General features: G+C 73.5%; 54 protein-coding genes and 1 tRNA gene (2 of these 55 only partly in view). 37 read left to right on the forward strand and 18 right to left on the reverse strand.

All coding sequences use genetic code 11. The annotated features are described in order from the left end of the window. Together ppc and FJK98_RS04705 are read right to left on the reverse strand one after the other, a co-directional pair. Nucleotides 1–1,703 carry the 5' portion of a phosphoenolpyruvate carboxylase gene (ppc, locus tag FJK98_RS04700; RefSeq protein ID WP_145917933.1) on the reverse strand. It extends 1,084 nt beyond the left edge of the window, so only the first 1,703 of its 2,787 coding nucleotides appear in the window; the start codon lies at nt 1,701–1,703; the stop codon falls past the left edge of the window. 108 nt (nt 1,704–1,811) lie between these two features. Beyond that, nucleotides 1,812–2,822, reverse strand: coding sequence for a hypothetical protein (locus tag FJK98_RS04705; protein ID WP_145917934.1), 1,011 nt, complete (start codon nt 2,820–2,822; stop codon nt 1,812–1,814). Nucleotides 2,823–2,905: 83 nt separating this feature from the next. On the opposite strand from FJK98_RS04705, the gene FJK98_RS04710 reads away from it, so the two are divergent. Continuing rightward, on the forward strand, nt 2,906–3,946 hold the full coding sequence (locus tag FJK98_RS04710; RefSeq protein ID WP_145917935.1) for a S66 peptidase family protein: 1,041 nt from the start codon (nt 2,906–2,908) through the stop codon (nt 3,944–3,946). Here the strand turns inward: FJK98_RS04710 and FJK98_RS04715 are convergent. Further along, a complete protein-coding gene (locus FJK98_RS04715) occupies nt 3,940–4,164 on the reverse strand; it encodes a FadR/GntR family transcriptional regulator (protein ID WP_145917936.1) in 225 nt (74 codons plus the stop codon). The genes FJK98_RS04710 and FJK98_RS04715 overlap by 7 nt on opposite strands. Before the next feature lie 357 nt (nt 4,165–4,521). On the opposite strand from FJK98_RS04715, the gene FJK98_RS04720 reads away from it, so the two are divergent. The 5 genes from FJK98_RS04720 to FJK98_RS04740 all read left to right on the forward strand — a co-directional run bounded on the left by FJK98_RS04720 (nt 4,522) and on the right by FJK98_RS04740 (nt 12,181). After that, nucleotides 4,522–4,713 carry a hypothetical protein gene (locus tag FJK98_RS04720; protein WP_145917937.1) on the forward strand — a complete coding sequence of 64 codons (192 nt, stop codon included), beginning with the start codon at nt 4,522–4,524 and terminating at the stop codon, nt 4,711–4,713. Between the two features lie 207 nt (nt 4,714–4,920). After that, complete coding sequence (gene mfd / locus FJK98_RS04725) at nt 4,921–8,574, forward strand: transcription-repair coupling factor (protein WP_145917938.1); 3,654 nt, start codon at nt 4,921–4,923, stop codon at nt 8,572–8,574. A gap of 109 nt (nt 8,575–8,683) precedes the next feature. Then, on the forward strand, nt 8,684–9,469 hold the full coding sequence (locus FJK98_RS04730) for a hypothetical protein (protein ID WP_145917939.1): 786 nt from the start codon (nt 8,684–8,686) through the stop codon (nt 9,467–9,469). Between the two features lie 2 nt (nt 9,470–9,471). Beyond that, nucleotides 9,472–10,455: a nucleoside triphosphate pyrophosphohydrolase gene (locus FJK98_RS04735; RefSeq protein ID WP_145917940.1), complete on the forward strand. Its 984-nt coding sequence runs from the start codon at nt 9,472–9,474 to the stop codon at nt 10,453–10,455. A gap of 106 nt (nt 10,456–10,561) precedes the next feature. Continuing rightward, nucleotides 10,562–12,181, forward strand: a complete 1,620-nt coding sequence (locus FJK98_RS04740; RefSeq protein WP_145917941.1) for a DUF885 domain-containing protein — start codon at nt 10,562–10,564, stop codon at nt 12,179–12,181. 11 nt (nt 12,182–12,192) lie between these two features. On the opposite strand, the gene nudC is transcribed toward FJK98_RS04740, so the two are convergent. Then, nucleotides 12,193–13,035, reverse strand: a complete 843-nt coding sequence (nudC, locus tag FJK98_RS04745; protein ID WP_145917942.1) for an NAD(+) diphosphatase — start codon at nt 13,033–13,035, stop codon at nt 12,193–12,195. After that, entirely contained in the window at nt 13,032–13,724 is a 693-nt protein-coding gene (locus tag FJK98_RS04750) for a hypothetical protein (protein ID WP_145917943.1), read from the reverse strand. The genes nudC and FJK98_RS04750 overlap by 4 nt, the downstream gene beginning before the upstream one ends. Before the next feature lie 223 nt (nt 13,725–13,947). Between FJK98_RS04750 and eno the strand changes: the two genes are divergently transcribed. The 20 genes from eno (at nt 13,948) to FJK98_RS04850 (ending at nt 30,808) form a co-directional block, all read left to right on the forward strand. Further along, a complete protein-coding gene (gene eno, locus FJK98_RS04755) occupies nt 13,948–15,231 on the forward strand; it encodes a phosphopyruvate hydratase (RefSeq protein WP_145917944.1) in 1,284 nt (427 codons plus the stop codon). Nucleotides 15,232–15,263: 32 nt separating this feature from the next. Beyond that, on the forward strand, nt 15,264–15,887 hold the full coding sequence (locus tag FJK98_RS04760) for a septum formation initiator family protein (protein ID WP_145917945.1): 624 nt from the start codon (nt 15,264–15,266) through the stop codon (nt 15,885–15,887). A gap of 34 nt (nt 15,888–15,921) precedes the next feature. After that, nucleotides 15,922–16,479 (forward strand): DUF501 domain-containing protein, encoded by a 558-nt coding sequence (locus tag FJK98_RS04765; RefSeq protein ID WP_145922568.1) that lies wholly within the window; start codon nt 15,922–15,924, stop codon nt 16,477–16,479. A gap of 1 nt (nt 16,480) precedes the next feature. Beyond that, nucleotides 16,481–16,987: an amino-acid N-acetyltransferase gene (locus FJK98_RS04770; RefSeq protein WP_145917946.1), complete on the forward strand. Its 507-nt coding sequence runs from the start codon at nt 16,481–16,483 to the stop codon at nt 16,985–16,987. A 111-nt stretch (nt 16,988–17,098) separates the two neighbouring features. After that, complete coding sequence (locus tag FJK98_RS04775; protein WP_145917947.1) at nt 17,099–18,328, forward strand: hypothetical protein; 1,230 nt, start codon at nt 17,099–17,101, stop codon at nt 18,326–18,328. Between the two features lie 216 nt (nt 18,329–18,544). Beyond that, complete coding sequence (locus FJK98_RS04780) at nt 18,545–19,486, forward strand: Ppx/GppA phosphatase family protein (protein WP_145922569.1); 942 nt, start codon at nt 18,545–18,547, stop codon at nt 19,484–19,486. A gap of 281 nt (nt 19,487–19,767) precedes the next feature. Then, complete coding sequence (locus tag FJK98_RS04785) at nt 19,768–20,100, forward strand: PadR family transcriptional regulator (RefSeq protein WP_145917948.1); 333 nt, start codon at nt 19,768–19,770, stop codon at nt 20,098–20,100. Beyond that, nucleotides 20,097–21,149: a DUF1761 domain-containing protein gene (locus FJK98_RS04790; RefSeq protein ID WP_145917949.1), complete on the forward strand. Its 1,053-nt coding sequence runs from the start codon at nt 20,097–20,099 to the stop codon at nt 21,147–21,149. The genes FJK98_RS04785 and FJK98_RS04790 overlap by 4 nt, the downstream gene beginning before the upstream one ends. A 108-nt stretch (nt 21,150–21,257) precedes the next feature. Next, nucleotides 21,258–21,749 carry a hypothetical protein gene (locus FJK98_RS04795; protein WP_228543412.1) on the forward strand — a complete coding sequence of 164 codons (492 nt, stop codon included), beginning with the start codon at nt 21,258–21,260 and terminating at the stop codon, nt 21,747–21,749. A gap of 238 nt (nt 21,750–21,987) precedes the next feature. After that, on the forward strand, nt 21,988–22,674 hold the full coding sequence (locus tag FJK98_RS04800) for a dienelactone hydrolase family protein (RefSeq protein ID WP_145922572.1): 687 nt from the start codon (nt 21,988–21,990) through the stop codon (nt 22,672–22,674). Next, on the forward strand, nt 22,667–23,467 hold the full coding sequence (locus tag FJK98_RS04805) for a uracil-DNA glycosylase (RefSeq protein WP_305070357.1): 801 nt from the start codon (nt 22,667–22,669) through the stop codon (nt 23,465–23,467). Before FJK98_RS04800 ends, FJK98_RS04805 begins: the two co-directional genes overlap by 8 nt. A 19-nt stretch (nt 23,468–23,486) precedes the next feature. Next, nucleotides 23,487–24,224, forward strand: coding sequence for a DUF4129 domain-containing protein (locus tag FJK98_RS04810; RefSeq protein ID WP_145922573.1), 738 nt, complete (start codon nt 23,487–23,489; stop codon nt 24,222–24,224). 34 nt (nt 24,225–24,258) lie between these two features. Further along, nucleotides 24,259–24,846 (forward strand): hypothetical protein, encoded by a 588-nt coding sequence (locus FJK98_RS04815; protein WP_145917950.1) that lies wholly within the window; start codon nt 24,259–24,261, stop codon nt 24,844–24,846. Next, a complete protein-coding gene (locus FJK98_RS04820) occupies nt 24,846–25,853 on the forward strand; it encodes a MoxR family ATPase (protein ID WP_145917951.1) in 1,008 nt (335 codons plus the stop codon). The genes FJK98_RS04815 and FJK98_RS04820 overlap by 1 nt, the downstream gene beginning before the upstream one ends. Before the next feature lie 5 nt (nt 25,854–25,858). Continuing rightward, nucleotides 25,859–27,223 (forward strand): DUF58 domain-containing protein, encoded by a 1,365-nt coding sequence (locus FJK98_RS04825; protein WP_370517001.1) that lies wholly within the window; start codon nt 25,859–25,861, stop codon nt 27,221–27,223. Nucleotides 27,224–27,228: 5 nt separating this feature from the next. Then, nucleotides 27,229–27,789, forward strand: a complete 561-nt coding sequence (locus FJK98_RS04830; protein ID WP_145922574.1) for a hypothetical protein — start codon at nt 27,229–27,231, stop codon at nt 27,787–27,789. Between the two features lie 92 nt (nt 27,790–27,881). Then, on the forward strand, nt 27,882–29,219 hold the full coding sequence (locus FJK98_RS04835) for an NAD(P)/FAD-dependent oxidoreductase (RefSeq protein ID WP_145917953.1): 1,338 nt from the start codon (nt 27,882–27,884) through the stop codon (nt 29,217–29,219). 151 nt (nt 29,220–29,370) lie between these two features. After that, nucleotides 29,371–29,454, forward strand: a tRNA-Leu gene (locus tag FJK98_RS04840). Between the two features lie 108 nt (nt 29,455–29,562). Then, nucleotides 29,563–30,384: a Bax inhibitor-1/YccA family protein gene (locus FJK98_RS04845; protein WP_088642890.1), complete on the forward strand. Its 822-nt coding sequence runs from the start codon at nt 29,563–29,565 to the stop codon at nt 30,382–30,384. A 103-nt stretch (nt 30,385–30,487) separates the two neighbouring features. Further along, nucleotides 30,488–30,808, forward strand: a complete 321-nt coding sequence (locus FJK98_RS04850; RefSeq protein WP_145917954.1) for a hypothetical protein — start codon at nt 30,488–30,490, stop codon at nt 30,806–30,808. A gap of 3 nt (nt 30,809–30,811) precedes the next feature. Here FJK98_RS04850 and FJK98_RS04855 read toward each other — a convergent pair whose 3' ends face one another. The 3 genes from FJK98_RS04855 to FJK98_RS04865 form a co-directional block, all read right to left on the reverse strand. Then, nucleotides 30,812–32,074, reverse strand: coding sequence for an acetyl-CoA C-acetyltransferase (locus FJK98_RS04855; protein WP_145917955.1), 1,263 nt, complete (start codon nt 32,072–32,074; stop codon nt 30,812–30,814). Nucleotides 32,075–32,206: 132 nt separating this feature from the next. Further along, nucleotides 32,207–33,010 carry an SGNH/GDSL hydrolase family protein gene (locus FJK98_RS04860; protein ID WP_145917956.1) on the reverse strand — a complete coding sequence of 268 codons (804 nt, stop codon included), beginning with the start codon at nt 33,008–33,010 and terminating at the stop codon, nt 32,207–32,209. Between the two features lie 85 nt (nt 33,011–33,095). After that, the gene (locus FJK98_RS04865) at nt 33,096–34,145 is read right to left on the reverse strand and encodes an SGNH/GDSL hydrolase family protein (protein ID WP_145917957.1); all 1,050 of its coding nucleotides are present in this window, start codon (nt 34,143–34,145) and stop codon (nt 33,096–33,098) included. Between the two features lie 181 nt (nt 34,146–34,326). Here FJK98_RS04865 and FJK98_RS04870 point away from each other — a divergent pair, with 181 nt between their 5' ends. From FJK98_RS04870 to FJK98_RS04880, 3 genes are all read left to right on the forward strand, one after another. After that, on the forward strand, nt 34,327–34,683 hold the full coding sequence (locus FJK98_RS04870; RefSeq protein WP_145917958.1) for a YkvA family protein: 357 nt from the start codon (nt 34,327–34,329) through the stop codon (nt 34,681–34,683). 75 nt (nt 34,684–34,758) lie between these two features. Next, nucleotides 34,759–36,129 carry a cystathionine beta-synthase gene (locus FJK98_RS04875; protein WP_145917959.1) on the forward strand — a complete coding sequence of 457 codons (1,371 nt, stop codon included), beginning with the start codon at nt 34,759–34,761 and terminating at the stop codon, nt 36,127–36,129. A gap of 158 nt (nt 36,130–36,287) precedes the next feature. Continuing rightward, a complete protein-coding gene (locus FJK98_RS04880; protein WP_145917960.1) occupies nt 36,288–37,196 on the forward strand; it encodes a protocatechuate dioxygenase in 909 nt (302 codons plus the stop codon). A 3-nt stretch (nt 37,197–37,199) separates the two neighbouring features. On the opposite strand, the gene FJK98_RS04885 is transcribed toward FJK98_RS04880, so the two are convergent. Beyond that, nucleotides 37,200–37,718, reverse strand: coding sequence for a GNAT family N-acetyltransferase (locus FJK98_RS04885; protein WP_145917961.1), 519 nt, complete (start codon nt 37,716–37,718; stop codon nt 37,200–37,202). Beyond that, nucleotides 37,715–38,644, reverse strand: coding sequence for a ribonuclease Z (locus tag FJK98_RS04890; RefSeq protein ID WP_145917962.1), 930 nt, complete (start codon nt 38,642–38,644; stop codon nt 37,715–37,717). Before FJK98_RS04890 ends, FJK98_RS04885 begins: the two co-directional genes overlap by 4 nt. A gap of 472 nt (nt 38,645–39,116) precedes the next feature. Between FJK98_RS04890 and FJK98_RS04895 the strand changes: the two genes are divergently transcribed. After that, nucleotides 39,117–40,835, forward strand: coding sequence for an alpha/beta hydrolase domain-containing protein (locus tag FJK98_RS04895; protein ID WP_145917963.1), 1,719 nt, complete (start codon nt 39,117–39,119; stop codon nt 40,833–40,835). 119 nt (nt 40,836–40,954) lie between these two features. Here the strand turns inward: FJK98_RS04895 and FJK98_RS04900 are convergent, their stop codons facing one another. The 5 genes from FJK98_RS04900 to FJK98_RS04920 all read right to left on the reverse strand — a co-directional run bounded on the left by FJK98_RS04900 (nt 40,955) and on the right by FJK98_RS04920 (nt 47,164). After that, on the reverse strand, nt 40,955–42,130 hold the full coding sequence (locus FJK98_RS04900; RefSeq protein WP_145917964.1) for an osmoprotectant NAGGN system M42 family peptidase: 1,176 nt from the start codon (nt 42,128–42,130) through the stop codon (nt 40,955–40,957). Then, complete coding sequence (gene ngg / locus FJK98_RS04905) at nt 42,127–43,956, reverse strand: N-acetylglutaminylglutamine synthetase (protein ID WP_145917965.1); 1,830 nt, start codon at nt 43,954–43,956, stop codon at nt 42,127–42,129. The genes FJK98_RS04900 and ngg overlap by 4 nt, the downstream gene beginning before the upstream one ends. Before the next feature lie 2 nt (nt 43,957–43,958). Continuing rightward, a complete protein-coding gene (locus tag FJK98_RS04910; RefSeq protein WP_145917966.1) occupies nt 43,959–45,749 on the reverse strand; it encodes an N-acetylglutaminylglutamine amidotransferase in 1,791 nt (596 codons plus the stop codon). A 229-nt stretch (nt 45,750–45,978) separates the two neighbouring features. Further along, a complete protein-coding gene (msrA, locus tag FJK98_RS04915; RefSeq protein ID WP_088642903.1) occupies nt 45,979–46,641 on the reverse strand; it encodes a peptide-methionine (S)-S-oxide reductase MsrA in 663 nt (220 codons plus the stop codon). 109 nt (nt 46,642–46,750) lie between these two features. Next, nucleotides 46,751–47,164: an HIT family protein gene (locus tag FJK98_RS04920; RefSeq protein ID WP_145917967.1), complete on the reverse strand. Its 414-nt coding sequence runs from the start codon at nt 47,162–47,164 to the stop codon at nt 46,751–46,753. Between the two features lie 125 nt (nt 47,165–47,289). Between FJK98_RS04920 and FJK98_RS04925 the strand changes: the two genes are divergently transcribed. From FJK98_RS04925 to ilvA, 3 genes are read left to right on the forward strand one after another with little or no spacing between them, the layout of a single operon-like run. Then, nucleotides 47,290–48,429 carry a cystathionine gamma-synthase gene (locus FJK98_RS04925; RefSeq protein ID WP_145917968.1) on the forward strand — a complete coding sequence of 380 codons (1,140 nt, stop codon included), beginning with the start codon at nt 47,290–47,292 and terminating at the stop codon, nt 48,427–48,429. 17 nt (nt 48,430–48,446) lie between these two features. Next, complete coding sequence (locus FJK98_RS04930) at nt 48,447–49,883, forward strand: amidase (protein WP_145917969.1); 1,437 nt, start codon at nt 48,447–48,449, stop codon at nt 49,881–49,883. Continuing rightward, nucleotides 49,880–51,100 carry a threonine ammonia-lyase gene (gene ilvA, locus FJK98_RS04935; RefSeq protein WP_145917970.1) on the forward strand — a complete coding sequence of 407 codons (1,221 nt, stop codon included), beginning with the start codon at nt 49,880–49,882 and terminating at the stop codon, nt 51,098–51,100. Before FJK98_RS04930 ends, ilvA begins: the two co-directional genes overlap by 4 nt. 69 nt (nt 51,101–51,169) lie before the next feature. Here the strand turns inward: ilvA and greA are convergent, their stop codons facing one another. Both greA and FJK98_RS04945 read right to left on the reverse strand, forming a co-directional pair. Beyond that, nucleotides 51,170–51,670 carry a transcription elongation factor GreA gene (gene greA, locus FJK98_RS04940; protein ID WP_145917971.1) on the reverse strand — a complete coding sequence of 167 codons (501 nt, stop codon included), beginning with the start codon at nt 51,668–51,670 and terminating at the stop codon, nt 51,170–51,172. A gap of 141 nt (nt 51,671–51,811) precedes the next feature. Then, nucleotides 51,812–52,246 (reverse strand): DUF4307 domain-containing protein, encoded by a 435-nt coding sequence (locus FJK98_RS04945; protein ID WP_145917972.1) that lies wholly within the window; start codon nt 52,244–52,246, stop codon nt 51,812–51,814. A gap of 179 nt (nt 52,247–52,425) precedes the next feature. Between FJK98_RS04945 and mca the strand changes: the two genes are divergently transcribed. The 3 genes from mca (at nt 52,426) to FJK98_RS04960 (ending at nt 56,350) form a co-directional block, all read left to right on the forward strand. Next, nucleotides 52,426–53,307 (forward strand): mycothiol conjugate amidase Mca, encoded by an 882-nt coding sequence (gene mca, locus FJK98_RS04950; protein WP_145917973.1) that lies wholly within the window; start codon nt 52,426–52,428, stop codon nt 53,305–53,307. Nucleotides 53,308–53,357: 50 nt separating this feature from the next. Beyond that, nucleotides 53,358–53,633, forward strand: coding sequence for a hypothetical protein (locus tag FJK98_RS04955; RefSeq protein ID WP_088642912.1), 276 nt, complete (start codon nt 53,358–53,360; stop codon nt 53,631–53,633). A 242-nt stretch (nt 53,634–53,875) separates the two neighbouring features. Further along, on the forward strand, nt 53,876–56,350 hold the full coding sequence (locus FJK98_RS04960) for a bifunctional diguanylate cyclase/phosphodiesterase (protein ID WP_228543416.1): 2,475 nt from the start codon (nt 53,876–53,878) through the stop codon (nt 56,348–56,350). Nucleotides 56,351–56,458: 108 nt separating this feature from the next. Here FJK98_RS04960 and FJK98_RS04965 read toward each other — a convergent pair whose 3' ends face one another. After that, nucleotides 56,459–57,493, reverse strand: coding sequence for a phosphatidylinositol-specific phospholipase C domain-containing protein (locus tag FJK98_RS04965; protein ID WP_145917975.1), 1,035 nt, complete (start codon nt 57,491–57,493; stop codon nt 56,459–56,461). Between the two features lie 136 nt (nt 57,494–57,629). Here FJK98_RS04965 and FJK98_RS04970 point away from each other — a divergent pair, with 136 nt between their 5' ends. Next, on the forward strand, nt 57,630–57,671 hold the 5' end (the start) of the coding sequence (locus FJK98_RS04970; RefSeq protein WP_145917976.1) for a thioredoxin domain-containing protein. It continues 2,037 nt past the right edge of the window; the window shows 42 of its 2,079 coding nt (coding positions 1–42); the start codon lies at nt 57,630–57,632; its stop codon lies beyond the right edge, outside the window.

Below are 57,671 nucleotides of genomic sequence, written 5' to 3' on the forward strand. Positions count from 1 at the left end.
CCCAGCATCACCTCCTGCACGTCGCCCCGGGCCGCGACCAGCGCCCGGTAGGCCGGCAGGGAGAGCAGTTCGTTGAGCATCTCGCCGCCGGCGTTCAGCTCGGCCGGGGTCTCCAGCAGCGGGACGAAGCCGATCCGGGCCCGCCCGGTGTGCACGTCGACCAGGCCGGCCTCCCGGGCCAGCACCACCGCCGCGAGCACGTCGTCCACGCCGAGGGTCATCGAGATGATGTACGACTCGATGACCTCGCCGCCGAACCGGTCCTGCGCCTCCCGGATGGTCCCGAACACGTCGAACGTCTTGCGCGCCCCCTCGGTCAGCGGGGTGTCCAGGGCGGACAGCGGCCGGCGGCCGGTCAGCTCGTCGGCGAGCAGCTTGGTGCGCTCCAGCCGGGTCAGCGACGGGTAGTCCGACACCTCGCCGACCGCCGCGTAGAGCTGGGTGAGCACCTCGTGGTGCTTCTCGGCGTGCTCCCGGACGTCCATGGTGGCCAGGTGCAGGCCGAACGCGGAGACGGTACGGATGGTCGAGGCGAGCCGGCCGACGGCGGTGAGCTGCCCGGAGTTGCGGGCCAGCGAGGCGCGTAGCAGCTCCAGGTCGGCGATCAGCTCGCCGGAGCCCTGGTAGTCCCGGCCCGGCACGTGCGGGGTGCCGGCGCGCAGCCGCTCCCGGGTGTTGGCCAGCTTCGCCTTCACGCAGCGGGCCTTGAGCCGGTAGGGCTCCTCGGCGTTGACCCGGCGGAACCGGGGGGCCACCTCGGGCAGCGCGTCCAGGTCGGCGGCGAGGCTGGCCGACAGGTCCAGCGACACGGCGCGCAACCGGCGGGAGACGGAGACCTCGTTGACCAGGTGTTCCATCGCCGCTTCGGTGGCGGTGATGCCGTGCTCGTGCTGGATGCGCAGCACCTCCCGGGTGACCACGGGGGTGACGAACGGGTTGCCGTCCCGGTCGCCGCCGATCCAGGTGCCGAAGGTCAGCGGGCGCGACGTCGGCGAGGTCTCCACGCCGAGGGTGCGCAGCGTGTCGGCCAGGTCGTCGAGCACCTGCGGGGCGGCCTCGGCGTACAGGTCGCGCAGGTAGTAGATGGCGTTGCGGGCCTCGTCGGTCGGGTCGGGCCGGTCGAGGCGCAGCTCGTCGGTCTGCCACATCAGGTCGAGCAGTTCGGCGAGGCGGCGGTTGGCCGGGCCCTCGTCGCTGGCGCCGTAGAGGATGGCGTTGGCGGTCTCGGCGTCCAGTTCGTCGGCGATGGCGCGCAGCTTGGACAGGATCGACCGGCGGGCCGCCTCGGTGGGGTGGGCGGTGAAGACGGGGCGTACCGCGAGGCGGCGGGCGGCGGCGGCGATCTCCTCGGCCGGCACCCCGCGCTCGGCGATCATCTTGGCCGCCTGGTCCAGCCAGCCGCCCTGGATCGCCCGGCGGCGGCGCAGGTCCCGGGCCCGGTGCACCTGCTCGGTGATGTTGGCCAGGTGGAAGTAGGTGGAGAAGGCGCGGGCCAGCTTGGTGCCGGTGGTCACGTCCAGCCCGCCGAGGCGCTGCGCGGCGGCCGGCGCGTCGGAGCGGACCTGGGCGCGGATCTCCTCGACCAGGTCGAGCAGGGGCCGACCCTCCTGCCGGGCCAGGGTCTGGCCGAGCAGGGTGCCGAGCCGACGGATGTCGGCCCGCAGGGCGGCGTCGGGCCCGTCGTGATCATGCTGGTCGGTCACCGTGCGCTCCTTACGTGAGTACGAAGGACAGCGCTGTCCGACTCCCTGGATGGTATCTGCGTGGCCCGGTCCGGGAGGAAGGGGTTCGGTGTGTCACCTTCCCCACGATCACCGCGCGCCACGTCCGGCCCCGGCCCGGCGTCCCCGGAACAGGGCGGCGGTGAGCAGGCCGAGCACCCCGAGGGCGACCCAGGTCAGCAGCCCGGCAAGCGGCCAGCGGGCCGAGCGCCAGTCGAAGTAGACGGCCGATTTGAGTAGGTCGGTGGCGAGACCGGGGACGTTCCAGCGGTGCATGCCGCGCAGCGCGGCGGGCAGGAACTCCGGGGCGTAGATGCCGCCCGAGCCGGGGTTGCCGAGTACCACCAGCAGCAGGATCACCAGTCCGGTGCCGAGCAGCCCCAGCCAGCCCTGTACGGCGGCGGCGACCATCGCGGCGGTGAAGACGGTGAGCACGCCGACCGCCGCCACGGCGACCAGGTCGTGGTCCCAGACGTCGAGCACCGGGCCGACCAGCACCGCGCCGATGATCCCGAGCAGCAGCGCGTGGACGGCCAGCGAGCCGATCCGCAGTCCGGCCCGGCGCAGCCCGCGCGGGGCGGTGCCGAGCGAGACGCCGAGCGCGGTCGAGGCGAGGTAGCCGCCGAGCACCAGCCCGACGGCCAGGTAGAACGGCACCAGGCCGCGCGGGTCGTCGGGGGAGACGGGCACCTGGTCGGTGACGGTGAGCGGCACCCCGGCCTGCTGGGCGGCCGGGGTGAGGACCCCGGTGACCAGTTCGGTGGCGGCCGGCGCGGAGGCGCTGGCGGTGGCGAGGGTGAGCGTGCCGTCGGGGGCGGAGGTGAGCACGGCGTACACCTGGCGGGCGGTGAGGGCGTCGTCGGCCGCGCCGGGGTCGGCGTACCGGACGGGTTCGATGGTGTCGGTGCGGGCCCGCACGGCGGTCAGCAGCGACTCGGCGCGTTGGTCGCCGGTCACCACGCCGACCGGCACGTCCCGGGGGTGCGGCTGGTGCAGCGCGCCGACGTAGGCCGCGATGAACGCGGTGGCCAGCGCCAGCGTGCCGACCAGCAGCGCCGCCGTGCGGGGCAGCCAGTCCCGGGTCCGCGGCTCCTCGTCCACCGGCTCAGCCTATGGCCGTTAATGCCTGATCTGTGGAGTTTTGTCGGGTGAAAACCGGTGGGAGTGGGCGGTAGGTTCCGATCATGGCCCCTCCCGCGTACCCCGCCAAGCCGAAGCCGGGCGACCGGGTCGCCGTGGTCTCCCCCTCCGCCGGCCTGCCCGGTCTCTTCCCCCACGTGTACGAGCTGGGCCTGCGCCGGCTGCGCGAGGAGCTCCACCTGGAGCCGGTGGAGTACCCGACCACCCGGCAGATCCGGGCCGACCCCCGGGACCGGGCACGCGACCTGACCGCCGCCTTCGCCGACCCTACGGTGACCGCCGTGCTCGCCACCGTCGGCGGGGACGACCTGATCACCGTCACCCCGCACCTGGACGACGCGGTGCTGCGGGCCAACCCGAAGCCCTACTTCGGCTACTCGGACAACACCAACGTCCTCAACCACCTGCACCGGCTGGGGATGGTGGCCTACCACGGCGGCTCGGTACTGGTGCACCTCGGCCGGCCCGGCGCGCCGCACCCGCTGACCCTCGACTCGCTGCGCGCCGCCCTGTTCACCTCCGACTGGTACGAGCTGACCCCCGCGCCGCAGTGGGGTGACGAACCGGGCGACTGGCGGAACCCGGCCACGCTCGCGGTCGAACCGCCGATGCTCCCCGGTGAGGGCTGGCGCTGGCGGGGCCCGTCGACGGTCGTCGAGGGCCGCACCTGGGGCGGCTGCCTGGAGATCCTGCACTGGCTGATGGCCGCCGACCGGGTGCCGTCGGCCGCCGAGCTGGCCGGGTCGGTGCTCGTCATCGAGACCTCCAACGAGCTGCCCGACGCGCAGGAGGTGTTCCGGATCGTCCGGAACATGGGTGAGCGGGGGCTGCTCGCCGCCTTCCCGGCGATCGTCGTCGGCCGGCCCAAGGCGTGGGACTTCGAACGGCAGCTGCCGGTGCCGGAACGGCTGGCCTGGGCCGCCGCCCAGCGTGGCGCGATCACCCGGGCGCTCGCGGACTACCACCCGGACGCGGTGGTGGTCTTCGACGTCGACCTCGGCCACACCGACCCGCAGTTGATCGTCCCGTACGGCGGGGAGATCGTGGTCGACGCGGTCGAACGCCGCATCATGGTCCGCTACTGAGCGGCCGGGTCCCGGACGTAGACGCCCTCGCCCTGTCTTCCCTCGATCAGCCCTTCGGCCTTGAGGATGAGCAGGGCGGTCCGGACCGAGCCGTAGGAGACGCCGTACGTCTCGATGAGGCCCTTGGTCGTGGGTAGCTGATCACCCGGTATCAGTTTTCCGGCGCGGATCTGATCGCGGATGGCTGATGCCACCTGCTCATATTTGGGTGTGTTCATGGTGTCTCCCTGGCTCGCAGGGCCAAGTAGATCACCACAAGTTGACAGCGTCTATAACGTCGACAGTGTCGACAATGTCGACGTCCGGCTATAAGCTGACCTCGCTGACCTGGCTCGCAACCGGTTGAGCATCACCAACAGGGCGGCCCGGGGTGGAGGTGGCACTCCGCTCCCCGGGCCTTGACCAGGAAAGGACCCTGGCCCATGGGCAACCTACCGAATCCCCCGCACCTGGTGAGTCCCGTCCGACCGTCGAACTCCGGCCATCCGCCGTGGTGACTGCGTGGTCCGGACTGCGCCGGCCCGAACGATCTGCACCTGTCCCGACTCCTCGACGCGGCCGTACACGGCGACGAGGTGATCCAGGTCCGGCTCGGCCTGTGGCGCATGGATATCGGCCCGACCCCGCCGTCCGGGCTGCTGTTGGAGTGCTCGGCCGGCGAGGAGGTCGACCGCTGGCCGATCGGCCTCGCCCAGTCCCGCCGCCTGGCCCGCCTGTCCCACCACCTGATCAACCAGCTCGACCCGCGCCTGACCCGCGCCGCCTGAACACCTCCCGGGTGGGGCGTCGCAATGTCATGGATGTAGTGGTGTCTGCGAGCGGGGATGCCGCTACATCCGCGACATTGTGATGATCTTGCAGCGGGGCCCGGTCACGCCGGGGCGGGCGGGGATAGGCTGGTCGACGTGCACCCCCCGTCCGGCTGGACGAGGGGCAGCAGTCGTGCGCGTCGACTCCTCTGGAAGTGATCACTGATGCTCACCGGACTCTTCTCCGCCGCCCTGGCCGATCCCGGGCTGGCCCGCGCGCGTGACCTGGCGCGCTCCGGTGCCGCCCAGGTCGACGGGCTCGACCTCACCGCCCCGGCGGCGCTGCGCCCGTTCGCCGTGGCCGCCGTCGCCGCCGACGAGGCGGTCGGCGGGGCCGGCCGGCCCGTGCTGGCGGTCACCGCCACCAGCCGGGAGGCCGACGACCTGGCCGCCGCGCTGGGCAGCCTGCTCCCGGCCGGGCAGGTCGCGGTCTTCCCGTCCTGGGAGACGCTGCCGCACGAGCGGCTCTCGCCCCGTTCCGACACCGTCGGCCGCCGGCTGGCCGTGCTGCGCCGCCTCGCCCACCCGGACGCGCCGGGCCCGCACACCGTCCGCGCCGACGCCGACGCCGGCCCGCTGCGGGTGGTGGTGGCGCCCGTCCGGTCGCTGCTGCAACCGCAGCTCAAGGGCCTCGGCGACCTGGAGCCGGTGCAGCTCGCCGCCGGTGAGGAGGTCGACCTGGAGCAGGTCGCCCGCCGGCTCACCGACCTGGCGTACGCCCGGGTCGACCTGGTCACCAAGCGCGGCGAGTTCGCGGTACGCGGCGGCATCCTGGACGTCTTCCCGCCCACCGACGAGCACCCGTCCCGGGTCGAGTTCTGGGGCGACGAGGTGGAGGAGATCCGCACCTTCGCCGTCGCCGACCAGCGCACCATCGAGGGCGTACCGCAGCTCTGGGCCCCGCCGTGCCGGGAGCTGCTGCTGACCCCGGCGGTGCGCCGGCGGGCCGCCGCGCTCGCCGGGGAGCACCCGGAGTTGGCCGAGATCCTCGACAAGCTGGCCGAGGGCATCCCGGTCGAGGGGATGGAGTCGCTGGCCCCGGCGCTGATCGGCAGCGACAACCTGGAACTGCTGGTGGACACCATGCCCGTCGGCACCCACGTGCTGCTCTGCGACCCGGAGCGGATCCGCACCCGGGCGCACGACCTGGTGCGTACCTCGGAGGAGTTCCTCCAGGCGAGCTGGGCCGCGGCCGCCGTCGGCGGCCAGGCCCCGGTCGACCTCGGCGCCGCCGCCTTCAAGTCCCTGGCCGAGGTACGCGCCGCCGCCCGCGCCCTGCGCCAGCCCTGGTGGACCCTCGCCCCGTTCGGGCTGGTCGAGGCGGACGCCGCCGCACCGGCCCGACAGCCCTGGGAGGACGCGCCGACCGGGGCGGACGTCACCCCCGACGACGCGATCGCGGTGAGCCTGGCCGCCCAGCCGGCCCCGCTCTACCACGGCGAGACCGACCGGTTGGTCGACGACCTGAAGCGCTGGACCGGCGACGGCTGGTCGGTGTCGCTGGTCTTCGAGGGGCACGGTCCCGCCCAGCGGGCCGTCGAGGTGCTCCGCGACGCCGGGTTGGGTGCCCGGCTCACCGAGCAGGTGCCGGCCGCGCCCGCCCCCGGCGAGGTGCTGGTCTCCTGCGGCTGCCTCACCGCCGGCTTCGTCGACGAGGCGTCGAGGTTCGTGCTGCTCACCGGCAACGACGTCACCGGCGGCCGGGGCACCACCACCCGGGACATGCGCCGGATGCCGAGCCGGCGGCGCAACACCATCGACCCGCTGGAGCTGAAGGCCGGCGACTTCGTCGTGCACGAGCAGCACGGCATCGGCCGGTACGTCGAGCTGGTGCAGCGCACCGTCAACGGCGCGTCCCGGGAATACCTCGTCATCGAGTACGCGGCCAGCAAGCGCGGCCAGCCCGGCGACCGGCTGTTCGTCCCCACCGACCAGCTCGACCAGCTCTCCCGCTACGTCGGCGGCGAGCAGCCCACCCTGCACAAGATGGGCGGCTCGGACTGGCAGAAGTCCAAGGCCCGCGCCCGCAAGGCGGTCCGGGAGATCGCCGCCCAGCTCATCCAGCTCTACGCCGCCCGCAAGGCGTCCAAGGGGCACGCGTTCGCCCCGGACTCCCCGTGGCAGCGGGAGCTGGAGGACGCCTTCCCGTGGCAGGAGACGCCCGACCAGATGGCCGCCATCGAGGAGGTCAAGCGGGACATGGAGCAGACCGTCCCGATGGACCGGCTGATCTGCGGCGACGTCGGGTACGGCAAGACCGAGATCGCCGTCCGGGCGGCGTTCAAGGCGGTGCAGGACGGCAAGCAGGTGGCGGTGCTGGTGCCGACGACGCTGCTGGTGCAGCAGCACTACAACACGTTCGCCGAGCGGATGAACCAGTTCCCGGTGACCATCCGCCAGCTCTCCCGGTTCCAGACCGCCAAGGAGAGCGAACGGACGCTGGAGATGGTCGCCGACGGCACCGTCGACATCGTCATCGGCACCCACCGGCTGCTCCAGACGGCCACCCGGTTCAAGTCCCTCGGCATGGTGATCATCGACGAGGAGCAGCGGTTCGGCGTCGAGCACAAGGAACACCTCAAGACGCTGCGCGCCTCGGTCGACGTGCTGAGCATGTCGGCCACCCCGATCCCGAGGACGCTGGAGATGGCGATCACCGGCATCCGGGAGATGTCGACCATCGCCACCCCGCCGGAGGAGCGGCACCCGGTACTGACCTTCGTCGGGTCGTACGACGACCGGCAGGTGGCCGCGTCGATCCACCGTGAGCTGCTCCGCGACGGGCAGGTCTTCTACCTGCACAACCGGGTCGAGTCGATCGACCGGACGGCGCGCAAACTGCGCGAGCTGGTGCCCGAGGCGCGGGTGGCGGTGGCCCACGGGCAGATGGGCGAGGAGGCCCTGGAGAAGGTGATGGTCGGCTTCTGGGAGAAGGAGTTCGACGTCCTGGTCTGCACCACCATCGTCGAGTCCGGCATCGACATCCCGAACGCCAACACGCTGATCGTGGAGCGGGCCGACCTGCTCGGCCTGGCCCAGCTGCACCAGATCCGGGGCCGGGTGGGCCGGGGCCGGGAGCGGGCGTACGCGTACTTCCTCTACCCGCCGGAGAAGCCGCTTACCGAGCACGCGCACGAGCGGCTGGCCACCATCGCGCAGCACACCGAGCTGGGCGCGGGCATGTACGTGGCGATGAAGGACCTGGAGATCCGGGGCGCCGGCAACCTGCTCGGCGGCGAACAGTCCGGGCACATCGAGGGCGTCGGGTTCGACCTGTACGTCCGGATGGTCGGCGAGGCGGTGTCGGCGTTCAAGGGGGAGAGGACCGAGGAGGAGACCGACGTCAAGATCGACCTCCCGATCGACGCGCACCTGCCGCACGACTACGTCGGGGTGGAACGGCTGCGGCTGGAGATGTACCGCAAGCTCGCCGAGGCGCGCGACGACGCGCGGCTGCGCGAGGTGGTGGCCGAGATGACCGACCGGTACGGCGAACCGCCCGCCCCGGTGCAGAACCTGGTCGCGGTGGCCCGGTTCCGGCTGCTGGCCCGCCGCTACGGCCTGACCGACGTGTCGATGCAGGGCAAGCACCTCCGGTTCGGGCCGCTGCCGCTGCCCGACTCGAAGCAGTTGCGGCTCAAGCGCTACCACCCGGACTCGGTCTACAAGCAGGCCACCGACCAGGTCAGCGTGCCCCGGCCGAGCACCCGCCGGGTCGGCGGCGAGCCGCTGCGCGACCAGGCGCTGCTGGAGTGGTGCGCCCAACTCCTCGCCGACGTCCTCGGCGAACCGGCCGCGCTGGCGGGGGCGCGGGGATGAGCGGTCCGTCGCCCGCCCGGTGCGGAGCGCGGCACGGGGCGTCGGGCGGGGCCGCAGCGCACGGTGGGCGGCGTCACCGTACACAGGCAGGCATGAGAGAGTGACCGTCATGCGTGCACGCCGTCTCATCGCCGCCGCCAGCGTCGCGGCCCTGGGTGTCCTCTCCCTCACCGCCTGCGGCAAGGCATCTCCGGATGTGGCCGCATACATCGGCGACAGTCGCTACTCGGTGGCCCGGGTGGACGCGATCTACACCGACGCGCAGACGAGGTACGCCGAGGCGGTGCGCCAGGGCGCGGCCCAGTCCGGCCAGACCCCCGGCCCGGAGCAGTTGCGGGCCGGGGTGACCCGGCAGGACGTGGTGAACCTGCTGGTCAGCATCGACCTGGGTAAGCGGGTCGCGGCCGAGAAGAACCTCCAGGTCCCCGACCAGATCACCCCGGACCAGCTGGCCCAGCAGCTCCAGATGCCGCCGCAGGCGGAGTTCGCGAAGCTGTGGGGCGAGTGGGCCGACCTGTTCGTCGTGCTCAGCCAGCAGTTGCCGCCGGCCGACCTGAGCGACGAGTCGGTGATGGCGGTCTACCACGCGATCGAGAAGACCGGCGGCATCGACCGGGGGCTGTCGGTGGCGCAGGTGCGGCAGCTCTTCGGTGACGGCGGTTTCGTCCGCAGCTCGTCGGCGTTGAGCGCCGCGCTGGGCGAGCAGGCCGACAAGGTCGACGTCGAAGTCAACCCCCGGTACCGGCCGCTCGGCGTTCCCGCCTGGGTCAACAAGGGCCAGGAGCTGGTCTTCTACGCGCTGCCGTACATCGACGCGAGCGGCCCGGTGACCGACGTGTCGACGCCCGAGCCGGTCGCCAGCCCGACCCCGGAGCAGGGGCCGGCGGCCTCCTGAGCATGTCCGACCGGATCGTCCTGCTGGTCACCTCGCCCCGGTTGCCGGCCGGTCTGCTGACCGCCGCCGCCTGGGACACGCTGCGCTCCGCGCCGGTGCTGACCGGCGCGGAGGGTGCCCAGGTCACGGCGGTACGCGCGGCGGGCGTCACGGTCACCGTCGTCTCCGGCGGGGCCGGCGACGCGCTGCTCGACGCGGCGGCGGCACACGGCACGGCGGTCTGGCTGGCCGGCCCGACCGGCGACGAGTCCCTGGCCCGGGAGGTGGGCCTGCGGCTGGCCCGGCAGCCGGGGCTGGCCGAGCTGGAGCTGATGTACGGCTCGTGGGACCCGCCGGGGGCCCGGCTGCTCGACGCGGTCGAGGTGATGGACCGGCTCGCCTCGCCGGGCGGCGACCCGTGGAAGCGGGCGCAGACCCACCGCAGCCTCGCCGGCTTCCTGATCGAGGAGTGCTACGAGGCGTACGACGCGATCAGCGACGGTGACACCGACGCGTTGCGCGAGGAACTGGGCGACGTGCTGCTCCAGGTGCTGCTGCACGCCCGCCTCGCGGAGAACCTGCCCGAGGACGAGCGGTGGAGCGTCGACGACGTGGCCGGCACGCTGGTCGACAAGATGGTCCGCCGTAACCCGCACGTCTTCTCCGGTGCGCAGGCGGGTTCGCTGGCCGAGATCGAGGCGAACTGGGAGCGGATCAAGCAGGCCGAGAAGGCCCGCGCGTCGGTGCTCGACGGCATCGCCCTGAGCCAGCCCGCCCTGGCCCTGGCGGCCAAGGTGCTGGACCGCGCCGGCCGGGCCGGCCTGACCGTCCCCCTGCCGTCCCCCGACGCCCAACCCGACCCGGAGTCCCGCCTGGGTGCCACCCTGCTGGCCCTGGTGGCCCAGGCCCGCCGCGCCGGCCTGGACCCCGAAGCGGCCCTCCGCCACACCACCCTCGCCCACACCCGAACCCTCCGCACCACCGAACCCCCCACCCCGTCGAGTTGACCAAGAGGTTTGCGTCAGATCCGCGCGCCCCGGTGACGCGAAGCTCTTGATCGACGGGGTCGGCGCGCGGCCGGTGGGGGACCGGCGGGGTGGGTAGGGTCGGGGGATGGGTGCATTCGTGCCGCTGGCGGAGCGGATCGTCGAGGCCGTGCTGGAGAGCCGGCCCGGGTTCGCCACGTCGGCCGGGGACCACCGCTACGACGACCGGCTGCCCGATCTGTCCGCCCCGGCGGTCGCCGCCGACCAGGCGATGCTGCGGGAGGCCGCCGACGCGCTCGCCGAGGTCGACGCGGATTCCCTCGACGTCGAGGAGCAGGTCGACCACGCGCTGCTCGCCGCCCTGGTCGACCGGGAACTGTTCGAGCTGAGCGAGATCCGGGCCTTCGAGTGGGACCCGCTGGTGCACAACCCCGGCCCGCTGCTGCACGCCCTGCTCGCCCGCCCGTACGCGCCGGTGGAGCAGCGGCTGGCGCACCTGGTCGGGCGGCTGACCGCCGTACCCGACGCGTTGGCGACCGCGCGGGCGACGCTACGGGACATGCCCCGGGTGCACGCCGAGACGGCGGTCGGGCAGTTCGCCGGCAGCGCCGCGCTGATCCGCGACGAGGTGCCGCTGCTGCTCGCCCGGGCCCCCGCGCTGGCCGGCACGGTGGAGCCGGCGGCGACGGCGGCGATCGCCGCGCTCGACGAGTTCGTCGGCTGGCTGCGCGCCGGGCTGGCCGCCGACGCCGGGCCGGGCCGCGACCCCCGGCTGGGCCGCCGCCGCTGGGAGGCCCGGCTCTGGCACACCCTCGACACCGAGCTGGGCGCGGCCGAGGTGCAGCGCCGCGCCTGGGCCAACCTGGACCGGGTCACCGCCGAGATCCGCGCCGCCGCCGTCGAGCTGGTCGGTGGCCCGGCCGACGACGCGACGGTACGCCGGGCGCTGGACCTGCTCGCCGCCGAGCACCCCGACGACCACTCCATCGTGGACCTCGCCTCGGTCACCCTCGACGAGGCCGTCGACTTCGTCCGGGCGCACGACCTGGTCAGCCTGGTCGACGACCCGTGCGTGATCCAGGAGATGCCGGAGTTCGCCCGGGGCGTCGCGGTGGCCTACTGCGACTCGCCCGGCCCGCTGGAACCGGCCGACCTGCCCACCTTCTACTGCATCGCGCCCACCCCGGCGGACTGGCCCGCCCACCGGGTCGACTCGTTCTACCGTGAGTACAACGACCACATGATCCGCAACCTGACCGTGCACGAGGCGATGCCGGGGCACTTCCTCCAGCTCGCCCACGCCCGCCGGTACGCCGGCCCCACCCGGGTCCGGGCGCTCACCGAGTCGGGGGTGTTCATCGAGGGCTGGGCGGTCTACACCGAGGAGCTGATGGCCGGCCTCGGCTTCGGTGGCCTGCCGGTCCGCCTCCAGCAGCTCAAGATGCAGCTGCGGATGACCATCAACGCCCTGCTCGACCAGCTCGTCCACTGTGACCAGATGACCGAGGCGGACGCGCTGGCGCTGATGACCGGGCGCGGCTTCCAGGAGGAGGGCGAGGCGGCCGGCAAGTGGCGGCGGGCGCTGCTCACCTCGACCCAGCTCTCCACGTACTTCGTCGGCTACAGCGAGATGGCCGACATCGCCGCCGCCCGCCCCACGGGGGTGCCGCTACGCCGGTGGCACGACGCGATGCTCGCCCACGACTGCCCACCCCCGCGCCACCTGCGTACCCTGCTCGGCGTCTGAACCGGCCGGGTTCAGCCCCGGGCGACGACCGCGTCGATCAGCCAGCGGGAGATCGAGTACGCCGGTGGCAGCTCGGCCGGCAGCGCGTCCACCGGGAACCAGCGGGCCCGCACCAGCTCCCGCCCGTCCACCTCCGGCTCGGCGGTGGGGTCGGCGGCGGTGGCGAAGAAGCCGGCGAGCAGCACCCCCGGCCCGGAGATCGCCCAGGGCTGGCTGCCGAAGTAGTCGACGCTGCCGAGGGTCAGCCCGACCTCCTCGGTGACCTCGCGACGGACCGCCGTCTCCAACGACTCCCCGGCCTCGACGAAGCCCGCGACCAGCGCCCACAGCCCGGTCGGGCCGGACGCGTGCCGCACCAGCAGCAGCTCGGTGGGGCCACCGGCCGGCCCGGGGCGGGTGATCGCCGCCAGCACCGCCGGGGAGAGCCGCAGCGGCACGTACAGGTCGCAGGCGGGGCAGCGCCGGGCCGTCTCGCCGGGCACGTCGGCCAGCTCCGCCCGGCAGGCCCCGCACCAACGGTGGGTACGCCGGAAGGTGACCACGGCCACCGCCCGCCCGGCGAGCGTGGCGAGCGGTTCGGGTAGCTCGGCGGCGATCGCCCGCCAACTGCGCCAGCGCCCGGCCGGCCGGGTCGCCCCGTCCGACGTGGCCGCCCAGGCGGGTACCCCGTCCAGCGTGCCCAGTGGCACCCAGCCGGTCCCGTCCGGCAGCTCACCGACCCGGGGCAGGCCCCCGTCGGCGGTGGTGAGGAGCCGGTGGCCGGCGACCAGCAGGCCCAGGTCCCCGGGGGCGGGTGACGGGTCGGCGGTGTCCCCGGCGGCGGGGGCGGGGTCTGCGGGTGGGGGAACGGTCACGACGTCGCCGGCCGGCGGTCGGTCACCCCGGCGCCGGCCGGCAGGTCGAACGCCGTCGGTGCCACCGAGTCGGTGTAGCGGTCCAGGGTCAGTTCGACGGGTTGGCCGTCGAGGACCCCGGTGAAGCTGCCGAGCACACCCTCGCTGGTCACGCAGGTGTCGAAGTTCCCGGCGGCCCGCCGGACGGCGACACAGGTGGCGTGGTGCCCGGTGATCGTGGTGTCGGTCTGCTTGACCTGGGCCGCCGGGTCGAGTGCGGCCTCGGTGAGCAGGCCGATCACCGCCGGCGGGGTGACCAGGCCGGCCTTGCGGGCCTCGGTGAACAGCGGCACGGCGGCCTTGCCGGACATCAGCACCGGCGGCTCGACCGTGCACGTGGTCCGCCCGGCGGTGGTCCCGCACCGGGTGATGGCCTGCTCGGAGACGGTGATCTTGCCGGCGGTCCAGGTGTACGCGGACCGGGCCGGTTCCTTCGTCTGGGCGATGGTGAAGTCCCGGCCACCGGCGAGCCGGTACTCGGCGGTCCAGGTCCGCACCAGCGACTCGTCGAGCCGGGTGGCGAGATCGTTGATCAGATCGGCGCGGCCGAGGGTGCGTCCGGCGTCGTCCAGGGTCTGACAGCCGGTGACGGTGAGCGACGCGATGACCGACACGGCGAGCACGCGGAGGGTGGTCGAGACGGCGGGCATGGCGACCAGCGTGGTCGATCGGGTCCACCCGGCGCAAACCGGTTGCCGGTTCAGGGGTGAGAATCCGGGAATGTCCGTCCCGGCGTACCGATTAGGGGTGGGCTACGTGTCCCCGGACGCCGTGCGGCCGGACGCCGCCCGATACGCTGCGTTCAACACACCTGCCTCAGCCGCACCGTCGCGGCCCGAACCGGATTCGCACACACGAACGAGGAGCGACTCAGTGGCAACCATCGAGGGAATCGTCGCCCGGGAGATTCTCGACTCGCGGGGCAACCCCACGGTCGAGGTCGAGGTAGGGCTGGACGACGGCACGATCGCCCGCGCCGCCGTACCCTCCGGCGCCTCCACCGGCGCCTTCGAAGCGGTCGAACTGCGCGACGGTGACAAGGGCCGCTACCTGGGCAAGGGCGTCGAGAACGCGGTCGCCAACATCGAGGACAAGATCGTCGACCAGCTCATCGGCTACGAGGCCAGCGAGCAGCGGCTGATCGACCAGAAGATGCTCGACCTCGACGGCTCCGACAACAAGGGCGAGCTGGGCGCGAACGCGATCCTCGGGGTCTCGCTGGCGGTCGCCAAGGCCGCGGCCGGCAGCGCCGAGCTGAGCCTGTTCCGCTACCTGGGCGGCCCCAACGCCCACCTGCTGCCGGTGCCGATGATGAACATCCTCAACGGTGGGGCGCACGCCGACTCGAACGTCGACGTGCAGGAGTTCATGATCGCGCCGATCGGGGCGTCCAGCTTCCGGGAGGCGCTGCGCTCCGGGGCGGAGGTCTACCACGCGCTGAAGTCGGTGCTCAAGAAGAAGGACCTCTCCACCGGCCTGGGCGACGAGGGCGGCTTCGCCCCCAACCTGCCCAGCAACGCCGCCGCGCTGGACCTGATCGCTGAGGCGGTCGAGAAGGCCGGCTACCGGCTGGGCACCGACATCGTCTTCGCCCTCGACGTGGCGGCCACCGAGTTCTTCGACAACGGCAGCTACACCTTCGAGAGCGCGGCCAAGAGCGCCGAGGAGATGAGCAACTACTACACCAAGCTCATCGGCGACTACCCGATCGTCTCCATCGAGGACCCGCTGGCCGAGGACGACTGGAGCGGCTGGGCCACCCTGACCGCCGCCGTCGGTGACCGGATCCAGATCGTCGGCGACGACCTGTTCGTCACCAACCCGCAGCGCATCGCCCGGGGCATCACCGAGAAGGCCGCCAACGCGGTGCTCGTCAAGGTCAACCAGATCGGTTCGCTGACCGAGACGCTGGACGCCGTGGACCTGGCCCACCGGGCCGGCTTCAAGTGCATGATGAGCCACCGCTCCGGCGAGACCGAGGACACCACCATCGCCGACCTGGCCGTCGCCACCGGCTGCGGCCAGATCAAGACCGGTGCCCCGGCCCGGTCCGACCGGGTCGCCAAGTACAACCAGCTCCTGCGGATCGAGGAGGAGCTGGGCGACGCGGCGCGGTACGCCGGCGTCGGCGCGTTCCCGCGTTACCGTTCGGCCTGACCCGGGCGAACCTCGGGGGGAGGGGTGTGACGATGCAGCAGCGCCGCACACCGGGTGGCCAACGCCCGGCCCGCCGGCCGACCGGTCGGCCGGGCGGGGCCCGGGGCGCCCGCACGCCGCTGCGCGACGGCGGGGTCCGCGCCGAGCCGCGGACCACCGCGGCCCGCTCGCGTGGCGTCGACGGTGTCCGGTCGGCGAACCGCCCGGCGGCGGCCCGCCGGACGGCGGCCGGCGGCACCATCCGGCGGCTCACCGCACCCCACCCCCGACGGTTCACCGGGCGGGCCACCGTCCTGTTCGCGGTGCTGCTCGCGCTCGCCCTGGCCTACACCTATCCGGTCCGGGTCTACCTCGACCAGCAGGTCGACATCGAGCGGATGGAGGCCAGCCAGGCCGCCCAGCGCGAAGAGATCGCCGAGTTGTCGGCCCAGGCGGCGAAGTGGCAGGACCCCGAATACATCAAGATCAAGGCGCGGGAACGGTTCTACATGGTGGCCCCGGGCGAGACCCCGGTGATCGTGCTCAACGACGCCGACGGTGCGGCCCGCGACGCCAACGGCGGCCGGCCGCCGGCCCCGCCCAAGGCTCCCGCCCCCTGGTACGACACCCTGTGGTCGAGCGTCCGGGCGGCGAACGGCGAAGCCGCCGACCAGTGAGCAGCACCCGCGTACCGAACGAGAGATGGGCACCGTGAACGTCGTACCACCGCAGGAGCCGGCGGCGGACTCCGTACCCCCGCCGGAGCACCAGCCGGCCACCGAGGCCGACCTGGCCGCGGTGGCCGCGCAGCTCGGACGCCCGCCCCGGGGCACCCGGGCGGTGGCCCACCGCTGCCCGTGCGGCCTGCCCGACGTGGTCGAGACCACCCCCCGGCTCGCCGACGGCACCCCCTTCCCGACGCTGTTCTACCTGACCTGCCCCCGGGCGACGGCGGCGTGCAGCCGGCTGGAGTCGGCCGGGCTGATGAAGGAGATGGCCGAGCGGCTCGCCGACGACCCGGAACTGGCCGACCGGTACCGGGCCGCGCACGAGGACTACCTGGCCCGCCGGGCCGCGATCGGCGAGGTGCCGGAGATCGCCGGCATCTCCGCCGGTGGGATGCCCGGCCGGGTGAAGTGCCTGCACGTGCACCTGGGCCACGCGCTCGGTGCCGGGCCCGGTGTCAACCCGTTCGGCGACGAGACGCTCGCCCTGGTGGAGAAGTGGTGGGCGGCCGGGCCCTGCGTGGACGTGCCGACGGCCGGGTGAGATGACCGACGAGATCGAGGTACGCCGGGCCCGCACCGGCGACGTGCGCGGCATCCGGCGGCTGGTCGACACTTACACCGACGACCGGCGGCTGCTCAGCAAGGCCACCGTCACCCTCTACGAGGACGTGCAGGAGTTCCGGGTCGCGGTGGCCGGCGACGGGCGGGTGGTCGGCTGCGGCGCGCTGCACGTGATGTGGGAGGACCTCGCCGAGATCCGTACCGTGGCCGTCGACCCGGCCTGCCGGGGGCGGCGGCTCGGCCACCGGATCGTCACCGAGCTGATCGACGCCGCCCGGGAACTGGGCATCGCCCGGATCTTCGTGCTCACCTTCGAGACGGCGTTCTTCGGCGCGTTCGGGTTCACCGAGATCGACGGCGCGCCGGTGCCGCAGCCCGTCTACGAGCAGTTGCTGCGCTCCTACGACGAGGGTGTCGCCGAGTTCCTCGACCTGGAACGGGTCAAGCCGAACACCCTGGGCAACACCCGGATGCTGCTGCGCCTCTAGCCGGTGGGCGCGGTCCGCGCCCGGCACGGCAGGTTCCCGTCCGGGGCGGCGGACCGGGGGCGGTGCACAGTGGACCGGCCCCGCCTTGACCCGGCCCGGCACCCTGGGTCGGTGACGATCGTGCGCCGGTTGGGCGCGGTGCTCGCCGCCCTGGTGACCCTGTTCGCGCTGGTCGGCGTGGCCCGGCTGATCGCCCCGGCGACCGGTGGCGTCGACCGCCAGCCGCCCGGGGTGGACCGGCAACTCGACTACCTGCGCGCCGAGCTGGACGACGGTGCCGGCGACGACGCCCAGGCGATGTTCCCGGAGGGCTGGTTCTTCGCCCACGCGCTGTACGGGCTGGCCCGGGTGGAGACCGGCCTGCGGCAACCGGCCGAGGGGCGTGCCGAGGCGCTGCGGGAGGCCCGGTGGGCGCTGTCCCGGCTGGAGTCCCCGGCCGGCACGGCCCCGTTCAGCGCCGACCTGACCCCGGCGTACGGCGTCTTCCACGCCGGCTGGACGAACTGGCTGCGCGGCGGGGTGCTCGCCCTGCAACCGGCGTCGGGGCGGGACCCGGCCGAGGTACGGCGGTTCACCGAGACGTCGGCCGCGCTGGCCGCCGCGTTCGACGCCTCGGCCACGCCGTACCTCGCCGCCTACCCGGGGCAGGCGTGGCCGGTCGACTCGACGGTGGCGGTGGCCTCGCTGCGGCTGCACGACCACCTGCTGCCCGCGCGGTTCGACCGGACCACGGCACGCTGGCTGGACGGGGTACGCCAGCGGCTCGACCCGAACACCGGGCTGCTGCCGCACCGGGTCGACCCGGGCACCGGCGCGCCGGCCGAGGTGGCCCGGGGCACCTCGCAGAGCGTCATCCAGCGGTTCCTGCCGGAGATCGACCCGACCTTCGCCCGCGAGCAGTACCTGCGCTTCCGCACCGACTTCGTGGTGTCGCCGCTGGGGCTCGGGCCGGCCGTGCGGGAGTATCCGCGCGGCCTGGACGGCCCGGGGGACGTCGACTCGGGGCCGCTGCCGCTCGGGGTGAGCTTCTCCGCCACCGTGGTGACCCTCGGCGCGGCCCAGGTGCAGGGTGACGACGCGCTGGCCGGGGCGCTGGCCAACTACGGTGAGCTGGTCGGCTTTCCGCTGGACACCCCGCACACCCGGCGGTACGCCTTCGGTCTGCTCCCGATCGGCGACGCCTTCCTGGCCTGGTCGAAGACCGCCCGCCCGTGGGTCTCCGCACCCGCCGACCCGCCACCGGCGACGGTGGACCCGTGGTGGCGCGCGCCGCTGGTGGCCCTGCTGGTGCTGCTCGCCGTGCTGCCGTGGCTGCTGTGGCGTCGGCACCGGCGACGCTGACCAGGCCGGCCGGTGCTGCCGTGCGCGGTCGGCGGCGCCGGGCACCCGGCCGGTGCTGTCGTGCCCGGTCGGCGCTGCCGTGCACCAGGTCGGCGGCCGGGGGCGTCGCCGGTCCGGTCGGCGTCGCCGGGCCTGCGGTCCGTGCTGCCGGGTGCCCGGTCGGTGCCGCCGTGCGCGGGCGGCGGCTGCCGTAGGGTTGCTGCCGTGACGACGCGTGTGGCCGCCATCGACTGCGGGACGAACTCCATCCGGCTGCTGGTCGCCGAACTGCCCGACCCGTCGGCCGGGCCGCAGGCCCCGCTGGTCGACCTGGCCCGCCGGATGGAGATCGTCCGGCTCGGGCAGGGCGTCGACCGCACCGGCCGGCTGGCCCCGGAGGCGATCGAACGGACCCGGGTGGCGCTGGCCGGGTACGCCGCCGAGATCGACAAGCTGGGCGTCGACCGGGTCCGGATGTGCGCCACCTCGGCGTCCCGCGACGCGAGCAACGCGGCCGACTTCCGGGCCATGGTCGAGCAGACCCTCGGGGTTGCACCCGAGGTGGTCAGCGGCGACGAGGAGGCCCGGCTGTCGTTCACCGGCGCGGTCCGGGGGCTGCCCGCCGACGCGGAGCCGCCGTACCTGGTGGTCGACATCGGCGGCGGCTCGACCGAGTTCGTGGTGGGCACCCGTGACGGCGGGGTGCAGGCGGCGATCTCGGTCGACATCGGCTGCGTCCGGATGACCGAACGGCACCTGCACGGCGATCCGCCGACCGCCGACGAGGTCGCCGCCGCGCAGGCCGACATCGCCGCCGCCGTCGACCGGGCGCTCGCCGCCGTCCCCGGCCGGGAGGCCGCCACGCTGGTCGGGCTCGCCGGTTCGGTCACCACCGTCGTCGCCATCGCCCAGGACCTCCAGGAGTACGACCCCGAGCGCATCCACCACGCCCGGGTGCCGTACGAGCGGGTGGCCGGGGTGACCGCCGACCTGCTGGGCAGGACCGCCGCGCAGCGGCTGGCGATCCCGGTGATGCACCCGGGCCGGGCGGACGTGATCGGGGCGGGCGCGCTGGTGCTCAAGGTGATCATGGAGCGGGCCGGGATGTCCTCGGTGGTCGCCTCCGAACACGACATCCTCGACGGCATCGCCTGGAGCCAGCAGCCCACCCACGGCTGACCACCACCGTCCCGGCCCTTCTCCGCCCGCCCCCGCCGCTCGACATCGAGCCCGGTGATCAAGGGATTCACGTCAAAAGTCCCGTCGAGAATGCCCCGAACTTCTTGATCACCGGAGCGGGAGCCTGGTGATCAAGAAGTTTGCGTCAAAGATCCCGTCGAGGATGACCCGAACCTCTTGATCACCGGGGTCGGGACGGGGTGATCGACAGGCAAGGTGAGAGTCGGAGCGTGGTATCGCGTTGTTGACGGTACTGCGCACTGCGCAGTAGTGTGTGGTGCGTGGACACCACACAACTGCTCAAGGGTGTGCTCGACCTGGCCGTGCTGGCCGTCCTGCGGGATTCCGACGGCTACGGCTACGACATCCTGCGCCGGCTGCGCGAGGCCGGCCTCGACGAGGTCGGCGACGCCTCGGTCTACGGCACCCTGCGTCGGCTCTTCGCCGCCGGCCTGCTCACCACCTATGTCGTGCCGAGCGAGTCCGGCCCGCACCGCAAGTACTACGCGCTCAACGCCGCCGGCCGTGACCAGCTCACCCGCTCCGGCAAGACCTGGCGCGCGTTCGCCACGACGATGGACCAGCTGCTCGACGATCGGGGGAGGGCGGCATGACCGTCACTGGGCAGGAGATAACGGACTACGTCGAGCGGGTGCGGGCGGCGCTGGCCGATCTGCCGCCGCAGGTCCGCGAGGAGCTGACCGAGGACCTTCCGGAACACCTCGCCGAGGTCGCCGCCGAGGCCGACGGTTCCCTGGTCGACCGGCTCGGCACCCCGGAGGCGTACGCGGCGGAGCTGCGCGCCGCCGCCGGAGCGGGTGACCCGGCGGCCGGCCGGCGGGCGCTGGAACGGCGGATCGCCTCCGTGCTGGGGCGGGCCCGGGCCCGGATCGACCGGCTCGACAGCCGGTTCGGCCCCGTGTTCGGTCACGCCACGGCGGGGGAGTTCCTGCGGCTGCTGCGCCCGGCCTGGTGGGTGGCCCGCGCCTACCTGGCCGCGATGCTGCTCACCGCGATCAGCACCGACGGCCCGCTCGGCCTGCTGCCCCGACTCGACGGCAACGGGTTCGTCGGCCTGCTGATGTTCGCCGGCCTGCTCTACGGCTCCGTCTGGTTGGGTCGGCGCACCCCCGGGCTACGGTCCTGGCGGCGCTGGGCGTTGCACGCCAGTTCGGCGGTGCTGGCGATGTTCGCGATCGGCGCGGTGGCGACCGTCGACGACCACGCCCGCTCCGGCTACGACTACGGCTACGAGTCGACCTCGGTGAACAACCCGTACGACCTCGTGCAGGACGTCTACGTCTACGACAGCGAGGGGCGGTTGGTGGAGAACGCCCGGCTCTTCGACCAGAACGGCACCCCGATCCGGCTGGGCTGGCCGACCTGCGACGATCCCGCCCTGCCCGACGTCAACCCGGTGCAGCGTGGCTACCCGTACTGCCCGCAGCAGGCGCCGTTCCGGCCGCGACCGCCGGCCGTCGCCCCGCTGCCGCCCGGGTCCGGCGTCGGCCCCGGCGGGTCGCCGTCGTCGTCGCCGACCGGGCCGGGTGTCGGGCCGACGGCCGCCGCGCCGGACACCCCCGCACCTACCGGATCGGTGCCGGCCGCGTCGCCGTCGGTGTCCGCCCCGGCGGGGACGCCCCTGCCCACCGCCACCGGTTGACCTGTCGTTCCTGGGAAATGGCTGAACGGACGATGGGAACGGGACAGCACGCGCTGATCTTCGTCGCTACGTTGTCGTCTGCTCATTCACCCCTCGGAAGGAAATTCAGTGTCAGAGCAGGTCGCATCGTCCCCCGCGCCGCAGGCGGAGCAGGTGGCCCAGCCCGAACCGGTGACCCCGGTCCCCGCCGCGCAGCCGGAGGAGCGCAAGGGTGGCGGCGCGAAGAAGGCGCTCGGCATCATCGGCGCGATCGTCGCCTTCCTCGTGATCGCGGCGCTGAAGTTCGGCGTCGCCAGCGCCATCGGCAACCTCCTCAACCCCGACGAGACGGCCGAGGCGAAGGCCGGCGACTGCATCGCCGAGCTGCCGGAGGTGACCGGCACGCAGGAGAAGTCGGTAAGCGACGCCAAGGTGGTCAAGTGCACCTCGACGGAAGCCGTCTACAACGTGGTCGGCCGGGTGGAGGAGCAGACCGAGGCGCAGGCCAAGACCGGCAAGGCGTGCGAGCAGTACATCAAGGAGGGTGAGGACGGCTACGTCTTCTACAACATCGCCCCGGGCGGCAAGGGCTACCTGCTCTGCCTGACCAAGAAGGCCTGACCAGGAAGGCCCGAGCGGCAGGCCCGGGCACGGACGGCCCGACCGGACGACGATCCGCCGACGGCGGCGCGGGATTCCCGCGCCGCCGTCGGCGTGTTGCACGCCACCGTCCGGTGAACGCGAGGTATATGCCACTGTTCCGGCATCTTCCCGGCACGCGTACGGCGTGGCAGGCTACCGACACGTAGGAACGCCCTGCGACCAGCCAACGATGACTGACCGACAGGAGGACGGGCCGATGGGTGAGATGGTGCGTTACCGCCGCGACGCGGGGAGCGGCGAAGGGTATCTCGCGATACCGTCCAGCGGCACGGCCAGCCCGGCGGTCATCGTCATCCAGGACTGGTGGGGTCTCGTCCCGCACATCCGTTCGGTGGTGGACCGGTTCGCCGAGGCCGGCTTCGTCGCGCTGGCCCCCGACTTCCGGCACGGCCAGCCCGCCAGCAAGCCGAGCGAGCCCCGGCAGATGCTCAACAGCGTCCAGATGGACGAGGCGGCGGCCGACATCGCCGTGGCGGCGGAATACCTCGCCGGCCGGGCCGAGGTGACCGGCAAGGTGGGGTGCGCCGGCTTCTGCGCCGGGGCCAGCCTGGCGTTGTGGGCGGCCACCCGGGCCGAACGGATCGTCGCCACCGCCGCCTTCTACCCCCGGCTGCCGTGGGACGGGATGCCCGCCGAGTGGGCCGACTACGCGGGCAAGGCGGCCGTCGTGCACTGCTCCGAGGCCGACGGTCTGTCCGCCGCCGACGGCGTACAGACGGTGCGTCGGGCCGTCGAGAACGCCGGGGGCACCTGCCAGACGTACGACTACCCGGGCACCGCGCACGCGTTCTTCAACGAGGACCGGCCGGAGAACTTCGACCAGCGGGCCGCCGCCACCGCCTGGGCCCGTACCCTCGAACTCTTCCGGGCCAAGCTTGGCTGAGTCCCGTACCCCCGCCGAGGTGGTCGCCCGCGCCGCGCGGGCGACCGACCTGGCCGACCTCGACGCGGCGGTCAGCGACTGTTTCGCCTGCCCGCGCCTGGTCGACTGGCGGGAGGAGGTCGCCCGGACGAAGCGGGCCGCGTTCCGCGACCAGGACTACTGGGGTCGCCCGGTGCCCGGCTTCGGCGCCCCGGACAACCGCACCGGGCGCGGCGGCGCGGGCCCGCCGTCCACCGGGCCGGGTCCGGCGTCCGACGCCCGGATCGGGATACTCGGCCTGGCCCCGGCCGCCCACGGCGGCAACCGCACCGGCCGGGTCTTCACCGGGGACCGCTCCGGCGACGTGCTCTTCGCCGCCCTGCACCGCGCCGGGCTGGCCAACCAGCCGACCAGCGTCGCCGCCGACGACGGCCTCACCCTGGCCGGTGTCCGGATCTTCGCCGCCGTGCGCTGCGCGCCGCCGGACAACAGGCCCACCCCGGCCGAGCGGGACACCTGCGCCCCCTGGGTGCACCGGGAGGTGGCGCTGATCCGACCCACCCTGCGGGTGGTCGTCGCGCTGGGCGCGTTCGCCTGGGCGGCGTGGTGGCCGGTGCTACGCCAGGTGTACGGCGTCCGGCCGCCCAGCCCGCGACCGGTCTTCGGCCATGGGGCACACTGGTCCGGGTCGGCCGCTCCCGATCTGCTCGGTTGCTACCACGTCAGCCAGCAGAACACCTTCACCGGGCGGTTGACCACACAGATGCTGGACGATGTGTTCGCCCGGGCGAAACAGCTCGCGGGGGTGGACTGAGCAGCGTGGGGCGGTGGCGATGGACCTCGGCGTACTGCGCAGATGGTGGCCCGTCGCCCTGGTGACGCTGCTGCTGCTGGCCGCCGCGCTCGCCGCCGGGCACTCGTCGATCGGGGCCAGCCGCATCCCGCCGGCCGCCGACAACATCCCCTACGTGCCGGACTACCCCTCCGCCGAGCCGGCCGCGTCGATCCCGATCGAGCCGCGTACCGAGGCCGCGCAGACCCGGCCGAGCGTCCCGCAGTGGATCGCCACGGCGGCCATCGCGCTGCTCGCCACGGCGATCCTGGCCGCCCTCGGCTACCTGGCCTTCACCCTGCTGCGCGGTGCGCTGCGGCGGACCACCCGGGCGGTCCCGGTGGCGCGGGCCCGGCGTACCGCCGAGGGCACCGCGCGGGAGGTGGTGGCCGCGCTCGACGCCGGCCTGGAGGAGTTGGACGACGCCGACACCGACCCGCGTACCGCCGTCATCGCCTGCTGGGTACGGCTGGAGGAGGCCGCCACCGAGGCCGGCGTGCCACGGCGGACCGGGGACACCCCGACCGACCTGGTGACCCGGCTGCTGCGCGGCGACCCGGCGGCCGGGGTGCCCGCCATCGCCAGCGCCGACGTGCTGGACGGCTTCGCGCACGTCTACCGCGAGGCCCGCTACGCCACCCGGACGGTCGACGCCCGGATGCGCGACCAGGCCCGGGGGGCGCTGCGCCGGCTGCGCGGTGAGCTCACCGCCCTGGCCGATCCGCAGGTGCCGGCGTGACCGCCCGCCGCAGCGCACCCGGTGGGGTGGCGGGATGAGCGAGTCGACCGGCCTGGACGACCTGTTCTCCTTCGAGGAGGAACCGCCGGCCCGGACGGGACGGGCCCGGGGCGGACGCGCCCGGCAGGCGTTCCGGCTGCTGCTGACCGCCGCCGGGGTGACCGCCGTGGTCCTGGTCGGGCTGCGCGCGGTCGGCCTGCAACTGTCCCTCGGGATCGTGGTGGCCGGGGTGCTGGCGGTGCTCACCGTCCGCCGGGTCACCACCGCGCTGGCCCCGCCGCCCCCGCCCCGGGGCGGTGCCCGCGCCCCCGCCGGTGAGGAGCCGGGCACCTACAACTGGGCGGCCCGGGACGCGCTGCGGGCCGCCATCAACGGTTGGGAACGCCCGCTGGACTGGTCCTCGGGCAACCCGGAGCGGTTCACCGAACGCATCCTGCCCCGCCTCGGTGAGCTGGCCGACGAGCGGTTGCGCCAACGCCACGGCCTGACCCGGGAATCCGACCCGACCCGGGCCCGGGCCCTGCTCGGGGAGCCGCTGTGGAGTTTCCTCGACACCCCCTCCCGCCGTCCCCCGTCGCCGCGCGACCTCGCGGCGATCGTCGCCGAACTGGAGAAGATCTGATGAACGACGTGGACCGCAGCATTCCCGCCACGGAGGTCGGCCACCTGGCCCGGGCGGTGCTGGACGCGGTCGGCACGGTCGTGGTCGGCAAGCGGGAGGCCCTGGAACTGGTGCTCGCCGGCATCCTGGCCGGCGGGCACGTGCTGCTGGAGGACCTGCCGGGGCTGGGCAAGACGCTGACCGCGCGGTCCTTCGCGCAGGCCCTCGGGCTGGACTTCCGCCGGCTCCAGTTCACCCCCGACCTGCTGCCCGCCGACGTCACCGGCTCGTTCCTCTACGACCAGCGCAGCGGCGACTTCTCCTTCCGGGCCGGCCCGCTCTTCACCAACCTGCTGCTCGCCGACGAGATCAACCGGACGCCGCCGAAGACCCAGTCGGCGCTGCTGGAGGCGATGCAGGAGAAGCAGGTCTCCGTCGAGGGCGTCACCTACCGGCTCGACGAGCCGTTCCACGTCCTGGCCACCGCCAACCCGATCGAGTACGAGGGGACGTACCCGCTCCCGGAGGCGCAGCTCGACCGGTTCCTGCTGCGGGTGTCGTTCGGCTACCCGCAGCGCGACGAGGAGTGGGAGGTGCTGCGTCGCCGGATGGACCGCCGTCGCGAGGAGGCGCAGATCGAACCGGTGGTCGACGCCGGCACCCTGCGGGCGATGCAGGCCGCGCTGGAGGACGTGGTGGTGGAGGACTCCGTCGGCAGGTACATCGTGGACCTCACCGCAGCCACCCGGGAACACCCGTCGGTGCTGGTCGGCGCGTCCCCCCGGGGTTCGCTGGCGCTGCTGCTGCTGGCCCGGGTCCGGGCCGTCTTCGCCGGCCGCGACTACGTGGTGCCGGAGGACGTGAAGGAGGTGGCGGCCCCCGCGTTGGCGCACCGGATCACGTTGCGCCCGGAGATGTGGCTGCGCCGGGTCGACCCGTCGTTCGTGGTCGGTGAGGTGCTGGAGCAGACCCCGGCCCCGGCCAGCGGCGCGCTGCCCAGCTACGCGGCCGGCCGGGCCGGGCGCTGATCGTCGTGCCTGACCGTCAGGAGCCGGCGGCGGGCTGGTCGCCCACCTGGGCGCTCGGCCGGGCGGTGCTGCTCACCGGGCTGCTGCTGATCGCCGCGGTGCTGCTCGGCCGGGTCGACCTGGTCGTGCTGGCCACCCCGTTCGCGCTCGGCACCGCGTACGCGCTGCGCCGCCGGCCCACCGCCGCCCCGCAGCTGGAGATCACCGCCGGGGACGCCCAGCTGGTCGAGGGAGGCGACCTGGCCGGCGCGGTGGTGGTGGGCAATCCGGACACCGTGGCGTACGACGTGGTGGTGGTCCGGACCCGGATCTCGCCGTGGCTGTCGGTACGCCGGGCCGGCTTCGGCGGCATCGGGCTGGACGTCAGCCGCTCCGGTGGGGCCGACCGTCCGTTCGTCGCCGCGCTGTCCCGGGGCACCGCCGTCGACCTGGAGCTGACCGGCACCGCGCTGCGGTGGGGGCGGCACCCGATCGGTCCGGCCGGCGCCCGCGCCGCCGCCGCCGACGGGCTGCTGGTCTCCCGGGCGGTGCTCACCGAGCCGGTGCGGATGCGGGTGTACCCGAAGACCGAACCGTTCGAGGCGGTGGAGGCGATGCCCCGGGCCGCCGGGCTGGTCGGCGCGCACCATTCGCGGCGGCCGGGGGAGGGCGGCGAACTGGCCGGGGTACGCGTCTTCGGGCCGGGGGACCGGCTGCGCCGCATCGACTGGCGGGTGTCGCTGCGGACCCGGCAGCTGCACGTGGCGTCGACCCTGTCCGACCGGGACGCCGAGGTGGTCGTCCTGCTCGACGTGCTGGCCGAGGCGGGGCGGTCCGGCGGGGTGGCCGGGGCGGCGTCCGTGTTGGACACCACGGTCCGGGCCGCCGCCGCGATCGCCGAGCACTACCTGCACCGGGGTGACCGGGTGGCCCTGCTGGAGTACGGTCCGGCGGCGCGTCGACTGCGTCCCGCCACCGGACGCCGGCAGTACCTGACCGTCCTGGAGTGGCTGCTCGACGTACACGCCGAGTCCTCCCCGCACGAGCCGTACGACCAGGTCTTCGGCCCGCAGGTGCTCTCCGCCGACGCGCTGGTGGTGGTGCTCACCCCGCTGCTCGACGAGCGGTCCGCGCAGATGCTGGCCCGGCTGGCCCGGGGCGGCCGGTTCGTGGTGGCGGTGGACACCCTGCCGACCGACCTCGCCCCGCCCGGCGACCGGGGGTGGGCACCGGTGGCGTACCGGCTGTGGCGGCTGGACCGGGACACGATGATCACGCAACTGCGGGAGCACGGCGTGCCGGTGGTGGGGTGGGCGGGCGCGGGCAGCCTGGACCAGGTGCTGCGGGACGTCGCCCGGTTGGCGACCGCACCCCGGGTGGGTGGCCGGTGAGCCCGGTGGACGCGGCCCGGGAACGGGTCCGGGCGGCGGGTACGGCGGTGCGCCGGGTGGCCCTGCTGCCGTTGCTGGTGCGCGGTCTGGTCTTCCTGGTGGTGCTGGCCGGGCTGCTGCTGGCGTACCCGGTGGAGCTGTTCCAGGCCCGGTCGCTGCTCGCGCTGACGGTGGTGGCGGTGCTGCCGGCGGTGGCCCCGCGCCGGATCTGGCCGACCTTCGCCGCGTTGGTCACGGTGGGCGGTTGGGTGTTCGCCTCGGCCGGTTACGACCGGCCGATCGCGTTGTGGCGGTTGTTGGCGGTGGCGACCCTGCTCTACCTCGGACACACGCTCTGCGCCCTGGTGGCCGTGCTGCCCTACGACGGGGCGATCGACCCGGACGTCGTGCTGCGCTGGCTCACCCGGGCCGGCGCGGTGGTGCTGGCGTCGGCGGTGATCGGGGTGCTGCTGACCCGCTCGGGGCAACTCGGCCCGGATGACGGTTTCCAGGTCGCCACCGTGGTGGGACTGCTGGTGGCGGTGGGTCTGACCGGGTTGCTGGGCTGGCTGCTGCGCCGCAGATAGCGCGACGTTGTGCAGCTCACAGGTGTTGTGCTCCGTCACAGATGGGGGTCTCGAGGGGTATTACCGGAGCCGCCCGGGGAAAGATGGATGACGTGAATCCGAAGCGGATCCTTGTCGTGGGTGCCGGGCACGTGGGCCTGTACGCCGCTCTGCGCCTGTCCAAGAAGCTGAGCTCCCGTGAGGCCGAGGTCGTCGTGGTCGACCCGCAGCCGCACATGACGTACCAGCCGTTCCTGCCCGAGGCGGCGGCCGGCAACATCTCCCCCCGGCACTCCGTGGTGCCGCTGCGACGCGAGCTGCGCCGGTGCAAGGTCGTCGCGGGCGCGGTGACCCGGATCGACCACAGCCGCAAGACCGCCGTGGTGCAGCCGATCTCCGGCCCGACCCGGGAGATCGCCTACGACCACGTGGTGGTGGCCCCCGGCTCGGTGTCCCGCACCCTGCCGATCCCCGGCCTGCACGAGCACGGGATCGGGTTCAAGACCATCGGCGAGGCCATCTACCTGCGCAACCACGTGCTGGACCGGCTCGACGTGGCCGCCGCCACGCCGGACCCCGACGTCCGCCGCTCCGCGTTGACCTTCACCTTCGTCGGCGGCGGCTACGCCGGCATCGAGGCGTTGGCCGAGATGGAGGACATGGCCCGGGACGCGCTGCGCTACTACCCGGAGCTGAAGCCGGACGACATGCGCTGGGTGCTGGTCGAGGCGACCCAGCGGGTGCTGCCCGAGGTCGACCGGGACATGGGCGCGTACACGGTGCAGCAGCTGCTCAAGCGGAACATGGACATCCGGTTGGACACCCGGCTGGAGTCGTGCGTCGACGGTGTGGTGAAGCTCTCCGACGGCGACAGCTTCCGCTCCGACACCATCGTCTGGACGGCCGGCGTGAAGCCGTCGCCGATGCTGGACCGCACCGACTTCCCCCGCGACGAGCGGCGTCGGGTCACCTGCCTGCCCACCCTCCAGGTCGTCGACGGCGACCGGGTGGTGGAGGGGGCGTGGAGCGCCGGTGACTGTGCCGCCGTCCCGGACCTCACCAAGGAGCCGGGCAACTACTGCTCACCGAGCGCCCAGCACGCGGTGCGGCAGGCCGCCCGGATGGCCGACAACATCGCGCTGGTGGTGCGGGGCCGGGAGCCGGTCGACTACAAGCACAAGCACGCCGGTAGCGTGGCCAGCCTCGGCCTGCACAAGGGCGTGGCCCAGGTGTACGGCATCAAGATGAAGGGCTGGCCGGCCTGGTTCATGCACCGGACGTACCACATGAGCCGGATCCCGTCGTTCAACCGCAAGGTCCGGGTCGTGGTGGACTGGTCGCTGGCCTTCTTCCTCAAGCGTGAGGTGGTCGCGCTCGGCCAGTTGCACGACCCGCGCGAGGAGTTCGCGGAGGCTTCGCAGCCGATCCCGATCACCAGCAGGGCGGCCTGACCGCCCGGTCCGACGCGCCGGTCGCCCCCGCCCGCTCCCGGGTGGGGGCGACCGGCGTTCGCCGTTCCGCAGGGGCGGACAGGGTACGCCGGGGCGACGCGGAACGGCTACCGTGAGACTGCACCGTCGCGCATCGACGTGACGCGCCCCCGCCCGGGTGGTGGAACGGCAGACACGGCCGCCTTAAAAGCGGCTGCCGCAAGGCGTGCGGGTTCGAGACCCGCCCCGGGCACCACACTCTCAGCTTTCCCACAGCCTCCCGACCGGCGGCGGTCGGGCCCCGCCGTTTACCCTGGAAGGGCACGTTTGCGTGCGACTGACCCCCTGAGGGAGGCCTGAGACAGTGAAGACCTCGAACCCGGTGCTCGCCCGGCTCGGCCAGGCGGCCGAGCGGGAGCGTTCCGCCGGGTACGCCCAGCCCGGGCCGTACGGTTACGGACAGCCCGGCATTCCGCAGCAGTACCCGGGCCAGCCGGGCTCCCCGGTCGCCCCGACGGTGTCCGGCACGATGACGGTCGACGACGTCGTCGTCAAGACCGTCGCGCTCCTGGCCATCCTCGGCGTCTCCGCCGCCGCCGCCTGGATCGTGGTGCCGGATTCGGTGCTCGGCGTCGCCTGGATCGGCGCCGCGATGGTCGGCCTGGTCCTCGGCCTGATCATCTCGTTCTCCCGGGTCGCCAACCCGGCCCTGGTCGTCGCGTACGCGATCGTCGAGGGCGCGTTCGTCGGCCTGGTCAGCAAGGTCTACGAGACGGCCTACCAGGGCATCGTGCTCCAGGCCGTGGTCGCCACCTTCGGCGTCTTCTTCGTGATGACGATGCTCTACAAGGCGCGCGTCATCCGGGCCACCCCCAAGTTCGTCAAGGGCATGATCGCCGTGATGGCCGGCCTGTTCGCCGTCATGCTGATCAACCTGGTGCTCGCGCTGTTCGGCGTGAACACCGGCCTGCGCGACGGCAGCCCGCTGGCCATCGGGTTCAGCCTGGTGTGCATCGTGGTCGCCTCGCTGAGCTTCGTGCTCAGCTTCAAGGAGGTCGAGGACGGCGTCCGGATGGGGCTGCCGGCCCGCTACTCCTGGACGGCCGCGTTCGGCATCGTGGTCAGCCTGGTCTGGCTCTACCTGGAGATGCTCCGCCTGATCAGCTACTTCCAGGGCGACGACTGACGGTTTTCGCACCCGACGCCCGCCACCGCGACCCCGCGGCGGCGGGCGTCGTCGTCTGCGCGGTCGGCCCGGGGCCGGTCGGTGGTGCGTAGACTCGCCGACGATGAGCGCAGCGGAGTTGGACCGGGCGGTGACGGCGCTGGTCGGTCAGGTGGGCCACTGGCAGCAGCCGCGCTGGGCGGCGGTCGCCACGGGTGGCAACGTGTCCCGGGCCGACCTGGTGCACAAGCTGGTGCAGGAGGTCGCCGAGCTGGCGGCCGACGCCGAGGGCGGGCCCCGGCGGGACGTGCCCCGGTTGGCGCATCCGATGGCGCTGCCCGACCAGCTCCGGGTGGTCACGGCGGATCTGGTCGCCGCCGGCCCGCCCGAGGCGGTGCTGGCCGGGGCCGCCGCCCTGGTGGCGGCGACCCGCGGCGCGCTGTAGGGCTCAGTTGAGCCGTTCGAGCACCATCGCCATGCCCTGACCGCCACCGACGCACATGGTCTCCAGGCCGATCGTCGCGTCGTGCCACTGCAGGGCGTTGAGCAGGGTGCCGGTGATCCGGGCGCCGGTCATCCCGAACGGGTGGCCGACGGCGATCGCCCCGCCCATCACGTTGACCTTCTCCTGCGGGATGCCGAGCTGCCGGTACGACGGGATCACCTGGGCGGCGAACGCCTCGTTGATCTCGACCAGGTCGACGTCGTCGACGGTCATCCCGGCCCGGCGCAGCGCCTGCCGGGACGCCTCGACCGGGCCGAGGCCCATGATTTCCGGCGACAGGGCGGTGACGCCGGTGGAGACGATCCGGGCCAGCGGGGTCAGCCCCAGCTCGTCGGCCCGCTGGGCGCTCATCACCACCACGGCGGCGGCGCCGTCGTTGAGCGGGCAGCAGTTGCCGGCGGTGATCCGGCCGTCCGGACGGAACACCGGCTTCAGCCCGGCCACCGCCTCCGGGGTGACCCCGGCGCGCGGGCCGTCGTCGGTGCCGACCACGGTGCCGTCGGGGGTGGTGACCGGGGTGATCTCGCGGGCCCAGAAGCCGTCGGCGATGGCCTTCTCGGCGAGGTTCTGGCTGCGGACGCCGAACGCGTCCATCTCCTCCCGGGTGACGTCGTACACCTGGGCCAGGTTCTCCGCCGTCTGCCCCATGGCCAGGTAGATGTCGGGGAGCTGACCGGCCTCGCGCGGGTCGGTCCACACCTCGGCGCCGCCCTGGGCGCGGGCCACCGACCGCTGCTGCGCCTCGGCGAACCGCGGGTTCTCCCAGCCGCCGCCGACCAGCGCCTGCGCCTCGGGTGGCAGCGTGTCGGAGTTGCCCCGGGCGTACCGGGAGACCATCTCGACGCCGGCGGAGACGAAGACGTCGCCCTCCCCGGCCCGGATCGCGTGCATCGCCATCCGGGTGGTCTGCAACGACGACGCGCAGTAGCGGGTCAGCGTGGCCCCGGGCAGCCCGTCCAGGCCCATCAGGGTGGCGACCACCCGGGCCAGGTTGAAGCCCTGCTCGCCGCCGGGCAGCCCGCAGCCGAGGTAGAGGTCGTCGATGGTGGTGGGGTCGAGCCCGGGGACCTTGTCCAGCGCGGCCTGGACGATGGTGGCGGCGAGGTCGTCCGGGCGGACCTCACGCAGGGAACCCTTGAACGCGCGGCCGATGGGGGACCGGGCGGTGGCGACGATGACGGCGTCGCGGGACGACTCAATCGGCATGAACCAACGTTAACTTGACGGTAACTTGACGCGGAAGGACGCCGACCAGCGGGAAATGTCACCCGTACCGGCCCGGCCGGACCCGCCCGCCGGCCGCGACCCGTCGCAGCCGGCGGAACGGATCGAGGCCGGTCAGTGCCGGGAGGCGACGTTCGCGGCGGCGACGACCGCCGGCAACAGGGCGTGCGCCCAGACCCGGTAGCCGTCGGCGGACGGGTGGAACCCGTCGTGGCAGAGCGTCCCGGCGTCGGCCCGGAACACCGGCCCGGTCTCCGTACCCAGGTCGACGACCGTCCCGCCGGCCTCCAGCACGGCGGCGGTCTGCGCCCGCGCGACCCGCCGGCCCGACCAGCCGATCACCTGCCGTAGCGGCGGGGCCACCGCGCGCACCGCGCCCAGGTCCGGGCAGGTGCCGACGACGACCTCGACCCGGGCCTCCCGCAGCCGGCGCACCGCCGAGGCGAGGTACGCCGCCGCCTCCGCCGGCCGCCGCATGGCCGTGGCGTCGTTCGCCCCGATCAGCACCACCGCGACGTCCGGCCGGTCACCCAGCAACGCCCGCGCCACCTGGGTCGCCAGGTCGGTGGAGCGGGACCCGGACACCCCCACGCTGGACAGGTGCACCCGCCGGCCGGTCGGCCCCTCGGTCAGCAGGTGGGCGAGCTGACCGCCGACCGTCTCGTCGAAGCGGGCCACCCCGACGCCGAGCGCCGAGGAGTCACCGAGCAGCACCAGCCGCAGCAGCGGGGCGCCTACCCGGCCGACCGTGGCCCGCAGCGCCAGTCCCAGCTCCGGCTGGGCGTAGTCGCGGTTACGGGCCGCCACCGCCTGACCGGCGAGCACCGCCGCACCACTGATCGTCCCGGCGACCAGGGAGACCGCCGCGGCCTTGCCGAGCCGTACGGCCAGCTCGCCGCCGAGCGAGCGGCCCGTCACGGTGTCACCGCCCGGGGGCCCACGGCGGCGGTGACCGGCCCGGCGGGGCACCTGCGGCACCCGGTGGTTCGCTCGCTGCGCTCGCTCATGCCAGTCCCTCCAGTTGGGGTGAGTCGGCCCCGGTGCCGGGTTGCGGCACCGGGGCGACGCCGAAGAAGGCCCGCCGCCGCAGCTGCGCCCAGCGACCGGCCGGGCCGTGGTCCCGGCCCCGGACCTGCGTGCCGCTGACCTCCGTGCCGGCGTTGCGGGCCGCCTCGTGGGCGGCCTGGGGCAGCGACCGTACGCCCTCGCCCGGGGCCAGCGTCGGCCGGCGCTCCCCGCTGCCGAGCGCCGACAGCACGGTCGGCAGGAGCGCGGCGGCGGCCATCGCGTACCCCTCGGCGGAGGGGTGGAACCTGTCCCAGGCGAACATCCGGGTCGGCTCGGCGGCGAACCGGGGTCCGAGCAGGTCGCCGAGGGAGACCGTCCAACCGCCCGCCTCGACCACCGCGACCGTCTGGGCGGTGGCGAGCTGCCGGCTCCACCGCCGGGCCAGCCAGCGCAGCGGGGGCTGGATCGGCCGGATCGCCCCCAGGTCGGGGCAGGTCCCGACGACCACCTCGCACCCGGCGGCGCGCAGCGTGCGGACCGCGTCGACCAGGTGGCGCACGGCGACGGGGTAGGACGTGCGGTTGGTGATGTCGTTGCCGCCGACCAGGATCACCGCGACGTCCGGGGTGCAGTCCAGGGCCGCCTCGACCTGTGGGCGCAGCCCGGCGGAGAGCGCGCCGACCACGGCGAAGCGGTGCACCCGTACGGCCCGGTGCAGCCGCCGGGACAGCCCGGTGGCCAGCAGCGCGCCCAGGGTCTCGCGCCGCCGCGCCACCCCGTAGCTGGCGGCGGAGGAGTCACCGAGGATCACCATGGTCAGCGGCGGGCCGGGGATCTTGGCACCGTAGACGCCGTCGCAGCGTGGTGGTGGGGCCTCCGCCATCGGGATGGTGCGCCGGGCCTGCCGGGCCTGCCCGAGCAGCACGCCGCCGGTCGCGGCGACGGCCGCCACGGTGGCACCTGTGCCGATCGCCGCCAGCCGGACCAGCTGCCAGGCGCGGTGCCAGCGCGGACCAACCGGTACGACGGAACCTGCCACCCCCATACAGCGACATTATCGCGCCGCAGCGTCACCCCGCCTCCGTCAGGACGGCCGGTTTTCGGGCTGGGCGGCGACGGTTCTGGGTACCTGGTCGGGTGGCGGGGGCACCCGTGGGTGCCCCGCCGCAGGTGGCGGCGGCTTGCGCGGGCCAGTCACGCTGGTCGGTGGAGAGGGGCTGGATGAGATGGGTAGGACATTGAAGCGCACCGCGGCGTTCACGGCGCTGGCCCGGTCGCTGGCGGCCGGCGCCCGGGGTGGTCCGTCGCTGGGCGCCCGGCTGGCGGCGCTGCCCCGGATGATCCGGGCCACCGCCAAGGGCGAGTACGACGGCGGCCTCCGGCTGGCGATGATGACGGCCGCGGCGGTCTACGTGGTGTCGCCGGTCGACCTGGTGCCGGAGCTGTTCCTGACCGTTCTCGGTCTGGTGGACGACGCCGTCATGGTCACCTGGCTGGCCGGCAGCGTGCTGTCGGAGACCGAGCGCTTCCTGGAGTGGGAGGCCCGCCGGGCCTCCGTCATCCCCGGTCATGTGACGCTCTGAGGGCACGTACGCTGAGCGACGAAGGACCGTCTGCCAGGCCGCCGTCGTCGGCGCCGCAACGAAGGGCACAACGAGGTGCAGTACTACGACAACGTCGTCGACCTGATCGGTAACACCCCGCTGGTGCGGCTGCGTAACGTCACCGCGGGCATCCGGGCGACCGTGCTGGCCAAGGTGGAGTACCTCAACCCGGGCGGCTCGGTGAAGGACCGGATCGCGCTGCGGATGGTGGAGGACGCCGAGGCCGCCGGGATTCTCCGCCCCGGCGGCACCATCGTCGAGCCGACCAGCGGCAACACCGGTGTCGGGCTGGCCCTGGTGGCCCAGCTCAAGGGCTACCACTGCGTCTTCGTCTGCCCCGACAAGGTCAGCCAGGACAAGCAGGACGTGCTGCGGGCGTACGGGGCCGAGGTGGTGGTCTGCCCGACCGCCGTCGCCCCGGAGGACCCCCGGTCGTACTACAACGTCTCCGACCGGCTGGCCCGGGAGATCCCCGGCGCGTGGAAGCCCGACCAGTACAGCAACCCGGCCAACCCGCGCTCGCACTACGAGACCACCGGGCCGGAGCTGTGGAAGCAGACCGGGGGCGGGCTCACCCACTTCGTGGCCGGGGTCGGCACCGGCGGCACGATCTCCGGTATCGGGCGCTACCTCAAGGAGGCGTCCGAGGGGCGGGTGAAGGTGATCGGGGCGGACCCGGAGGGTTCGGTCTACTCCGGCGGCACCGGCCGGCCCTACCTGGTCGAGGGGGTCGGTGAGGACTTCTGGCCCGAGACGTACGACCGGGGTATCGCCGACGAGATCGTCGAGGTCTCCGACAAGGCGTCCTTCGAGATGACCCGACGGCTGGCCCGGGAGGAGGGTCTGCTGGTCGGCGGCTCCTGCGGGATGGCCGTGGTGGCGGCGCTGGAGGTGGCCCGCGCCGCCGGCCCGGACGACGTGGTCGTGGTGCTGCTGCCGGACAGCGGCAAGGGCTACCTGTCCAAGATCTTCAACGACCGGTGGATGGCCCGGTACGGCTTCCTCGACCACTCGGGCACCGAACCGACGGTCGCCGACGCGCTGGCGAGCAAGCCGGGCGGCCTGCCCGAACTGGTGCACGTGCACCCGACCGAGACGGTCCGCGACGCCATCGACTACATGCGCGAGTACGGCGTCTCCCAGCTCCCGGTGCTCAAGGCCGAGCCGCCGGTGGTGACCGGTGAGGTGGCCGGTTCGATCGCCGAGCGGGATCTGCTGGACGCCCTGTTCACCGGCCAGGCGCACCTGCACGACACCATCGAACGGCACATGGCCGACCCGCTGCCGATGATCGGTGGCGGTCAGCCGGTGAGCGAGGCGGTCGGCATGCTGGAGAAGTCCGACGCGGCGCTGGTGCTGGTCGACGGCAAGCCCAAGGGCGTGCTGACCCGGCAGGACCTGCTCGCCCACCTCGGCGCGCACTGATCCGACGCACCTGCGGGGCCCCTTGCGGTGGGAGGGGCCCCGCAGCGTGTCCGGGTCGACCATTCACAGCAGGGGGACAGGAGCGGCACAGAGGGCGTCCGTGCAGCCTGCCTACCGTCGGGGTCAGCCGAGAGGCACCGACCCACGGGAGGAACGACATGCGCCACGACCTCGACCACCACGAGGGGCAGCGGGTCAGCCGCCGCCGTTTGATCGCCGGAGTCGGCTCGATCGGGTTGGCCGGTCTGCTCGCGGCCTGCGGCCGGGACGGCGGCACGGTCACCACGTCGACCGGGGAAACCGTGTCCCCGCAGGCGACCGCCAGCACGTCGGCGGACCTGGCCGCGCTGTTCGGCGCGGCGAACACCTGCACGTTGACCGCGAGCACCACGCAGGGCCCGTACTACTTCGATGCCGACAAGATCCGCAGCGACATCCGGGAGGACCGGGCGGGCACCCGGCTGCGGGTGGCGATCCGGGTGCAGGACAGCGAGCAGTGCGGGCCGCTGGCCGACGCCGTCGTGGAGATCTGGCACTGCGACGCGGCCGGCCTCTACTCGGGGGCGGAGGCCCAGTCGTCCGGCGCGTCGGGCGGCGGCGCGCCGTCCGGTGGCACCCCGCCCAGCGGCACGCCCGGTGGCAACCCGCCCACCGGCAACCCGCCCGGGGGTGGGGCGGCCCCCGGCGGCGGTGCCGAGGGGTCGGCGGCGGACCTGACGCCGACCGACGACAAGCGTTACCTACGCGGCGCCCAGGTCACCAACGCCGACGGGATCGTCGAGTTCACCACCATCTGGCCGGGCTGGTACCGGGGCCGCACCACGCACATCCACGCGATGGTGCACGTGGGCGACAACCGGGTGCTGACCACCCAGATGATGTTCGACGAGACCCTCAACAGCAGGGTGTACGCCGCCGCGCCGTACGCCGCGCACACCGGGCGGGACACGTTCAACGACAACGACAGCATCTACGCCGAGACGATGCTGACGAAGGTCGTCGAGGACGGCGACGGCTACCTCTCGGTGATCAACTTCTCGGTCGACGCGGACCGCGACGGCACCTGACGGTCAGCAGCCCGGTAGCTGCCGGGCGTAGCGGAGCTGTGCGGTGGGGGCGCGCCCGATCCGCTCCTTCCGGCGTTCGCCGGTCGCCTGCCAGCCGCCGCGCTCGTAGAAGTGCCGGGCCGCGAGGTTGCGTTCCAGCACCCACAACACCCCGCGACGCCAGCCCCGGGCGCGCATGGTGTCCAACGCGTCCACCATCAACGCCCGGCCGGTGCCCCGGCCCCGTTCGGCCGGGTCGAGGTGGATGGCGTTGAGCAGCCCGGTCGCCGGGTCACCCGCGTCGTCCGGGCCGAGGTAGCTGAACCCGACCAGCCGGCCGTCCCGTTCGGCCACGGTCATCAGGTGCTCGTCGCGTTCCCACGTCCACCGCTCGACCCAGTAGGTGCCCATCGCCTCGGGCGTCGGGTCGGCCAACGCCTCCGCCGGCAGGAACGACGAGTAAGCCGCGACCCGGGACCGCTGGTGCAGGGCGCCCACCGGCATCAGGTCGTCGGCGACGGCGGGACGGAGCGTGACGGTCACCCGGCCGAGGCTACCCGCCGGGGCGGGACGGGCACGGTGGTCAGGTCCTCGGCGACCACCAGCTCCCCGGTGAAGTGCTCACGGGCCTCGTCGTGGAAGCGGCGCGGGTCGGCGTACCGCTGGGAGAAGTGGGTGAGCACCAGGGTGCGTACCCCGGACTCGGTGGCGACCCGGGCGGCCTGGCCGGCGGTCAGGTGGCCGACCTCGGCGGCGAGCGCGGCCTCCGACGCCAGGAACGTCGCCTCGATGACCAGCAGGTCGGCATGCTCGGCGAGGGCGAACACCCCGTCGCAGAGGCCGGTGTCCATCACGAAGGCGAACCGCTGCCCCGGCCGGACCACGCTCACCTCGTCCCGGGTGACGCGGCGTCCGCCGACGTCCAGGTGGCCGGCGCGCAGCAGCTCGCCGACGGCCGGTCCACCGATGCCGTACGCGGACAGCCGCTCCGGCAGCATCCGGCAGCCGTCCGGCTCGACCAGCCGGTACCCGTACGTCTCGATCGGGTGCCGCAGCCGGCGGGCCTCCAGCGTGCCGACGCCCAGGGTGATCCGCTGCCCGTCGGCGGTGATCGGCTCGACGGCCAGCTCGGCGGTCTCGTGGAAGCTGCTGGCGTGCCGCAACCGGGCGAAGTATTCCGCGCCACCGGCGGGGAAGTGCACCGCCACCGGGTGCGGCACCCGGTCGAGGGAGAGCCGCTGGATGGTGCCGGGCAGGCCGAGGCAGTGGTCGCCGTGGAAGTGGGTGACGCAGATCCGGGTCAGGTCGGTGGCGGTGATCCCGGTGTGCAGGAGCTGTCGCTGGCTGCCCTCGCCCGGGTCGAAGAGGATCACCTCGTCGTCCCAGCGCAGCACGTAGCCGTTGTGGTTGCGCAGCCGGGTGGGGGTCTGGCTGGCCGTGCCGAGCACGGTCAGCTCCCGCATGGACACCGCCGGCCTCCCCCGGAGACGAAGCGACCCCCGGGGCTTCCGTGCTCGCGCACGGGCCGACTGGACTGGGTCGGCACCCCGGGGGTCGGGTGGCTGTCGTGGATTCGCCGCACCGCTGCCACACGGTCTCGACGATCATGCTGGTCGTTCACTGTCGAGGACAGCGGCTAGCGGACAGCCACCTCACGAGTCCGATTGCTATACAAGTCTGGACCACCTCCTTTCCCGTGTACCGCCACGCTACCCACTGCACCCCGGGTGCCGGTAGTGATTTTTTGCGCGGTCCTGCGGTCGGGGGTCGCCCGTCGCCGGTCGGGCGCTTCGGAGGACTTTTGCTCAACGAAGCGAAAGTTCGTGTTCATCTGGCCTATCTTTCGCCTGATGTGAGCATTACTCTCTGCCCCACAGTGGCCACCTCCCGCCGCTGCCCGCCCGAGCCGTCCCCTCGGTCGCTCCCCCCGTGAGGTGAACCGTGCCCGTCTCGTCCACCACCCGCAGGAACACCCGACGATCCCTGACCCTCGGCCTGGTCGGCATGCTGGCCGTCGCCGCCGGCCCGGTCCCCCCGGCGGACGCCGCCGCGCCGGCCACCACCCGGCCGTCCACCGCCACCGGCGCGAACGTGGCGAACCCGGTGGTCGCCGGACCGATCGCCCGGACCACCCCGGTCGGCGACCCCGGCCACGGCTACCCGTTCCTCGCCACCGACGTCAACCTTGCCGCCGCCGGCTACGTCGAGGAGGAGTTCTTCCTCTTCGGCACCGCCACCCGGTACGCCGTGCAGGGCACCCAGAACGCGACGACCATCGCCACCGACCAGCCCTACGGCACCCGGCTGGTGGTCCGCCGGCCGGCCAACACCAAGAAGTTCAACGGCGTGGTGGTCGCCGAGTGGAACAACGTCAGCAACCAGTGGGACCAGGAGGTCGACTGGTTCCAGTCGCACGAGCACCTGATCCGCTCGGGCTACGCCTGGGTCGGGGTCTCCGCCCAACGGGCCGGGCTGCACTCGGCCACCGGGCTCAAGGTGTGGAGCCCCACCCGGTACGGCCCGCTGGACGTCACCGTGGGCGGCACCGTCACCGACGACAGCCTCTCGTACGACATCTTCAGCCAGGCGGTGAAGGCGGTCCGCAACCCGACCGGCGTCGACCCGCTGGGCAAGCTGCCCGCCCCGCAGTACGTGATCGCCACCGGCCACTCGCAGTCGGCCGGCCGCCTCGCCAACTACTACAACGGCGTCCAGCAGTCGGCGAACGTGCTCGACGCGGTCGTCCTGCACGGCGGCGGCGGGGTGCTGCGGACCGACCTGACGACGCCGGTGTTCCGGATCAACTCCGAGGGGGACGTGGCGAGCGGCATCCTGCCCGCCGCCGCCCGCGCCCAGGCCGACTCGCCGGTGCTGCGCTCCTGGGAGGTGGCCGGTGCCTCGCACGGCGACTGGAAGCTGATCACCGACTACGGGCCGCTGCGCAAGCGGGACATCGGCAGCTACCCCGGTGGCTACCCGGGCGAGCCGCAGACCTGCACGCTGCCCTCGCTGTCGCGCATCCCGCAGCACATGGTGCAGAACGCCGTCTACGACCACACCGTCGCCTGGGTCGCCCAGCAGGTGGCCCCGCCCAGCGCCCCGCCGATCCGGACGACCACCACGACCCCGCCGGCTGTCGCCCGCGACGAGCTGGGGCTCGCCCTCGGTGGCATCCGGCTCGCCCAGCACGAGGTGCCGCTGCGGGTCAACAGCGGCAGCAACACCGGGCCCGGCTTCTGCTTCCTCGACGGCAGTTCGGTGCCGTTGACCGACGCGCAACTCGCCGCCCGCTACCCGACCGTCGCGTCGTACGTGGACGCCAGCGTCGCGGCCACCCTCGCCGCCGCCGACGCCGGCTACCTGCCCGCGTCGTACACCCGCGACCCCGCCTGGTACTCCGACCTGCGTGACCTCATCACCGAGTACGTCGCCGCCGGCCGGATCACCGAGTACGTGGCGGCCCGGCTGGAGGACCGGCTCCAGCGCGCCGAGCAGGCCGGCACCGCCGGGAACGCGGCCCGCGCCGGTGAACTGCTGGGGCAGCTGGCCGACCGGGCGGAACAGCGGATCACCGGTGACCCGGCCGCCCGGGACGCGGTGCTGCGGGTGACCGGGGCGCTGATCGCCCTGCTCGACGCGGCGCAACGCGGTAACCGGTGACCCGACCGCAGGGACCGACGCCACGGTGAGGGGCCGGGGCGCTCGGTGAACGGCGGGCACGACGCGCGATGTCGTGCCCGCCGTTCACCTGTTGCTCCGGCAGTGCGGCTACCAGCCGGTCAGTCGATGCCGATCGGGCCCTCGCGGGGGCCGTCCCCGCCCGCCGGCTGCACCGCCAGCGACGGGAAGTCGGCCAGGTCACCCTCCGGCTCGGCGTCCCACTCGGGGAAGACCAGGTCGCTCTGGAGATAGAGGCAGAGCAGTTGGGTCAGGTGGCGCAGCCCGTCGAGGTGGGTGCGCTCGTGGCCGTGGGTGGCGTCCACCCCGAAACCGAGCAGCGCCACCCGGGCGTGCGCGCCCGCCTCGACCGCCGCCGCGACGTCCGAGCGGTAGTAGTCGAAGACGTCGCGGACCAGGTCCACCCCGTGTTCCCGGGCGATGGTGGCCAGGTTGCGGGTCAGGTGGTAGTCGAACGGGCCGACCCCGTCGCCCATCGCCAGGGTCGCCGCGTCCTCCCGGGACTGCTGGCCGGGGGCGACCACCGCCGCGTCCACCGAGACGATCTCGGCGACGTCCGGGTCGAGGCCGTGGCTGGCCCCGTGGCCGATCTCCTCGGTGACCGTGACCAGCAGGTGGGCGGTGACCGTCGGGGTGATGCCGGCGTCCACCACCGCCTTGAACGCGGTCAGCACCGCCGCCACCCCGGCCTTGTCGTCCAGGTGCCGGGACTTCACGTACCCGGACGGGGTGACCATCGGGTTCGGCAGGAACGCCACGAAGTCGCCCGCGTCGATGCCGAGCGCCCGCAGGCCGGCGATGTCCTCGACCGGCTCGTCGACCCGGACCTCGACGTGTTCCCAACCGACGCCCTGCAGGTCGACGTCGTCGTTGTAGCGGTGCCCGCTGGCCTTCAACGGCAGCACCTGCCCGGTGACCACCCGGTCCAGGTCGTCGGTGAAGATCCGCACGTGCGCGCCCTCGGCGAACCGGGCCGAGTGGGTGCCGATGGTCTTCAGCTCCAGCCGGCCGTTCTCCTTGAGCCGCTTGACCATCCCGCCGATGGTGTCGGTGTGCACCACGATCGCCCGGTCCGCACCCGTCTGCCGGGGGCCGGGCAGGCAGGCGCTGAGCGCCCCCCGCCGGGTCAGCGTGGACGGGATGCCCAGCGCGGAGAGCCGTTCCCCCACGTACTGCTGCACGTGGTCGGTACGCCCCGACGGGCTGGGGATGTCGAGCAGTTCCACCAGCACCTGACGGAGGTAGTCCAGATCGATGTCGAGGGGCTTGAGGCTCACGCGACCCCTCCGGGCCCGGCCGGGCTCCAGAGGCGCTGCGGTGCCCGGGTGCCCGGGAAGAGCAGGTCCACGAAACGCTCGGCGGTCGGCTGGGGCTCGTGGTTGGCCAGCCCCGGCCGCTCGTTCGCCTCGATGAACACGTGCTCGGGCTGGTCGGGGGCGGGGACCAGCAGGTCCAGCCCGGTCACCGGGATGTCCAGGGCCCGGCTCGCCGCCACGCAGGCAGTGGCGATCGCCGGGTGCAGTTCGGCCGTCACGTCGTGGATTGTGCCACCGGTGTGGAGGTTGGCCGTCCGGCGCACCGCCAACACCTGCCCCTCGGGCAGCACGTCGTGCATCCGGTGCCCGGCCTCGGCCACCACCTCGCGGGTCATCTCGTCGATCGGGATGCGGGACTCGCCGCCGGTGGCGGCGGCCCGCCGCCGGCTCTGCCGCTCGATCAGCTCGGTGACGTCGTGCACCCCGTCGCCGGTGATCTGCGCCGGTCGGCGGACGGCGGCGGCCACCACCTCGTGGTCGATCACGATCACCCGCAGGTCCTCGCCCGCGCGCAGCTCCTCGACCAGCACGTCGGGGCAGAACCGGCGGGCCAGCTCGACGGCCGTGGCCAGCGCCTCGGCGGTGCGTACCCCGACGGTGATGCCGTTGCCCTGCTCGCCCCGGGCCGGCTTGACCACCACCGGGCCGACGTCGGTGAGGAAGGCCAGGTCGTCGGCGTCGCCGGTGGCGGTCCGGCCACGCGGCACCGACAGGCCCGCCTCGGTGAGGATGCGCCGGGTGACCCGCTTGTCGTCACAGCGGCTCATCGCCACCGCCGAGGTCAGCTCGGACAGCGACTCGCGGGTGACGATCGTCCGGCCGCCGTTTGTCAGCCGCAGCTCACCCCAGTGCGCGTCGGTGACCTCCACCCGGATGCCGCGCCGCATCGCCTCGTCGGCGACGATCCTCGCGTACGGGTTCAGCTCGTCGTAGCCCGCCGGGGTGGCCGGCAGGAACAGCCGCTCGTTGATCGGGTTCTTCCGCTTGACGCAGAGCGTGCCGGTGCGGTGGAAGCCCAGCCGCTCGTAGAGCCGGATCGCACCGGAGTTCTCGGCCAGCACCGACAGGTCGACGAAGGCGCGTCCCCGCACGTCGAGCCGGTCGGCCAGCTCGGTGAGCAGGGCCTGGCCGGTGCCGGGCGGGGCGGTGTTGAAGTCCACGGTCAGGCACCACAGGCTCGCGCCGTTCTCCCGGTCGCCGAAGACCGCCACGTGGTCGACGCCGGTGATGGTGCCGACGACCTCGCCGGTGCTCGCCTCGGCCACCAGGTGCAGGAACCGGTCGGTGCCGGCGTTGTCGACGAGCACCTCCACCGGCGCGGTGACCATGCCGTTGCGGGCGTAGATCCGGTTCACCGCGTCGGCGTCGTCGGCATCGCGCAGCGGCCGGACGACCAGCCCCGGGATCTCCATCCGCTCGGTGGCCTCCGGGCGGCGCTCGCCCAGCGGCAGCCGGTAGGTCAGCGATGGGTCGATGAACAGCTCGTCGGGCAGCCGGGACACCAGCACGTGCGGGTCCCGCAGATAGATGCAGATGTCCCGCGCGCCGGCCGCCTCGGACCGCAGCACCTGCGCCACCGCGATCTGCTCGTGGAAGGTCTGGCCGAAGACCAGCCGTCCCCAGCCGCAGTCCAGGACCACGTCGGACGGTCCGGCCGGCTCCCGGCGCGGCTCCGGGGCGGCACCCGGCGCGACCGGGTCACCGCCGGGGCCGATCCGTTCCCGGCGGCGGCCGAGCACCCGTTCCCGGTCGGTTCGGGCTGTGCCGGTCGCGAGGGTCTCGTTCACGGTCAGTCGATTCCGTGGCTCTGGAGCCACATTTCCAGGAGTCCCAGTTGCCACAGTTTGTTTCCGTTCAACGGGGTCAGTTCGGCGTTCGGGTCGGCGAGCAGCGCATCGACGTAGTCGGCACGGAACAGGTCGCGGCGGCGGGCCTGCGGCGCGGTGAGCGCGTCGCGGACCCGGTCGAGGAGCTTGCCCTCCAGGTGGGTCAGGCCGGGCACCGGGAAGTAGCCCTTGGGGCGGTCGATCACCTCGTGCGGCAGGACCCGGCGGCCGATCTCCTTGAGTACGCCCTTGCCGCCCTGGGCCAGCTTCAGCTCGGGCGGGCAGCCCGCCGCCAACTCCACGAACTCGTGGTCGAGGAAGGGCACCCGGGCCTCCAGACCGTGCGCCATGGTCATGTTGTCGACCCGCTTCACCGGGTCGTCGGTGAGCATGATCTGGGTGTCGATCCGCAGGCCGGCGTCGACGGCGGTCTGCGCCCCGGCCCGGCCCAGGTGGGCGGCGACGAACTCGCGGGCCGGGTCGCCGTCGGCCAACCACGCCGGGTTGAGCACCCGGGCCAGCCCGGCCGCGTCCCGGTCGAAGAACGCCTTCGCGTACGTGTCGAGCGCCTGCTCCCGGTCGATGCCGGCCAGCGGCGGGTACCAGTGGTAGCCGCCGAGGATCTCGTCCGCGCCCTGGCCGGACTGGACCACCTTGACGTGCCGGGACACCTCCTGGCTGAGCAGGTAGAACGCGACGCAGTCGTGGCTGACCATCGGCTCGCTCATCGCGGCCACCGCCGCCTCCAGCGGCGGCACCAGGTCACCGGCGGCCACCTTGAGCTGGTGGTGGTCGGTGCCGAAGGTCTGCGCCACCAGGTCGGAGTAGACGAACTCGTCGCCCTCGCGCCCGCCGACGGCGTCGAAGCCGATGGAGAAGGTGGACAGCCCGGACCGGGTCTGCCCCTCGCCGGCCAGCAACGCCACCACCAGGCTGGAGTCCAGCCCGCCGGAGAGCAGCACCCCCACCGGCACGTCGGCGACCATCCGGCGACGGACCGCCGTGGTCAGCGACTCCAGCAGGGCGTCCTCCCAGTCGCGGGCCGACCAGTCGGCGCGCGACGCGTCCCGGGTGAAGGACGGGTCCCAGTAGACCCGCTCGTGGGTGCGGCCGTCCGGCTCGTAGACCCGGACGGTGGCCGGGGGGAGCTTGGCGACGCCGCGCAGGATGGTGCGCGGCGGCGGCACGATGCTGTGGAAGCTGAGGTAGTGGGCCAGCGCCACCGGGTCGATGCCGGTGTCGATGCCGCCGCCGGCCAGCAGGGCGGGCAGGGTGCTGGCGAACCGCACCACGCCGGGCGTCTCGGCCAGGTAGAGCGGCTTGATGCCGAGCCGGTCCCGGGCCAGCACCAGCCGGCCGGTGTCCCGCTCGGTGATCGCGACGGCGAACATGCCGATCAGGTGGTCGACGAAGTCGAGCCCCCACTCGGCGTACGCCTTGACCACCACCTCGCTGTCGCCGGAGGAGAAGAAGCGGTGCCCCAGGGCCTGCAACTCCTCGCGCAGCTCGCGGTAGTTGTAGATGCAGCCGTTGAACACTCCGGTGAGCCCGGCGGCCGGGTCGACGATGGGTTGCCCGCTGGCGGCGGAGAGGTCGATGATCTTCAAGCGGCGGTGTCCGAGGGCGGTGGCCCCCTGTGACCACACTCCGCTGTCGTCGGGCCCCCGGTCACTCATCGTGGCCGCCATGCGTTCCACCGCCGACACGTCGGCCCGGGAACCGTCACGGCGGAACTCTCCCGCAAGTCCGCACATGCCAGCCAATGCTGCCAGAGGTTGTTGCACTTCGCCTGTTGAGCCGATGTCGGCCGTGTTACGGGATTGCTAGTATGTGCGCCACTCACCGTGACGGTGCCGCGCGACCCGACGTTCCTGCCCGGGGCCCGACGGGTGCCCGATTCGCCCCGGGCCCACGATGTGACAAACACCGCAGGCCCGGAAAACGGCCGCCGGGCGGGTCGCCCGACGGCCGGACGTCGGCAGGTCAGCCGGCCGTACGGGCCACCCCGACCGGGCAGCTCAACCCGTTCGGACCGTGGTTGCAGTAGCCGTTCGGGTTCTTCGTCGGGGCCAGATACTGCTGGTGGTAGTCCTCGGCGAAGAAGTAGTCGCCCAGCGGGGCGATCTCGGTGGTGATCTCACCCTTGCCGGCCCGCGCCACGATCGGTGCGAACGCGTCCCGGGACGCCTGCGCGGTGGCCAACTGCTCGTCGCTGGTGGTGTAGATCGTCGAGCGGTACTGGCTGCCGACGTCGTTGCCCTGGCGCATGCCCTGGGTCGGGTCGTGGTTCTCCCAGAACACCTTGAGCAGGTCCTCGTAGCTGATCACGGCGGGGTCGTAGACCACCTGGACCACCTCGGCGTGCCCGGTCATCCCCGAACACACCTCCTCGTACGTCGGGTTGGCGGTGTAGCCGCCCGCGTAGCCGGCCGAGGTGGTGAGCACCCCCGGCAGGGTCCAGAACAGCCGCTCGGCGCCCCAGAAACACCCCATGCCGAACACGGCGACCCGGGCGCCCTCCGGGAACGGGCCCTTCAGCGACGACGCCAGCACCTCGTGCCGGTCCCCGATCGGCATCGCGATCGGACGGCCGGGCAGGGCCTGGTCGGGGCTGATCATCTCGGCCTTCATGCGGCGAAGGAACACGGTGGAACTCCTCTCGTACCTCTCCCCGCATGCAACACCGGCGGGCCCGGCTTCCTTACCCGCTGAACAGCGCCTCTCGCCCGCTGAGCCCGCCGAATGTCGGCGGGGTTCAGGCCAGGGCGGCGGCGACCCGTTCGGCGAAGGACCGCGTCTCGGCGTCGTCGGCGTAGCGGGTACGCGGCCAGAAGAAGCCGCGCAGGCCGTCGCCCTTCGTCCTCGGCACCACGTGGGTGTGCAGGTGCGCCACCGACTGGGACACCCGGTTGTTCATCGCCACGAACGTCCCGCCGGCCCCCAGACCGGATTCCACGGCCGCCGCGAGGCGCTGCACCAGCCCGAAGTAGCCGGGCAGGTCGGCCGCCGGCAGGTCGGTCAGGGTGACCAGGTGGGTACGGGGCACCACCAGGACGTGCCCCTTGAACACCGGCCGGGTGTCCAGGAACGCCACCCCGTCCGGCTCGTCGGCCACCCGGAACGCCGGCACCTCCCCGGCCACGATCCCGCAGAACACACACCCGCTCACCCGCGCAGCCTAAGGCCCCGCACGCCCGCCCACCACGCGGAGCGGACGCCGCCGGGGCGCAGGCGCGGGATGAGCGGGGGCGGGTTCCGGCCGGCGGGAGTGCGCGGCGGACTAACGTCTGCGGGATGAGTCACGGCTTCGAGACGCTCGCCATCCACGCCGGCCAGGACCCGGAGGCCCGCACCGGCGCGGTGATCCCCCCGATCTACCAGACCAGCACGTACGCCCAGGACGCCGTCGGCGCGCCCCGGCAGGGCTACGAGTACAGCCGCTCCGGCAACCCCACCCGCGACGCCCTCCAGGAGTGCCTGGCCGCGCTGGAGGGGGGCCGGGTCGGGCTCGCCTTCGCCAGCGGCCTGGCCGCCGAGGACACCCTGCTGCGGACGGTCTGCTCGCCCGGCGACCACGTGGTGATCCCCGACGACGCGTACGGCGGCACGTACCGGCTGTTCGCCAGGGTCGCCGAGCGGTGGGGGCTGACGTACACCCCGGCGAAGGTCTCCGACGTCGACTCCGTCCGGGCGGCGATCCGCCCCGAGACGAAGATCGTCTGGGTGGAGACGCCGACGAACCCGCTGCTCGGCATCGCCGACATCGCCACCCTGGCCGGGGTCGCGCACGAGGCCGGGGCGCTGCTGGCGGTCGACAACACGTTCGCCTCGCCGTACCTCCAGCAGCCGCTCGCGCACGGCGCGGACGTGGTGGTGCACTCCACCACGAAGTACGTCGGCGGGCACTCCGACGTGGTCGGTGGCGCGTTGATCGTCGCCGATCCGACCCTCGGCGACGAGCTGCGCTACCACCAGAACGCGATGGGCGCGATCAACGGCCCGTTCGACGCCTGGCTCACCCTGCGCGGCATCAAGACCCTCGGGGTACGGATGGACCGGCACTGCGACAACGCCGAGCGGATCGCCGCCTTCCTCGACGGTCACGCCAAGGTCGCCCAGGTCATCTACCCGGGCCTGCCGGCGCACCCCGGGCACGAGGTGGCCGCCAAGCAGATGCGCCGGTTCGGCGGGATGATCTCCTTCCGGGCGGCCGGCGGCGAGGAGCACGCCGTGGAGATCTGCAACCGGGCCCGGCTGTTCGTCCTCGCCGAGTCGCTCGGCGGGGTGGAGTCCCTGATCGAGCACCCGGGCCGGATGACACACGCAAGTGCCGCCGGCTCGCCGCTTGAAGTTCCCGGCGATCTCGTGCGACTGTCTGTCGGCATCGAGACGGTCGACGACCTGCTCGCCGATCTGGAGCAGGCGCTGGGCTGACCGCGGGCTGGGAAGAGGTGGCCGTGCAGGACATCATGCCGACCTGGGTGGGGGCGACCGCCAAGCAGATCGCCCGGGGCGTACGCCGGGGTGACGTCTCCGCCACCCAGGTCGTCGCCGACCACCTGGACCACGTCGGCCGGGTCGACGGCGCCCTCTGCGCGTTCCGGGTGGTCCGGGGCGGCGAGGCGATCACCGAGGCGGAGAAGGTCGACGAGCAGGAGGAGCTGGCGAACCTCCCGCTCGCCGGGGTGCCGGTGGCGGTCAAGGAGAACACCCCGGTCGCCGGCCTGCCCACCTGGAACGGGTCGGTCGCCGCGCGTACCGGGGTGGCGGAGGCCGACCACGAGGTGGTGCGCCGGCTGCGCGGCGCGGGCGCGGTGATCCTCGGGGTGACCCGGATGCCGGAGCTGGGACTCTGGGCGATCACCGACGACGCGACCGCCGTCACCCGCAACCCGTGGGACCTGCGGTACACCCCCGGCGGCTCCTCCGGCGGGGCCGCCGCGGCGGTCGCGGCCGGGCTGGTGCCGATCGCGCACGGCAACGACGGGCTCGGCTCGATCCGCATCCCGGCCGCCTGCTGCGGCCTGGTCGGGCTCAAGCCCGGCCGGGGCGTGGTCCCGTGCCAGCTCGGCGCGGAGGACTGGTTCGGGCTGACCGAGCACGGCATGCTCACCACCACGGTCGCCGACGCCGCCGTCGGCTTCCAGGTGCTCGCCGGGCGTCGCCCCGACAAGCTGGTCCCGCCGTCCCGGCTGCGGGTCGGCGTGTCGCTGCGCTCCCCGGTGCGCGGCGTCGCGCCGGACGCCCCCAACCGGGACGCGGTGGCCGCCGCCGGCCGCCTGCTCGCCGCCGCCGGCCACGACACCGTGCCCGCCGACCCGGTCTACCCGACCTCGCTCGGCCTCCAGGGCATCGCCACCTGGCTCGCCGCCGCCGCAGCCGACGTGCGGGCCGCCGGCATCGACCGGCGCGGCCTGCAACGACGCAGCCGCCGGCACGTCGCGCTGGGGGAGTGGGCGCAACGCCGGGGGTACGTGCGGGAGGCCGACCGGGCCGCCTGGCGGGACCGCTCCGTCGGCTTCTTCACCGACCACGGGATCGACCTGCTGCTCACCCCGGCGCTGGCCGGGCCGCCGCCGGAGGCCACCTCCTGGTCCGGCCGCTCCTGGCTGGCGAACATGAAGACCAACATCCGGTACGCCCCGTTCGCCGCCCCGTGGAACGTCGCCGGCCTGCCGTCGATCGTGGTGCCGGTGGGTCGCCGCCCGGACGGCCTGCCGGTCGCCGCGCAACTGGTCGGCCCGCCCGGCTCGGAGCTGCTGCTGCTCGGGGTGGCCGGGCAGTTCGAGATGCAGGCCCCGTGGACCCGGCACGCCCCCGGCTACCCCCGGGTCGACACGCCCTCCCCGGCCGTCGGGCCGAGGGCTGGTGGCACGATCGGGGCATGACGGAACTGGTCGACCTCGCCGACGTACGGGCCGCCCGGGAACTGCTCGCCGGGGTCACCCGGACCACCCCGCTGGAGCCGTCCCGGCCGCTGAGCGCGGCGCTGGCCGGCCCGGTCTGGCTCAAGTGCGAGAACCTGCAACGCGCCGGCTCGTACAAGGTGCGCGGCGCGTACGTGCGGATCTCCCGGCTGTCGGCGCGGGAGCGGGAGCGGGGCGTGGTCGCGGCCAGCGCGGGCAACCACGCCCAGGGGGTGGCGCTCGCCGCCGGCCTGGTCGGCACCCACGCCACCGTGTTCATGCCGGTCAACGCGCCGCTGCCGAAGGTGGCCGCCACCAAGGGGTACGGCGCGCGGATCGAGCTGATCGGCAACACCGTCGACGAGTCGCTGGTGGCCGCGCAGACCTTCGCGGAGCGGACCGGCGCGGTGTTCATCCACCCGTTCGACCATCCGGACGTGATCGCCGGGCAGGGCACCGTCGCGTTGGAGATCCTCGAACAGTGCCCCGAGGTCGAGACGATCATCACGGGGGTCGGCGGTGGCGGCCTGATCTCCGGGATGGCGGTGGCCGCGAAGGCGCTGCGGCCCGACGTCCGGATCATCGGCGTCCAGGCGGAAAGCGCCGCCGCGTTCCCGCCCTCCCTGGCCGCCGGGGAACCCGTCCGGCTGCCGGCGTTCGCCACGATCGCCGACGGCATCGCGGTCGGCCGGCCCGGGGAGATCACCTTCAACCACGTCCGCAAGCTGGTCGACGAGATGGTCACCGTCGCCGAGGAGGACATCTCCCGGGCGCTGCTGATGCTGCTGGAACGGGGCAAGCAGGTGGTCGAGCCGGCCGGGGCGGTCGGGGTGGCCGCGCTGCTCGCCGGTGCGGTGCAGGTGCGGACCCCGACGGTGGCGGTGCTCTCCGGCGGCAACATCGACCCGCTGCTGATGATGCGGGTGATCGAGCACGGTCTCGCCGCCGCCGGCCGCTACCTGCGGGTCACCGTCCGCTGCTCGGACCGGCCCGGTCAGCTCGCCTCGCTGCTCACCGAGATCGCCGAGCACCGGGCGAACGTGGTCGACGTGGAGCACCAGCGGGCCAACCCGCACCTGCGGCTCGGCGAGGTGGAGGTGGCCCTGTCGGTGGAGACCCGGGGCGTCGAGCACTCCGACACGCTGATCAGCGCACTGCGGGCCAGCGGTTACCAGGTGGCCCTCACGGCCGAGGCGTGAGCCGGACGTCACGCCCCGGCGGGTGGCGGGGGACGCCGCCGGGGCCGGTGGACCCGGCGGCGGCGCGGCTCAGCCGGAGAACGGCTCGAAGCTGACGATCGTCACCTTGATGTCCGCCCCGCTGGGCGCGGTGTAGGTGCACGCCTGACCGGGACGGCCGCCCAGGATGGCCTTGCCGAGCGCCGACTCGGGGCTGTAGACCGTCAGCTCGGTGGTGGCGGCGATCTCCCGCGACCCGAGCAGGAACGTCTCGGTGTCGCCCTCGTCGTCGTCGAAGTAGATCGTCACGACCATGCCCGGTGCCACCACGTCGGCGGTCGGCGCCTCGCCGACCTGGGCGGTGCGCAGCAGTTCCTTGAGGTAGAGGATGCGGCCCTCGGCCTTGCCCTGCTCCTCGCGTGCGGCGTGGTAGCCACCGTTCTCCCGCAGGTCGCCCTCTTCCCGCCGGGCGTTGATCTCGGCGGCGATGACCGGCCGGTTGGCGATCAGCTCGTCGAGCTCGGCCTGGAGGCGGTCGTGCGCGTCCTGGGACAGCCAGGTGGCGGGCGCCTTGTGGTCATTGGTGGACACAGGCGTACTCCTCGGATGTGCGTGCTGGCTGACAGGTGACTTACCAACCTACCAGTGGAGCGCACTCCCGGGCGTCGTCGATCACCCGGCCGGGGGACGGCCGGCGGCCCGCCGCGACCCGGGGCCTGGTCCCGTCGCCGCTCAGCCGGCCGGACGGCAGCGGACCACCTCGCCGATGAACGGGCGTTCGGTGGTGCTGACCCGGTGCCGGGTGGTGACGTGCCGCTGGCCGGAGGCCGCCGTCACCGTGACCTCCTCGTGGCCCACCTCGGCCCCGGCGTGCGAGCGGGCCCGGACCAGGCACACCGCCGCACCGCCCGCGGGCACGGTCACCCGGAAGTCGACCCGGACGCCGGTGTCGTCGACATCGGTGTAGGTGATCACCTCGGGCTTGTACTCCGGGTCGCCGTAACGCTGGTAGAGCTGCGTCGAGGCCAGCACCAGACCGGCGGTCAGGGCCGCCGCCAGCACCCAGCGCAGCAGGGGGCGGCGGCGCTCGGGCTCCCGCCGGCGTCCGTACCGGCCGGGCGGGAACACCGGCGCGGCCGAGGGAACTGTGGCGTGCGTCTCGGTCACCGGCGGGTATCTCCTGGCGTTGTTGTCGGCGGCATCGGCAAGAATGACAGGGTCCATCTTCCCAGCCCGGGGCCGAGCCCGGCCCGGCAGGTCGGCAACCGCGCCGGCAGGTCACCACGACAGGTCGGGCGAGCGACCCGGAGCGGGCCGCCGACGGGCACAGACGAGGAGCGCCCACGTTGGCAGAGAAGCTGCGGCTCATGGCCGTGCACGCACACCCGGACGACGAGTCCAGCAAGGGCGCCGCCACCATGGCGAAGTACGTCGCCGAGGGGGTGGACGTGCTGGTCGTGACCTGCACCGGCGGTGAGCGGGGCAGCGTGCTCAACCCCAAGCTGGACCGCCCCGAGGTGTGGGCCAACATCGGCGAGATCCGGCGGGCCGAGATGGACGCCGCGCGTGCCGTCCTCGGCGTCGAGCAGGCCTGGCTGGGCTTCGTCGACTCGGGCCTGCCCGAGGGCGACCCGCTGCCGCCGCTGCCCGAGGGGTGCTTCGCCCTCCAGGACGTCGAGGTGGCGGCCGGGCCGCTGGTGAAGCTGATGCGGGAGTTCCGGCCGCACGTCGTCACCACCTACGACGAGGACGGCGGCTACCCGCACCCCGACCACATCATGTGCCACCGGGTCAGCGTGGCGGCGTTCGACGCGGCCGGCGACCCCGACCGCTACCCGGAGCTGGGCACCCCCTGGCAGCCGTTGAAGCTCTACTACGACATCGGCTTCTCCAAGGGCAAGATCACCGCCCTGCACGAGGGCATGCTGGCCGCCGGCCTCACCTCGCCGTACGACGAGTGGCTCAAGCGGTGGGACGAGCGGCCGGACAAGGGCACCCGGATCACCACCCGGGTCGAGTGCGCCGAATACTTCCCGGTCCGCGACGACGCGCTGCGCGCCCACGCCACCCAGGTCGACCCGGACGGCTTCTGGTTCCACGTGCCGATCGAGTTGCAGCAGCGCGCCTGGCCGACGGAGGACTTCCAGCTCGTCCGTTCGACGGTCGACTCCCCGCTGCCGGAATCCGACCTGTTCGCCGGGGTACGCGAAGCCGCCCATGCCGGGTGACCGGGGTGCGGGGCTACGCTGACACTCCACCGCACATCGGAGAAAACACCATGCTGAACGCTGTCCAGGTGCTCGCGGAGAACAACTTCGGTGACACCCGCACGGGCGGCCTGGCCGGGCCGATGGGCCTCTTCCTCATCGTGCTCCTCGGCACCGCCACCGTCCTGCTCATCCGCAACATGAACTCCCGGCTGCGTCGGCTGCCCGAGCGGTTCCCGCACCAGGGTGGTCCGGTCGGGACCGATTCGTCGGCTACCGGTCCGTCGGACGGGACGACGGGGCAGGAATCACGTACGAACCCGCCCAGCGGCCACCAGCAGCCCTGAGTGGGGTGACCGGAGCGTGAATCACGCCGATCCGGGTCGTCGCCCCCTGTTGCGGCCACCCGGATTGGCTTAGCCTTCCGCCGGGGGACGAAAGTCCCTGAGCCGTGCGCGGGAGGGGGTGCCATGACCGTCGTAGCCGCGTTCGTCCGTCGCGCCGTCGACGGCCCCGCGGACGGAGCCGGGCGGTGACCTCCGGCAGGGCCGGCGCGTCCGACGACGGGCCGACGCCGCCGGAGACTCCGCTGCGGGTGCGCGTCCTCACCCTCGCGGTGACGGTGACCGCCCTGGTGGCGGTGCTGGTCGGCCTGCGCCTGCCCACCGCCCTGCCGGCCGACGATCCGCTCCCGGCCGTCGCCCGGTTCGGCATCGTCGCGGCCGTGTTCGCCCTGGCCCAGCTCGCCCGGCTGCGGTTCCGCACCGCCACCGGCATGGTGAGCATCACCTGGGGCGAGGCCGCCCTGATCGTCTGCCTCTACCTGGCGCCGGCCGGCTGGCTGCCGGCCGCCGCGCTGCTCGGCACCGGCGCGGCCTGGACGGCGATGTCGCTGGCCGCCGACCGCCGTCCCCCGGTGGAACTGGTCCGGATCGCCGCCTCGCTGACCGCGGCCACCGCGCTCGCCGTCGTCGTCGCCACCGCGCTGGGTGAGCCGTTCCTGGCCGGCCCCACCCCGACGCTCGTGCCCGCCCTCGTCGCCGGTGCGGTCACCTACCTGCTCACCACCGCCGGGCTGGGCGGTGCCACCCTGGCCCTGCGGCACGGCGTGGCGGTCGGCCCGGCACTGCTCGTCGCGCTGCGCGGCAAGGTGCTGATGTTCGTCGGCAACGTGATGGTCGGGCTGGTCGTGGTGGCGTTGCTGGAGGTCGACCCGCGCTGGCTGCTGCTGCTCCCGCCGCTGCTCTGGCTGCTCCAGCAGACCTACCGGCACCGGCTGCGCGCCGACCAGGAACAGCGCACCTGGCGCGCGTTCGCCGAGGCCACCGCCGCGCTCAACCAGCTCGACGAGCGGGGGGTGGCCACCGCTGCGGTGACCGGCGCGCTGGCCCTGTTCGGCGCGGAACTGGTCGACGTGGACGTGGCCCGGGGCGACGGCCGGTGGCGGCGCTACCGGGGTGACTCCTCGGGCCGGCTACGGGACCGGGAGGCCGGGCCACCCGCCGGCGCGGCCCCGGACTCCCACGAACTCGTCCGTCCGCTGGCCGTCGGTGACGTGCAGGTCGGGCAGATCCGGGTCCGGTTCCCCGTCTCCGGGCCGCCGGACGACCGGGAACGGGACGCGCTGGCGGCCTACTCCGACGCCCTGGCCGCCGCCCTGCACGACGCGGCCACCCACCGGGAGCTGCGGCTGGTCAGCGCCCGCTCGTCGTATGACGCGGTGCACGACGCGTTGACCGGGCTGGTCAACCGGACGGCCATGCTGAGCAAGGGCGACCAGGCGTTGCGGCAGCTCGCCCACGATCATCCGGTGGCTCTGCTGCTGCTCGACATCAACCAGTTCAAAGAGGTCAACGACACCCTCGGGCACGCCGCCGGTGACCAGTTGCTGCGGCTCACCGGCAACCGGCTGGGCACCCTGGCCCGTCCCGGTGACCTGCTCGCCCGGCTCGGCGGCGACGAGTTCGCGCTGCTGCTGACGTCGGTCCCGGTGATCGGCGACCGGGCCGCCCCGATGGCGTACGCGCTGCGGCAGGCCCGGGAGATCGCCGAGCGGCTGGCCGTGCCGACCGAGGTGGCCGGGGTGCGGATGTCGGTGGAGGTCTCGGTGGGGGTGGTGGTGGCCGGGGCGGGCACCGCCGACCTGACCGAGCTGCTGCGCCGGGCCGACATCGCCATGTACCAGGCGAAGGAGGGCGGCGGCAGCGTCGCCGCGTACGACAGCACCCGGGACGCCGCCAGCACCGACCAGCTGGCCCTGCTGGCCGAGCTGCGGGAGGCGTTGCAGGCCGACGACCAGCTGGTGCTGGCCCTGCAACCGGCGGTCGACCTGGCCACCGGCGCACCGACCGGGGTGGAGGCGCTGATCCGCTGGCAGCACCCCCGGCGGGGCTGGCTCGGCCCGGCCGACTTCATCCGCCCGGTGGAGAACAGCGAACAGCTCGGCACGTTCACCCGGTACGTGCTGGACAAGGCGCTCTCGGTGGCCGCCGGGTGGGCCCGGGACGGGCTGGACGTGCCGATCTCGGTGAACCTCTCGGCGCGCAGCCTGCTCGACCCCCGGCTGCCGGCGGAGATCGCCGACGCGCTGCGCCGGCACCAGGTGCCGGCGCACAAGCTGGTCCTGGAGATCACCGAGACGGTGGTGATGAGCGAGCTGGAGGTGATCGACGAGGTGCTGGCGACCCTGCGCACGATGGGTGTCCAGTTGGCCGTCGACGACTTCGGCACCGGATTCTCGTCGCTGTCGTTCGTGACCCGGATCGCGGTGGACGAGTTGAAGGTGGACCGCTCCTTCGTGATCCGGATGGCCGACTCGCCGGAGGCGGCGGCGATCGTCCGGGCCACCGTGGGGCTCGCCCACGAGCTGGGGTTGCGGGTGGTCGCCGAGGGGGTGGAGACGGCCGAGCAGCGGGCCGCGCTGGTGGCGTTGGGCTGCACCGCCGCCCAGGGCTACCACTTCTTCAAGCCGATGCCCGCCGACAAGATCGGCGCGGTGCTCGGTTCGCTGCGCGACTCCGCCGAGTCGAACGTCTTCCCGCTGCGCGCCGACGGCGCCTCCTGACCGGGCGTGCCCGTCCCCGTCGGGCGTGATCGACTCAAGGTCGCCGATGTAGCGGTATCCCGGTGGAGGGACACCGCTACATCGGCGACACAGCGCAGAGTCGCCCGGTCAACCCCGGGGGACCACCTCGCCGACCACCGCCGGCAGGGCCGCCCAGTCGGCCGACGCGACGCTGGCGTGGGCGGCGGCGAGCTGGGCGAGCCGGGCGCGGGCGGCCGTCGGGTCGGTGTTGCCGACCGCCGGTGGGACGTTCTGCGCGTCGGTCATCACCAGCAGGTAGTGGTTGGTGTCGTACCAGGAGGTGTCGATGCCGCCGGTGACGTACGCGCTGGCGTCCCCGTCGAACAGCACGAACCACGGGCGCAGGCCGGTGTCGGCGTACCTGGTGCGCGGGTCGCCGGCCTGGGCCCGGTGCACCGCCGGGAACGCCTGCGCCTGGCCGAGGGTGCCGGCCGCCGCCAGGCCGACGAGGTGCTGGGCGTACTCGATGTCGGTCCACAGGGTGTCGGTCGGGTTGCCCTCCTCGACGGTGCCGGGGATCAGCTCCACGATCACCTTCCCGGCGAGCTGCCCCCGGGTCGGCCAGGCGTTCGCGCGGGCGGCGGCGTCCAGGGTGGCGTACCCGCCGCGCAGGTCGGCGGGGCGGAACACCCGGCTGCCGAGCCGGGCGGCGAGCACCGCGTCGAGCTGCACCGGCCCCTGCCCGGTACGGCTGCTGAAGCCGGTCTTCAGCTCCAGTTTGAGCTGGAGCGGCCCGGCGTCGGGGTGGGCGTCGAACCAGAGCCGGATGTCGTCCAGGCAGTTCTCCAGGTTCTTGTTGCGGGTGCCGGTGTAGAGCTGCGCGGGGGTGGTGGCGGCGACGCAGTTGTTGTCGTTGCCCAGCGGGTTGGAGTGGCTGACCCGCCACTGCTTGGTGATGATGTCCGGCCAGACGTCCAGCTCGATCAGGCCGGGGCGGGCGTCGAGCGCCTGCGCCAGATAGGTGTACGTCCCGCGTTCGTACGCGTTGTGCGTGCCGACCACGGTGGTCGCCGAGACCCGGGTGCCGGGGTCCACCGCGGCCGAGGCGGGGGCGGCGGTGCTGAACACCGCCGCCACCACCGCGACCGACGTGAGCGCCGACAGGAGACGGGAACCGCGCATGAGGTACCTCCTCGCAGGGCGGTGCCGGTCACCGCACCCGCACAGATCAAAGACGATGAATGTGAACGGGGGAAGGCCCGGTTTCGGCGGGACGGTTGCCCCGGCGGGTGCGCCCGGGGGTGGATAGGGTCGTCGGGTGAACCGACTCGCCCAGGCCACCTCGCCGTACCTGCTCCAG

The organism is Micromonospora sp. HM134, from assembly GCF_007833915.1.
Taxonomy (GTDB): domain Bacteria; phylum Actinomycetota; class Actinomycetes; order Mycobacteriales; family Micromonosporaceae; genus Micromonospora; species Micromonospora wenchangensis.

Bases quoted from the DNA above. Each gene is read 5' to 3' on its own strand.
- FJK98_RS04770 (WP_145917946.1), top strand. From the start codon at position 16,481: ATGACCGACGAGATCGAGGTACGCCGGGCCCGCACCGGCGACGTGCGC.
- FJK98_RS04850 (WP_145917954.1), top strand. From the start codon at position 30,488: ATGAGCGCAGCGGAGTTGGACCGGGCGGTGACGGCGCTGGTCGGTCAG.
- FJK98_RS04955 (WP_088642912.1), top strand. From the start codon at position 53,358: ATGCTGAACGCTGTCCAGGTGCTCGCGGAGAACAACTTCGGTGACACC.
- FJK98_RS04870 (WP_145917958.1), top strand. From the start codon at position 34,327: ATGGGTAGGACATTGAAGCGCACCGCGGCGTTCACGGCGCTGGCCCGG.
- FJK98_RS04910 (WP_145917966.1), bottom strand. From the start codon at position 45,749: ATGTGCGGACTTGCGGGAGAGTTCCGCCGTGACGGTTCCCGGGCCGAC.
- FJK98_RS04800 (WP_145922572.1), top strand. From the start codon at position 21,988: ATGGGTGAGATGGTGCGTTACCGCCGCGACGCGGGGAGCGGCGAAGGG.
- FJK98_RS04810 (WP_145922573.1), top strand. From the start codon at position 23,487: ATGGACCTCGGCGTACTGCGCAGATGGTGGCCCGTCGCCCTGGTGACG.
- FJK98_RS04925 (WP_145917968.1), top strand. From the start codon at position 47,290: ATGAGTCACGGCTTCGAGACGCTCGCCATCCACGCCGGCCAGGACCCG.
- FJK98_RS04730 (WP_145917939.1), top strand. From the start codon at position 8,684: ATGCGTGCACGCCGTCTCATCGCCGCCGCCAGCGTCGCGGCCCTGGGT.
- FJK98_RS04820 (WP_145917951.1), top strand. From the start codon at position 24,846: ATGAACGACGTGGACCGCAGCATTCCCGCCACGGAGGTCGGCCACCTG.
- ilvA (WP_145917970.1), top strand. From the start codon at position 49,880: ATGACGGAACTGGTCGACCTCGCCGACGTACGGGCCGCCCGGGAACTG.
- FJK98_RS04855 (WP_145917955.1), bottom strand. From the start codon at position 32,074: ATGCCGATTGAGTCGTCCCGCGACGCCGTCATCGTCGCCACCGCCCGG.
- FJK98_RS04710 (WP_145917935.1), top strand. From the start codon at position 2,906: ATGGCCCCTCCCGCGTACCCCGCCAAGCCGAAGCCGGGCGACCGGGTC.
- FJK98_RS04865 (WP_145917957.1), bottom strand. From the start codon at position 34,145: ATGGGGGTGGCAGGTTCCGTCGTACCGGTTGGTCCGCGCTGGCACCGC.
- FJK98_RS04740 (WP_145917941.1), top strand. From the start codon at position 10,562: ATGGGTGCATTCGTGCCGCTGGCGGAGCGGATCGTCGAGGCCGTGCTG.
- FJK98_RS04750 (WP_145917943.1), bottom strand. From the start codon at position 13,724: ATGCCCGCCGTCTCGACCACCCTCCGCGTGCTCGCCGTGTCGGTCATC.
- FJK98_RS04815 (WP_145917950.1), top strand. From the start codon at position 24,259: ATGAGCGAGTCGACCGGCCTGGACGACCTGTTCTCCTTCGAGGAGGAA.
- FJK98_RS04715 (WP_145917936.1), bottom strand. From the start codon at position 4,164: ATGAACACACCCAAATATGAGCAGGTGGCATCAGCCATCCGCGATCAG.
- FJK98_RS04965 (WP_145917975.1), bottom strand. From the start codon at position 57,493: ATGCGCGGTTCCCGTCTCCTGTCGGCGCTCACGTCGGTCGCGGTGGTG.
- FJK98_RS04760 (WP_145917945.1), top strand. From the start codon at position 15,264: ATGCAGCAGCGCCGCACACCGGGTGGCCAACGCCCGGCCCGCCGGCCG.
- mfd (WP_145917938.1), top strand. From the start codon at position 4,921: ATGCTCACCGGACTCTTCTCCGCCGCCCTGGCCGATCCCGGGCTGGCC.
- FJK98_RS04735 (WP_145917940.1), top strand. From the start codon at position 9,472: ATGTCCGACCGGATCGTCCTGCTGGTCACCTCGCCCCGGTTGCCGGCC.
- FJK98_RS04790 (WP_145917949.1), top strand. From the start codon at position 20,097: ATGACCGTCACTGGGCAGGAGATAACGGACTACGTCGAGCGGGTGCGG.
- FJK98_RS04880 (WP_145917960.1), top strand. From the start codon at position 36,288: ATGCGCCACGACCTCGACCACCACGAGGGGCAGCGGGTCAGCCGCCGC.